This is a genomic window from Olsenella phocaeensis (genome assembly GCF_900120385.1).
Taxonomy (GTDB): Bacteria; Actinomycetota; Coriobacteriia; order Coriobacteriales; family Atopobiaceae; genus Olsenella_I; species Olsenella_I phocaeensis.
This window is the reverse complement of record NZ_LT635494.1, coordinates 1,813,380-1,863,539: the sequence shown is the minus strand read 5'-3', so window position 1 is coordinate 1,863,539 and position 50,160 is coordinate 1,813,380. Positions and strand designations below refer to the sequence as shown.

Below are 50,160 nucleotides of genomic sequence, written 5' to 3'. Positions count from 1 at the left end.
CTCGTCGTGCCCGCGCCCGACGCGCGGCCAACGCTCTCGAAGCTTCGTCCCAAGCCCGGTCTCCTCAGGCGCGCCGACTCCCTGCGCGTCCGCGCGATGGGCGCCCGAAGGCTCTTCGCCATCTCCGACGGGGGAGAGTCGCGCGAGGTCATGCGCGCTACCGACCTCCAGCGCCTGGCAGGCAGCATGGCCCGGACCATGAGTTCGTACTCGCAGGTCGTGGGCCCCCTCACCTACGTGGAGATCAGCGCCGGCGTGCCACGGCTCCTGAGCATCATAGAGAAGCCCCTTGATACCAACGAGTTCGTCTCCGACCGCGCGGCGGTGCTCAACACCAATCCCTGCACCACCTGCCAGCTGGGAATCGGTGCGGTCGGGATAGCCTACATGCCTTCCTCGCTCCTTTCGGCGAGAGAGGCGTCTGGAATACTCTGCATGCAGGACTAGTCCTTGGGAGGCAGCACATGAACGTGACCGACGGAAAGCTCGACATCCTCCTCCTTGGCTCCGGCGGTCGCGAGCATGCGCTCCTGCTGAAGCTCGCCGAGTCCCCACGCGCGGGGAGGATTTGGGTCGCCCCGGGCAATGGCGGGATGGACGAGCTCGCGACGCCCGTGACGCTGGACCAGGACGACCCTGCGGCGGTGGCCTCCTTCGCCACGGACAAGGGCATAGGCCTCGTGGTCATAGGTCCCGAGGCGCCCCTGGTGGCGGGCGTGGCGGATGCCGTGAGGGCGGCCGGGATACCGGTCTTCGGCCCCAGTGGCAGGGCGGCCCAGATGGAGGGGTCGAAGAGGTTCGCGAAGGACGTCATGGCCCGCGCCGGAGTTCCGACGGCGGCCTGGCGCAGCTTCACCGACGAGGCCTCCTGCCTTGCGTACGTGCGGTCGCTTGGCGGACCTTGCGTGGTCAAGGCTGACGGGCTCGCCGCGGGCAAGGGCGTCATCGTCGCCCAGGACGTGGACGAGGCCCTGGACGGCGTGCGCGAGTGCTTCTCCGGCGGCTTTGGCGAGGCGGGTCGGACGGTGGTGGTGGAGGAGCTCCTCCAGGGCCCCGAGTGCTCGCTCCTCGCCCTGACCGACGGCACCACCCTCGTTCCCCTTGCCACCTCCCAGGACCACAAGCGCGCCCTGGACGGGGACAAGGGGCCCAACACGGGCGGCATGGGCGTCTACTCCCCCGTGCCCATCCTCCTTCCCGGCGAGCTGGAGCAGATGACCCAGATGATGCAGGCGACGGTCGACCAGCTGCGCCGCGACGGCATCACCTACAGCGGCTGCCTCTATGGCGGCTTCATGCTCACCGAAGACGGTCCCAAGGTGCTCGAGTACAACGCGCGCTTCGGCGACCCCGAGACCCAGGTGGTTCTGCCTCGCATGAGGGGGGACCTTGTCGAGGCCTTCCTGGCCTGCGACGACGGAACGCTGGACCGCGTGGACATCGGCTGGGGGGACGACCGGGCGGTCTCCGTCGTGCTCACCAGCGCCGGATACCCCGGCAGCTACGAGAGGGGCAAGCCCATCAGTGGCATCGAGGACGCCGAGACCCTGGATGGGGTCACGGTGTACCACGCCGGCACCCGTCGCGACGGCGGCGGCCGCATCGTCACCGACGGCGGCCGCGTCCTGGACGTGACGGCGGTGGCTGGGCGCTTCGAAGACTCCCCCCACCTCCCCTACCCGGCCNGCGACGGCATCACCTACAGCGGCTGCCTCTATGGCGGCTTCATGCTCACCGAAGACGGTCCCAAGGTGCTCGAGTACAACGCGCGCTTCGGCGACCCCGAGACCCAGGTGGTTCTGCCTCGCATGAGGGGGGACCTTGTCGAGGCCTTCCTGGCCTGCGACGACGGAACGCTGGACCGCGTGGACATCGGCTGGGGGGACGACCGGGCGGTCTCCGTCGTGCTCACCAGCGCCGGATACCCCGGCAGCTACGAGAGGGGCAAGCCCATCAGTGGCATCGAGGACGCCGAGACCCTGGATGGGGTCACGGTGTACCACGCCGGCACCCGTCGCGACGGCGGCGGCCGCATCGTCACCGACGGCGGCCGCGTCCTGGACGTGACGGCGGTGGCTGGGAGCTTCGAAGACGCCCGCAACCTCGCCTACCAGGCCTGCGACAGGATCTCCTTCGAGGGCAAGACCTATCGTCACGACATCGGAATCAAGGCCATCAAGGGACGAACGAGCCTCTAGGCCAGACTTGAACGGAGTGCACAAGGTGAAAGAGAAAAAGCCCGACACGGAGGTCGCCCCCCAGGACTCCGGCGAGGAAGAACCCAGCTACGAGTCGCGAGCCGAGGCGAGCCAGGGACTCGAGGAAGCCATCGGTGGCATGCGCGACGCGACCCAGGCCTTCGTGTACGACGGGCAGCGTGCCACGACGGGCCACAGCTCCGGGGAGCCGATGCGTCGCGGCCTTGTGCTGGGCGATGACGACCCGCGCGACCGAGACCTCCGCGAGGCAGTGGTGAGCGAGGACACGGTCTGGCAGGGGCGCATCTTCGACGTGTCGAGGCTGCAGGTCAGGCTGCCCGACGGGCGCCAGGCCCTGCGCGACGTGGTGCGCCATCCCGGAGCGGTCGCCATCGTCGCGCTGACCGATGACGGGCGAATCTGTCTGGTCCGCCAGTACCGCACGGCGTTGGGACGCGTTACGGTCGAGGTCCCCGCCGGCAAGCTCGACCCGGGCGAGGACCCCCTGGACTGCGCCGAGCGCGAGCTTCTCGAGGAGACGGGGATGAGGGCGCGCAACATGGCGTTCCTCACCACCATAGCCTCCTCCGACGGCTTCGCCGACGAGCTCATTCACATCTACATGGCGACAGGCCTCAGCTTCGGCGCGTCTGACCCGGACGCCGACGAGTTCATAAACGTTGACCTGGTCGACCTCGGCGAGCTGGTGGACGCCGTCCTGGACGGTCGCATAGAGGACGCGAAGACGGTGGTCGGCGCCCTCATCTGCGACGCGGTGGGGCACCGCCTCGCCATGCAGCCCGAGGACGGCGCGGAGTAGGCGGAGCTTGCCTATACTTAGCTTGACTGGCTCTTTTTGTTGTTGATGCGAGTGGCAGGGAGAATCTCCATGGCAAGGAAACGAGAAGGGGCGCGCATCCAGAAGGGTGCCCTCACGGCCGAGCAAGCCGAGAGGCTCTTTGCCACCGTCGACGAGACGGGCCACACCAACGAGGAGACCGCCGCGCGCCAGAGGCGCCATCGCAAGGAGTTCGGCCACGGGGTGGACGTCGACCCGCTCGCCGGCGCCGACCCCTCCGGCTCCAACGTGGAGAAGGTCATCACGCATACCGCCGTGACCTTCGTCCTGGTCTTCCTCGTCATCGTCGTGGCGCTGCAGGTCGCCGCAGGCCTCATCCGCCGTGCCAGCACCGCGAACCTCGCGGAGAACGTCAACATCACCACCGTCGCCTCCGCCCTCAAGGGTGGCGTGGAGTGGGGCAACGGCTTCACGCAGTTCCCCGAGAAGTACTCCGTCCAGGAGGCGGACGAGAACACGCATCGTGTCGAGGTGACCGTCACCGACACCTCGTCCGAGGACGCGCTCGAGGCCTTCGCCGGCTCCCAGATCCAGGCCACGGCCTTCTCTGTCAACGCGCTCCTCAACCCCAACATCGACACCGTGGTCTATCGCGTCAACGTGCATGTCGGCGCCAACGGCAAGTTCCAGACCTCCTCGTTCTTCGGCTTCCTGCAACCCACGGGAGAGATCAAGACGCTCATGACCTTCATCTGGACCAAGTCCACCACCGACACGGGGGTGCGCTTCAACTGCACCATCACCGGCGTGGACACGGCGATGCAGGAGGAGCTCAGGAAGAACGTGACGACGAGCTTCACGCCCTCGTCGATTCTGGGCGTCGTCCTGGGCGACGAGGACAAGGGCACGGGTTCCGATTCGGCCAGCGTGGACTCCACCAAGGCGAACCCGGACTCCTCCGAGAAGGGCGATGGCTCGTCCGCCTCGTCATCCACGGGCGACGCGGAGCAGACCAAATCCGCGGCATAGCGGATTCGCACATGCCCGAACGGCCAGGGGGACTGCGGAGCTCGTGCTCCGCAGTCCCCCTTCGCAATGACCAAAACGCCTTTCGCCTAGCCTTCTCTCGCCTAGCCTTTGAGGAGCGTGCAGACGTCTCCCAGCACGGTCTCGAAGTTGACCCCGCGCATCTCGAAGTCTGGCTGGTAGCGCGTCACCACCATGGCCTTGCGCACGAGCTCGCCTGCGAACTCCGTCGCCTCGAGCAGGGACCTTCCGCACATGACGGCGGCAAGCAGGCTCGAGGCATAGAGGTCTCCCGTGCCGTGGAGCATGTAGGGCAACAGCTCGGCCTTGACCTCGCATACGTCGAGGTCGTCCCCACAGACGTAGTTTCGGATGAGCCCGTCCCCGCGGATGACCCCCTTGAGGACGACGGCCTTGGCGCCCATGCCCACGAGCGCCTCGAGGTTCTGCCTCACGAAGTCGTCGGAAACGTCGTGCCCCTGGTAGGGGATGCCGGTGAGGATGGAGGCCTCGGTGAGGTTGGGGGTGAGAAGGTCCGCCCCGTCGACGAGGGCGCCCATGGCCTCGCACATCTCGTCGGTGTAGGTGGGGTACTTGGCGCCCTCGTCACCCATGACCGGGTCGACGACGCGCAAGGCGCGCGGGTGCTCGCGATAGAGGCGCTGGATGGCGCCCACCTGTCCGGCGGAACCCAGGAAGCCGGAGTACACGGCGTCGAGCTCGACGCCCTCCTGCACCCAGGCGTCGAGGTAGGGCTCAAGCATGTCGGTGGTGTCGTGCATGTGGAAGACGGGGAATTTGGTGTTTGCCGAGAAGAGCGAGGTGGGGACAGGACACACGTCGCATCCGGCGGCAGAGAGCACGGGGATGGCCACTGCCAGGGAGCACTTCCCGTAGCCGCAGAGGTCATGGACGGCCGCCACGCGCGGTATGTAGTGCCCCTCGCGCCGGTACAGCCTGATTTCGCTTGCGTTGGTCATGGTGGTTCCTCTCACATGGACTGATGGACCGATGCTGCAGGACACGATAGACCATCGGCACGGGGTGCGCCGCGCTTGTAGCCAGAGTGTGCGCGCCGAGGAGCGGGCGCTCCCGCCAACGTATACTGGGAAGGCACGATTGCACGGGCACAGACGAGGGGAGACCTCATGTCAGGCGAGCAGCAGGCACCGTTGGTGGGAATCATCATGGGCTCGAAGTCGGACCTTCCGGCCATGGAGGCGTGCACCAGGCAGCTCGAGGAGTTTGGCGTGCCCTACGAGCTCGTCGTCGCCTCGGCCCACCGGGCCCCGGCGAAGGTGCGCGAATGGGCGTCTGCCGCGGCAGCACGCGGCATCAAGGTGATCATCGCCGCCGCAGGCAAGGCGGCCCACCTGGGTGGGGTCGTCGCGGCCTACACGCCGCTGCCCATCGTGGGTGTGCCCATGAGGACGAGCGACCTGGGGGGGATGGACTCGCTCCTCTCCATGGTCCAGATGCCCTCCGGGGTGCCCGTCGCCTGCGTGGCGATCGGCGGGTCGAAGAACGCGGCCATCTACGCGACCCAGATCCTGGGCGCGTCCATGCCCGAGTACGCGAACAAGCTGGTGGAGTTTAAGCGCCAGATGGCGGAGGCCTAGCCCCGCCCGGAAGACGAGAGGAGACCGCGTGCCAGGGAAGCACATGAGAAGGGACGACGCCCCTCGTCGGGAGGGGGGACTGGGTCAGGGCGTGCATGCGCCGCTCCCCATAGAGCCTGTCATCGAGCGCAACCCCGCCGACCCCGAGCGTCGCGCCAGGAAGGGCGAGACGACGGGGGAGAGGGGCTCGAGAAGGCGCCGCCTCCTCGTCTCGAACGTCCTCCTCGCCGTCGGCATCGTGCTCCTCCTGGTGGCTGCTGGCCTCTGGGGGTACTCCCGCTGGCAGTACCACGAGCAGGACGTGGTCAACGACAGGCTCGCGTCCTTCGCCAACGTGAGCGACGCGACGTCTGCCTCGGACGACGGCAGCGCGAAGGCCCCGGTCGACGTCGACTGGGCTGGCCTCAAGGCGGTCAACAAGGACGTGGTGGGTTGGGTCTACGTGCCCGACACGGTGGTCAACTACCCCGTCTACCAGGGCACGGACAACGACTACTACCTACACCACACGGCTGAGGGCCAGTACACTCTGGGCGGACAGGTGTTCATGGACTACGAGAACACGGCCCCCGGGCTGATCGACGGCCAGACCATGCTCTATGGCCACCATCTCAAGAGCGGCCAGATGTTCTACTCGCTCTTCCTCCTCAAGGACCAGGAGGTCTTCGACGCCACGCCGACCATCTGGTACCTCACCGAGCAGCAGAGCTACGAGCTCGAGCCGCTCTTCGTCTACTACACCCAGCCCGACGACGGGACCGCGCGCACGACCAAGTTCGACTCGGACGAGGAGCTGAGGTCCTACTTGAACGAACGCCTCGCGAAGGCCGTGGCGAGCCGCCCCGATGCGGCAAGGATAATTTCGGGCCTGAAACACGTCATGACCATGTCGACCTGCAACTACTACGATGGCTATGGCCGGTCGCTTCTGGTCTGCGTCCCCAAGGCGGAGGCAGCGGCGGCCCTCGCAGCCACGGAATAGCCCAGGCATGACCCCTTCCCAAGGAGACCGCCCAGTGAGAGAGACGTCTCGGACCGCCTTTGACATCGACGAACTGGGGGAGGGAGATTCGCCTCACGAGGAGTGCGGCGTCTTTGGCGTCTGGGCCCCCGGGCGTGACGTGTCGCGCATCACCTACTTCGCCCTGCGCGCCCTGCAGCATCGCGGCCAGGAGTCCGCGGGAATAGCCGTGGGGGACGGCAGCACGGTCTTGGTCCGCAAGGACCTCGGACTCGTGGACGCCGTGTTCACCGACGCGGACATCTCGGCCATGCGCGGCAAGGTGGCCATAGGGCACGTCCGCTATGGGACCTCCGGCGCGCGCAGCTGGGAGGCGGCGCAGCCGCACCTCTCGACCATCAGCGAGGTCATCATCGCCCTCGCCCACAACGGCACGCTCGTGAACTCGGACAGCCTGCGCGCGAGCCTGGTCGAGCTGGGCGTGCCCTTCCGCTCGAACACCGACTCAGAGGTCGCCGCCAAGCTCATCGGCCACTACACCAAGGAGACGAGCCACCTCCGCCAGGGCATTGCCAAGGCCATGGGCATGATCGAGGGCGGCTACGCCATGGCGCTGGTGCGCGAGAACGCGCTCTACGCCTTCCGCGACCCCAACGGGATACGTCCCCTGGTGCTGGGCCGGCTGGGAGACGACGGCTGGGTCGTCGCCTCCGAGACCTGCGCCCTGGACATCGTCGGGGCCGACTACGTGCGCGAGGTCGCGCCCGGCGAGATCATCCGCGTCTCGGACGACGGCCTGGTGAGCGAGAGGGGCGTCCCCGCACGGGTCCCGGCCAGCTGCATCTTCGAGGAGGTCTACTTCTCTCGTCCCGACTCGGTGGTGATGGGCAAGTCGGTGTACTCCATGCGCTTCGACATGGGACGGCAGCTCGCCCGCGAGGCACCGGCCGAGGCGGACCTGGTCATAGGCGTGCCCGACAGCGGGTTGCCACCTGCGGAGGGCTTCGCGCGCGAGCTGGGCATACCATTCGGCGAGGGCTTCGTGAAGAACCGCTACGTGGCGCGCACCTTCATTCAGCCCACCCAGGAGCAGCGCAGCCTGGGCGTGCGCCTCAAGCTCAACGCCCTGCGCGACAACGTGGCGGGAAAGCGCGTCGTCATGGTGGACGACTCCATCGTGCGCGGCACCACCTCGAAGCAGATCGTGCAGATGCTGAGGGAGGCGGGCGCCAGGGAGGTCCACGTGCGCATCAACTGCCCCGAGGTGAGGTGGCCCTGCTTCTACGGCATCGACACCGACGTCCAGTCCCAGCTCATCTCTGCCAGCAAGGGCGTGGAGCAGGTGAGGGAGTTCATCGGGGCCGACAGCCTGGCGTTCCTCTCGCTTGCCGGACTCAGGCAGTGCGTGCCCTCGACCGGCTGGTGCTGCGCCTGCTACGACGGCTGGTATCCCGTGAGGATCCCTCAGAGCTTCGCCCAGGGGAAGTTCATGGAGGGCTACAGGCCCGGGGGTCCCGAGGAATAGCGGAAGCCCCCGCGTCGGCGTCCCTGTCCCGCACGACCATCGAAGAGAAGACCCATGAGAGGGGAAGCAATGGAGAAGGCCCAGACGAGGCACGTGAGCTACGCCGACGCCGGCGTCGACGTGGACGAGGGCGTGCGCGCCGTCGACGCCATCAAGGAGATGGTGGCGTCCACCAGCAGGCCCGAGGTCATCGGTGGGCTGGGCGGGTTTGGCTCCTGCTTCTCCATGGCGTCCTTCAAGGACATGGAGGACCCCGTCCTGGTCTCGGGCACCGACGGCGTGGGCACCAAGCTCGCGATCGCACAGCTCCTGGGGCGCCACGACAGCGTGGGGCAGGACCTCGTCGCCATGTGCGTGGACGACGTGGTGCCCATCGGCGCGGAGCCCCTCTTCTTCCTCGACTACATCGCCATAGGGAAGCTGCGCGCGGAGCACGTGGCGCAGGTGGTGAGCGGCATCGCCGAGGGCTGCCGCATGAGCGGCTGCGCCCTCGTCGGTGGAGAGATGGCCGAGCATCCGGGTGTCATGGCCCCCGACGACTACGACCTCGCGGGCTTCGTGGTGGGCGTCGTGGACCGTCCCAGGATGATCGGCCCCGACAAGGTGCGCGTGGGTGACGTGATCCTGGGACTTCCCAGCTCGGGCATCCACTCCAACGGCTACTCTCTGGTTCGCAAGGTTGCCATCGAGGGCAAGAGCATCGAGGAGCTGGAGGCCCCGCTCGAGGAGCTGGGCGGCGAGTCCCTGGCGGACGCGGTCATGCGTCCCACCACCATCTATGCGGGGGCGCTGGTCAGAGCCCTCAAGGTAGGGGCTCCCATCCACGCCATGGCGCACATCACGGGCGGTGGCATCACAGAGAACCTCAACCGCGCCCTGCCCGCGGACATCGACGCGGTCGTCGACCGTGGCGGCGAGGACGGGCCCGGCTGGGACGTCCCGCCCGTGATCGACTACTGCGTGCGCGCGGCGGGGCTCACCCAGGACGAGGCCTACAAGACCCTCCACATGGGGGGGGGCATGAGCCTGATCGTCGCCCCCGAGGACGTGGCCATGGTCCGTGCCGCCCCGGCCCACCAGGGGCTCGAGNCCGAGGACGTGGCCATGGTCCGTGCCGCCCTGGCCTACCAGGGGCTCGAGTCGTTCGTGATGGGCGAGTGCGTGCCGGGCAGCGGAAAGGTGAGCTACCGATGAGCGACGACCTCACGCTCTCCACCCCCGAGCCCGCGAGCCTTCCCATGGCGCGCGAGGGACGGCCACTGCGCCTGGGGGTGCTCATCTCCGGCTCGGGCACCAACCTCCAGGCGATCATCGACCGCATCGCCGACGGGACGCTGAATGCCACCGTCGAGCTCGTGGTCTCCTCTCGTCCGGGAGCCCTGGGGCTCAAGAGGGCGGAGGCGGTGGGCATCCAGACCCTGAGCCTCTCGAAGGAGATCTACGACGACCCCCTGACTGCGGACGAGGTCATCGCCACCGAGCTGCGCCGCCGCGACGTTGACTACGTGGTGATGGCGGGCTACATGAGGATGGTCCACTACCCCATACTACGGACGTTCCCATCCCGGGTCGTCAACATCCATCCCGCGCTGCTGCCCAGCTTCAAGGGGGCCCACGCCATCCAGGACGCCTTCGACGCCGGGGTGAAGGTGACGGGCGTCACGGTGCACTTCGCCGACGAGCGCTACGACTGCGGACCGATCGTTGCCCAGCGCGCCCTTGCGGTCGAGGAGGGTTGGGACGTGGACGAGCTGGAGGCGCACATCCACCAGATCGAGCACGTGCTGTACCCCGAGGTCATCCAGCTGCTCGCCGACGGTCGCGTGAGCCTGGACGCCGACGGCAGGAGGGTTCACGTCACCCCCTCTGCCTAGTGGGGACCTATCAAGCGATCAGAAGCTGCGGATGACGGCAATCTTGTTCGAGAGGTTCGCGATGGCCGGAACCTTTATGAGCAGCCGGTAGACAGGGTTGATGAGGGGCATCTTCTCGCTCAGGCTGCGGTCGGCGACGTGGCGCAGGCCATCGATGCCGGCCACCAGCTCCGCGCCGCTCCGCGCACTAAACGTGAAGCGAGCGTTGCTCTTGGAGATGCTCCTCTCCACGTCCTTGCCCACGAAGCGAGGGTTGAGAAACTCGACGAAGAGGGTGGCGCGGGCGTAGCGGTCCCGCACGATCGAGAGAATCCGTGCCACGTCCTCGGCCGAGAGGTACATCGTCAGCCCCTCGACGATCACGAGGACCGGCCCGTCGATGGGACCAACCTCGGCCGCCCATGCTTCGTCCATGGCCGAGAAGGCATGCATCTTCACGCGGTCGGTGTCCTCGACGAAGCGGCGCCGGACGTCGATGGTCTCGGGCAGGTCGATGTCGTGCCAGCGGATGCGGCCGTTGTCCATGCGCCAGAAGCGCATGTCCATGCCGCAGGCGATGTTGATGACCGTGCAATCCGGGTTCGAGGCCACGAACTCGCCCACCATGTCGTCGAGCAGCATCGTGCGGGCAATCACGCCGGCACCCATCGCAAGGTCCTTGTCGGCGAAGGAGAAGTCGTAGTCCATCCGGTCGACCATCTCGACGGCCTTGTCGTCGTGGATGAGGGCGTTCTTGCGTCGCGACTCCTTTGCCCGTGCGTAAAGGGTCTGGACCATGGTCTCCGGCACGCCGGATATGTCTATCTTCTCCATGCGTCGTACCTCGCCTGTTCCGAAGGTTGCATTGGCAGCAAGAATAGTAAGACTTTGCTAACTTTCAGGCAAAGTGACTTAGGGAGAGGCGCGGTGGAGCACCCCGTCACGGGACCTTTTCCGCCGGTCCTTGCGGCTACCTTTCGTGCGACAGCAGACAGACGGTCTCCACGTGCTTGGTGTGGGGGAACATGTCCACGAGCTCGATCCTGCGCGCGTGCCAGCCGTGCCTGCGGAACTCCCCCAGGTCGCGGAGCTGCGTCTGGGGGTTGCAGCTCACGTAGACCACCGCCCGGGGCTCGAGGGCGCAGACCGCGGCGATGAACTCGGGGGTTGATCCGGCGCGCGGCGGGTCCATCATCACTACGTCGAAGCCTTCGCCACCACGCTCCCGCAGGCGCCTCATGTACTTGGTGGCGTCGGCTCGGACGAAGTCACAGGAGGCGGAGAGGCCGTTCTCGCCCGCATTCCTCCTTGCGCAGTCCACGGCGCCCGCCACCTGCTCCACCCCCACGACGCGCACGTCTCGCCCGTTTTCTTGTGTGGCACGGGCGGCGCAGATGCCTATGGAGCCCGTGCCACAGTAAGCGTCGAGCATGCGCTCGCCGGCCCGAAGCTCCGCCGCGTCGATGGCCAGGCTATAGAGCACCTCGGTCTGGGCGGGGTTGGTCTGGTAGAAGCTGGTCGGCCCCACCTCGAAGCGACAGCCCAAAAGCTTGTCGTGCATGACGCCCGGTCCCAGGAGGGTAACGCAGTCGCGGCCCAGTATGGCGTTGGTGCGCCTTTGGTTGACGTTCTGGACGATGCTCGTGAGCTCGGGGTGAGCCTCCTTGAGCATGCGGGCGAGCCTGGACGCGTGGGGGAGCTGGGACCCGTTGGTGACGATGGTCAGGAGGACCTCGTCCGTGGCGTACCCGCTGCGTACGACGGCGTTTCTCAGGACTCCTGTGCCTTGGTCCTCGCGGTACGCGGGAATGTGCAGCCGCTCCGCCGCCCGTGCGAGGTCGTCGATCATCGTCCTTCCGCAGGGGTCCTCCACCAGGCAGTCGTGACAGGCCACGATGCGATGGCTCCCTGCCTCGTAGAAGCCGGACCTGACCCTCCCCTTCGCCCCTGGGGCGAAGGGAGAGGCCATCTTGTGGCGGAAGCGCAGGGGTTCCTCCATGCCATGGACGCGCCCTAGCTCGCAGCCGTCCTCCTCGACGGCGGGCGAGAAGAGCTCCTCCATGGCCTCCTGCTTGCGCCTCAGCTGGATGGGGTAGGGGACGGCGAGCCACTCGCAGCCACCGCAGCGCCTGGATATGGGGCAGGTGTAGGTCCTGAATCCCACGCTCTTCTCCCGCCTCGCTTGCCTCGCCTTGGTTACCAACTTGTACGGGCTATTGTACGGCCAGGTCTCGCACGTCGATCGAGCGATAGAATCTGGGAACCACGAATCGACCGCGACAGAAGGGGGACCTCATGGGAGCTCCTACCAAGATCGGCATCATCGGAATGGGCCACGTTGGCGCGCACGTGGCAAACGCCATTCTCTACCAGGGACTTGCCGCCGAGATCTATTGCGTCGACTCCATCGAGAGCAAGGTCGCCTGCGAGGTCAACGACCTCCAGGACGCCATGCCCTTCTACCCCCGCCAGGCGCGCGTGTACAACTGCCATGAGAACTACGAGGAGCTCCTGGGCTGCGACGTCATCGTCAACGCCGCAGGCCACGTCGCCCAGGCGGCTGGCAACCGCGACGGCGAGCTCTTCTGCACCGCGGAGGAGACCAAGAAGTGGGCGCCGCGCATCAAGGGCTACAAGGGCGTCATCGTCACCATCGCCAACCCCTGCGACGTCGTCGCGACCATGGTCTGGAAGCTCGCCGAGCTCGAGCCGCGCCAGGTCGTGGGGTCGGGCACCGCACTTGACTCCGCACGCTTCCGCCATGCCCTCTGGGACGCCACCGGCTACAACCCCAACTCCATCACCAGCTGGATGATCGGCGAGCACGGTGCGAGTCAGTTCGCCGCTTGGTCGCACGTGTCGTTTGGCGCCACGCCACTGGCGGAGCTCGAGAAGTCAGATCCCAAGCACTTCTCCTTCGACAAGGACGCCATCGAGGAGGCCGCGCGCATGGGCGGCTACGTGACCTACGCCGGCAAGCAGTGCACCGAGTACTCCGTGGCAAACGCCGCGACCGAGCTGGTCAAGGCCGTGGTGCAGGACTCCAAGCTCATCACCCCCGCGGGCACCCTGCTCGAGGACGTCTACGGAGAGAGCGGCCATTACAGCTCCATCCCCTGCGTCATTGGCAAGGACGGCGTCGAGGCCACCTTCCCCCTCGAGCTCAGCGCCGACGAGCAGGAGAAGTTCCACGCCAGCTGCAAGCACATCCAGGACAACCTCGAGAAGGTCAGGTGCTGGTAGGCTGACCCGTCACGAGTCGTAAGGCGATTTCAGCGAGGACCCGGCGACCACGACGGCCGTCGGGTCCTCTCGCCTGTAAATGCTACGGTAGACAATACAATTGAACTTTATTCAAAATTCGTCCACCATCGTCTTCCAAGAAGAGTAAAGTGACCCCAGTTTTAAATTAGGGTCAAAACGACTCACGAGGAGGGGTGGCCATGCAGTCCAAGATCGCGCACGCGGCAGAGCGCAAGGCCTTTGGCGTCGCCATAGACCGGATCATCAAGAGCGCATCGGGCGAAGACCGGGAGAAGAACGTCGAGCACCTCATCGACATGGCGGGCAAGCTTCTGAAGGACACCTCCCCCGGTGCCACCCGCGGCATCCGCAAGGGCCTCTACCCTGGCTCCAAGTGGGAGAATTGGCTCTTTGACGTCATCGACACCACCGACCCCAACGTGCTGCGCACGACGGTGCTCAACGGTGGCTACGAGGCTGCCTTCCGCGGCCTGCGCAACACCACGGCAAACGCCGAGAAGTACCAGTGCAACGTGCCCTGGATCATCCTCTTCGACCCCACGAGCGCCTGCAACAAGCACTGCGTGGGCTGCTGGGCGGCAGACTACGGCAACCGCCTCAACCTGAGCTACGACGAGATGGACCGCCTCGTCACCGAGGCGTCGGACCTGGGGACCCACCTCTTCATGCTCACCGGCGGCGAGCCCCTGGTGCGCAAGGCCGACGTGCTCAAGCTGGCCGAGAAGCACAACGACTGCCTCTTCAACATCTTCACCAACGCCTCGCTGGTGGACGAGAGGTTCTGCGAGGACGTGCAGCGCCTGGGCAACGTCGTGTTCTCGGTCTCGCTCGAGAGCTACGAGCCCAGCGTGAATGACGGCCGCCGTGGCGACGGTTCGTTCGAGGAGGTCATGCGCGCCTTCGACCTCATGAAGGCGCACGGTCTGCTCTACGGCACCTCCACCGCCTACACGCGCGAGAACACGGAGCGCGTCTCGAGCGACGAGTTCTTCGACCTCATCATCGAGAAGGGCTGCCGCTGGGCCTGGTTCTTCCACTACATGCCGGTGGGGGAGGGCGCCAACGCCGACCTCATGCCCACCGTCGAGCAGCGCGAGTACATGCTGCACCGCATCCGCGAGATCCGCGGCGTCGAGGGCGGCAAGCCCATCTTCGCCATGGACTTCCAGAACGACGGCGAGTACGTGGGCGGCTGCATCGCGGGAGGCCGCGTCTACTGCCACGTCAACGCCCGTGGCGACGTGGAGCCCTGTGTCTTCATCCACTACTCCAACGTGAACATCCGCGACCACAGCTGGCTCGAGTGCCTGCAGCAGCCCATCTTCCAGGCCTACCGCCGGCACTGGCCTTGGAACGACAACATGCTCCAGCCCTGCCCCATGCTCGAGAACCCCAAGATCCTTCCCAAGATCGTGGAGGAGTCCGACGCCAAGACCAGCGAGTACGTGGCACCTGAGAGCGCTGAGGACCTCTGCGCCCGCGTGACCCCCTACGCCGAGGAGTGGGCGCCCAAGGCCCGCGAGCTCTGGCTTGCCGAGCATCCTACGGGTCGCAAGGTCTACGAGGACGAGATGTCGCAGCAGAGCGTCGACTTCAAGGCCAAGGTCATAGCCGAGGAGGACGCGCACGAGGAGGCCGTCATCGAGTAGGGTCTTTCCCGACAACGCTGCGCCGTGCCTGCGCCCACCGCGCATGCACACACGCTGCCCGACGAGTGATTCGCGCGCTGGCCGTCCATGGGTATGGTGGTAGCCAGCGCGCGGCCTCGCCGGGCGCTTGTCGTCCATAGGTGCACGGTGGCTTCGCCGTCGCGTTCTTCCCCTCGGCGTCGCCGCCAGACTTGCGGCTCGAGGAGGAACCATGGCAGATTCGTCTAACGAGAGGGTAAAGAACCTCGCACTCGTGGGCCAAGGCGGCGTGGGCAAGACCATGCTGGCCGAGGCCATGCTTCACCTGACGGGCAAGACGACCCGTCTGGGAGGCCACGCCGGCACTAAGCCCACGCTTGACTACGACAGCGAGGAGGGCGCCCGCGGCTTCTCCATCTCGACCACCATCGCGCCGGTCGAGTGGAACGGCGTAAGGATCAACGTCCTGGATGCCCCCTGCTACCCTGACTTCGTCGGCGACGCCTATGGCGCTCTCGCCGCGGCTGAGACGGCGCTCTTCATGGTCGACGCGGCGAGCGGCCCTGGCACCATCACCACCCGCCTTTGGTTCGCCGCCGAGGAGCTCTCGCTCGCCCGCGCGCTCTTCATCAACCGCTTGGACCGCTCCGACGCGGACTGGGACACCGCCCTGCTCACGGCCCAGGAGCGCTTCGGCAACCGCCTGGCCCCCGTCACCATCCCCATGGGGTCTGGGGATGCCTTCGCGGGCATCATCGACGTCGTGCACATGAGGTCACGCCACCTCGTGGACGGCAAGCCCGTGGTGGGGGAGGTCCCCGCCGAGTTCCTCGAGGCCGCCCAGGCGGCCCACGCGCAGCTCACCGAACTCGTCGTCGAGGCGGACGACGAGGCCATGATGACCTACCTCGAGGGCGGCGAGATCAGCCAGGAGCTGCTCGAGTCCCTTCTCGCCACCGCCATCGCACAGCGCATCTTCGTCCCCGTCTTCGCGGGCTCCTGCGTCAAGGAGGAGGGCGTCATCTCGCTCATGGACGACGTGGCGGCGTGGTTCCCCAGCATGGCCGACTTCGGTCGCGTGCCCCTGGTCAACGGGGAGACGCTGGACATCTCTCCCGACGACGATCGCCCCGTCGCCTTCGTGTTCAAGTCGCTGCAGGACCAGCAGAACGGGCGCCTCTCCTTCGTCAAGGTCCTGGCCGGCACGCTCACGCCCGGCATCGAGCTCATGAACGCGCGCACCCGCAAGACCGAGCGGCTGGGTCACCTCTACAGCATGTGCGGCCGCGAGACCACCGACGTCAAGTCGGTCGCGGCGGGCGACGTCTGCGTGGTTCCCAAGCTCGAGGCAATGACCGGCGACACCCTCTCGGTCACCGGGAAGGTCGAGGCCGCCGCCTTCCGCTTCCCCAACTCCCTCTATCGCATCGCCGTCGAGCCGGACGAGCGCGGGAGCGAGGGCAAGGTCTTTGCCTTCCTGGAGAAGAGCGCGGCCGCCGATCCCACGCTGAGCGTCGAGCGCGACGAGGAGACCGGGCAGACCGTCATCTCCGCCATCGGAGAGGCGCAGGTCTCCGTCCTCCTCGACCGTCTCGAGGAGCGCGCGGGCGTCACGGCTCACACCGTCAAGCTGCGCATCCCCTATCGCGAGACCATCCGCCGCGTCGCGAGCGCCCAGGGTCGTCACAAGAAGCAGACCGGCGGCGCCGGCCAGTACGGCGACTGCTGGCTGCGTGTCGAGCCCAACCCCGGAGCGGGCTACGAGTTCGTGGACGAGGTCGTGGGCGGGCACATCCCGCGCAACTTCATCCCCGCCATCGACAAGGGCGTGCAGGAGACCATGGTGGACGGCGTCCTTGCTGGATACCCCCTCATCGACGTGCGCGTTGCCGTGTACGACGGTTCCTACCACCCTGTCGACTCCAACGAGATGGCCTTCAAGACGGCAGCGCGCATTGGCTTCCAGAAGGCGATAGGCCAGGCAGAGCCCGTCCTGCTCGAGCCCATGGCCCACATGAGCATCACCGTGCCCGACAGCTACGCCGGCTCGATCATGGGTGACGTGTCCGCCTCTCGTGGCCGCGTCGAGGGCATGTCGGCCGCCAGCGGCCAGGGCGAGCAGGGCATGACCACCATCGAGGCGACCATTCCCTACGCCGAGGTCACCGACTACGCCACGCGCCTGCGCTCGCTCTCGCGCGGGACGGGCGAGTTCGAGCTCGAGGTCTCGGGCTACGAGCAGGTGCCCCACGACGTGCAGGCCAAGCTCGCGGCAGAGTATGCCGAGAGGCGCGCAGAGGGCAGGTAGCGGCAGGCGAGGCGGGCCGCGCGGGTCACAGGATGGGGGTGTCGCCCTTGCGGCGGCACCCCCTCGCGCTTGCGGTTTGGCGGGTGCCTGCCTCCGTCCCGCGCGTCTGGTCTATTCTTGTCTGACGGAACCCTGCGAGCCGTTAGGTTGGTTGAACCATGTGGAGCGAGCTCTTCCCTGCCGTCCTGGCGTCCTGCGCCGTCATCTTCGTCCCGGGCTATCTCATGGGACGGGCCCTCGGCCTTTCCAGGAGCTGGTCCGTGTGCATGGCGCCCCTGCCTTCCTTTGGGCTCATCGCCCTCGCCGGCATCCTGTATGGGACGTTGGGCGTTGCGGCCCAACCCCTGACGCTCCTCCTCCCCCTCTCCCTCCTCCTCGCGGTTCTTGCCCTCCTGGGCCGCTCGTTCCGGCTGCCCGACCTCCCCCGCATTGGCTGGGGAATGATCGCCCTCTACCTCGCGATGGGCCTGGTGGCCACCACGTTCATGTTCGTGCGGATGCTTCCCAGCGCCAACGCCGTGATGACGGGCAGGGACCTGGCTCACCACATCAACAGCATCAGGGCGTTCGTCTCGACGCAGTCCTTCTCGTCTCTGAGGATGGGTCCGTACCTGCTTTCCCAGGACCTTTCCGTCGACCCCTACGCTCTTCCGGGCTTCTATCCTGCAGGCTGGCATGCCGCCGTCACCCTGGTGGTGCAGATGGGAGTCACAGAGATCTCGGTCGCGATCAACGCGGTGAACGTGACCATCTCGTCCTTCGTGTGGCCGCTGGGCACCCTCGTCTTCCTTGCCTGGTCGTTTCGTGGCAAGCGCCGCCCCCTTGTCGCCGGCGCGCTCGCCACGGTGAGCTTCATGGCGTTCCCCTGGTACTTCATGAAGTTCGGCCCCATCTACCCCAACCTCGCGGGATTTTCCCTCGTGTTTCCCTGCGTCGTCGCCTTCATGCTTTTCGTGGAGCCTGCGTGGAAGCGCCCCGCGCGCCTCAGGGCGCTCGCACTCTTCCTCGTGGGCGGCGTGGCGCTCGCCCTCACGCAGCCAAACGCGATCTTCGTGGCCGCCGTCATCCTGGTTCCCTACGTCGCGGCGCGCATCGTCTCTTCGGGCGGCGTCCTGAGGGTCCTCTTGCATGAGTTGCCATCCGGGCTGGTGGCAGCCCTCTGGGTCGTGGCCTGTGGTCTCGTCTGGCTTGCGCTCAATCGGGCGCCGTTCATGTCCGACGTGGTCGGCTTCGGGCTCTGGGGGTATCGCATCTCTCCCTGGGAGGCCCTCGTGAACGTCGCGACCCTTGCCTACCAGGCCTTCTTCGTTCCCGACCTGGGACAGCCCCTTCTTGCGCTCCTCGTGCTGCTGGGTCTGGTCTGGACTCTGAGGAACAGGAGACTGCGTTGGATGTCGGTGTCCTACGTCGCGGCTGCGGGCATCGTCTTTGGCAACGCGACCATGGGCGGCCTGGCGAAGCAGCTGCTCTCGGGCTTCTGGTATTCGGATCCGCCTCGCGTCGCCGCCGTCGCCGCCCTGTGCGCCGTCCCTTTGGCGGCGTTGGGCATGGACTGGGTCGTCACCGGCGTCTCTCGCGCATTGGGGGTGCGGGTCGGGGATGGTTCGCACCTTACCGCGTCCGCCCTCACGTCGGGAACCCTCGCCGCCCTCGCCATCCTCGTCTTCTATCCCGGGGTCAGGATTCCCACCCTCACCTTCAGCGCGTTTCCGAGTTCGGGACGGATCGAGACCCAGGTCGAGCAGACGAGGCTGCAGGTCCAGGAGGCGTACTCGCAGTACGGCTTCTACACCACGCGAGAGCGCGCCTTTGCCCGCAACTGCCAGAAGCTGATCGAGGCCGAGGGGGGAGCGGACGCCCTGGTGATCAACAACCCCTTTGACGGCAGCGCCTATGCGTACGGAGACGCGGGCATGCGCGTCTACTTCAGGGAGCTCAGCGAGGGGATAGGTGCGGATGGCGGGGCAGAGGCGACGGTGAGGGCGAGGCTCGATCACGTTGCCGACGACCCCGAGGTGAGGGCGGCGGTCAACCAGCTCGGCGCGCGCTACGTCATCAGGTTCGAGCACCTCAAGGAGGACAAGGCCTACTCGATGCTCTGGAACTACGACCATGACCTCTGGAAGGGCATCGACTCCGTCAACGAGGGCACCCCGGGCTTCGAGCTCGTGATGAGGCAGGGAGATATGGCGCTTTATCGCATAAGTGCCGCCTAAATCCTCGTGCCGACGTAACCGACCTGGCCTTTGGTATCCTTCTGGGGACCATAGCTGAACAGGGAGGTTGCGCATCCGCGCATGGACATAGCCATAAGCGTTACTGTCACCACGCTCCTCATACTCGTAAACGGATACTTCTCGATGGCCGAGATGGCCCTCTCGACCGCACGCAAGGTCATACTCGACCATGACGCGGACGAGGGCGACGAGAAGGCGGCGCGCGCGGCCCAGATGAGCGAGCATCCGGGTGACTTCCTCGCGGTCATCCAGGTGGGAATCACGCTGGTCGGCTTCTTTTCGTCCGCCTTCGCGGCCACGAGCCTCTCGGGTCCCCTCGCGAGCCAGCTTGCGTCCTGGGGCGTCCCAATGGACCTGGCCCACGTCCTCGCCACCGTGCTCATCACCCTTCTGGTCTCGTACATCTCCATCGTGGTGGGCGAGCTCGTGCCCAAGCGCATCGCGATGGCCGACGCCGAGGGCGTGGCAAAGAGCGTGGCCGGGCCTCTCAGGAACTTCGCCGTCATCGCCCGTCCGCTCGTCGCGCTCACGGCGGCGAGCACCAATGGCCTCGCCGCGCTCCTCGGCATCGCTAGCGCCGACGACCGGCAGAACGTGGGCGAGGACGAGATCAAGTACATGGTCACCGACGCGGACGACCTGACGGACGAAGAGAAGTCCATGATCCACGAGATCTTCGAGCTGGGTGACGCCATCGCCCGCGAGGTCATGGTGCCCCGCGTGGACATGACGGCCGTCGAGGACTCGACCACGGTGGGCGACGTGATCGAGCTCATGCGCCGCACGGGCTACTCCCGCGTTCCCGTCTATCACGAGGACGTCGATCGCGTGGTGGGAATCGCGCACATCAAGGACCTCCTCGGCCCCGTCCTCGAGGAGGACGCGGGAGACAACATGATCGCCCGCTACATGCGTGGGGCCGACTTCGTGCCCGACACGAAGGACATCATCCCCCTGCTCTCCGAGATGCGCACCAGCCACGACCAGATGGTCATCGTGGTCGACGAGTATGGCGGCACGGCCGGCGTCATAACCATCGAGGACATCGTCGAGGAGGTCGTGGGCGAGATCGAGGACGAGTTCGACCCCGACAACAAGTACCTCACCCAGCTGGGTGAGCGCGAGTGGCTGGTGGACGGCCGCTTCAGCATCGACGACGCCATCGAGCTCGGTTGGCCCATCGAGGACCGCGAGGAGTACGAGACGGTCGCGGGCTTCGTGCTCGAGATAGCCGACGGCCTCCCCAAGCCGGGCGATGCCTTCGAGGTCGATGGCTACAGGTTCCTGGTGCAGTCGGTGCGCGGCCGCCGCATCGCCCTGCTCAGGGTCACGGCCCCGGAGCCAACGACCGGAGACGAGCCGCAGGGCTAGGTGGCAGGCGCGGCGCGCCACCAGGTGCCGTGGGGCGTCTCGCCGACGAGGCCCTGCAAGGCTCCCGTCCCAACCTGCGCGCGGGGCGTCCTCCTCGCCTTTGACTACAATGTATGGACGCATGCGGTTCCTAGGAAAGGCAGCTCCATGGCACAGCTCATAGACATCCTGCGGGTCGAGGTCGGCCTCAAGAACCTCGTTGCCCGGGTGCGCGTCTCGGACGAGGCTCCGCTCATGACCAGCGAGGACCTGCAGGGGACCACGCGCGTCTACAAGCTCATGCCTCACATCGTCGAGCATGCCTGCCTGGGGGACGCGAGCGAGACCTTTAAGGAGGTCATGGGCAACACCGAGCTGGCCCACCTCCTCGAGCACGTGACGGTGGAGCTGCTCTCGCGCTCCGCCGCCTCCGCGGAGGTCTCTTCTGGCCGCACCTACCCCGTCCCGGGAGAGGCGCGCACCTACGACGTCGAGCTCTCCTGCCCCGACGACGTGTTGGTGTGCGCCGCGCTCTCCAGCGCCGTCTGGGTCATGGACTGGGCCTTTGGCGGGGGAGAGGGGCCGCGCCCTGACGTCGACGCCATCGCCGAGGGCCTGACCGGACTGGTCCAGAGCCTGGGCGACGAGCCTGCCGAGGCATACGAGCGCGAAGTCCAGGAAGAGATTGACGCCGAGGTGGAGAAGAGAAGGGACGAGCTCCTGGCCCAGCGCGAGGACGAGCTCGCCCAGAGGAGGGCCCTCGCTGAGGCCGCCGCAGCGGCTGCCGCCGACCAGGCACGCGCCCGNCCCGAGGCCTGGCAGTCGGCCCAGGAAAGCCTCGGCTCGAGCGATGACGAGCGTTCCGGGGACGCAGGCGACGTCCTCGATTCGTCGCAGGCCCCCTTCGTCGAGACGGTCGACGAGCCGGGGCCTGTCACGGATGGCGGGGACGTTGAGGTCGAGCTCCCCTGGTAGGAAACGCGGTCACCGACCGCGACGCACTCCTCCGGGCATTTGCGCTTCTGGTAGCCCCAGGTCGGCTAGGATGGTGTCACCATGCAGGGGCGGTCTGTCTCCGCATACGGGAAGGATCTCTCGGCCTTGGCTGGGAAACGACGGGAGGAAGACATGAGCGCAAAGGGAGCACTTGGATTCGTGGCAGGCTTGTTCGCGGGAGCGACGGCCGGATTCGCGGCGGGAATCCTGATGGCGCCTCGTCCCGGCGCGGAGAGCCGAGCCATGGCCGCCGACGCCATGAATGACGCGTGGGACAGCGCGGTCGACTCATACGAGCGCGGCTCGCGCGTGGTCAACGACAAGATCGCCGGAGTCCGTCCGGGCATGGACGCCACCACCGACGAGCTGCGCGCCAAGGTCGACCTGGCCCGCGAGCGCATGGACCAGCTGCGCGACTCGCTCTCCGAGGCCGTGACCAACGCTTCCACGCAGGTGCAGGAGACGGTCTCGGACGTCGCCGACAAGGTCAGCGCTGCCGCCGAGGCGACGGCGTCGGACTCCGCGGTCCACGTGGAGGTCGTCGAGGACGATGCGACGGACGAGGGGTAGCGCTCCTTCGAACGCTGCGTTTGGGGGCGGGCGGACGTTTTGACGTCGCCCGCCCCGCTTGGTTTCGTGCGCGCGGCGCGAGAGGCGCGCGGAACGTTCCGGCAGCCGGTTCGGGAGCCATCGAGGGGAGAAGGGCATGGCCAGGATCTCGGAGCTCATGGGCAGGAAGGTGTACGAGCTGCGTCCTGCCCGCAAGGCGGGCGGCGAGCCTCGGCGCAGGAGAGTCGGCAGGGTGCATGCCGCGGTCTTCTCCCCCGACGGCAGGTCCCTGGTAGGCTACATGGTCAGGCGCCCCGACATCGCGGGGATGGTCAGGCGCCCCGACGCCTTCCTGGCACTTGACTCGCTCCGGTCGGGCGAGGACGCCATATTCCTGACGAAGGACGCGGGGCTGGCGCTGGATGACGGGGCCCGTGGCAGGCTGGGCCTTGAATGGGACTCCTGCGTCATGTGGGCGGGCATGGATGCCAAGACGGAGCGAGGTCGCGTCCTGGGCTACGTGGGTGACGCGACCTACGACGCCGGGACCGGTCGCGTGCAGAGCTTTGCCGTGGGAGACGGCGGCGTGGCCCAGTCGCTCGTGGGCTCGGTTCAGGTCCCCGCGTCCATGCTCAGGGGCTACCGAGGCGGCTACATGGTGGTGGACGACGCTGCGTCTCGGCTCTCTTTGAGCGGTGGTGCCGCGGCGAAGGCCGGTGAGGCGAGCGCCAGGGCGCAGATCGCCGGAAGGAAGGTCGCGGCACGAGCCGACGAGACGGCCTCTCAGGCGCTTGACAGGGGGTCCAGCGCGCTTGGCCGCGCGATCGGCAAGGCCAGAAGGTCCGTGGAGGGGGCAGCGCAAGGTGGGTTGGAGCCCAAGAAGGCGACGGCCACCCAGCCAGGGGCAAAGAAGACCTCGCGGAAGAACACGGGCGCGGACGGCGCACGAGCCGTGGGCCGCCAGATGAAGAAGGCCGGCGGAATGTTCGGCTCCTTCATGGACGAGTATCGCAAGGCGAGCAAGTAGGCCAAGCGCCCTCGGCCTTCGCGGGAAGATCGTCCTGCGGCCTACCCATCGGCCGTCCCCGGGGTACGCGGGCCAGGGCGCCTCCGCGTCCCGACAGCCTAGTATCCCATCGCCTGGAGCGCGAACATGATCACCGTGAGGACCACCACGGCGACGATGGTGAACCAGGTTAGCGCGTTCCAGATGCGCCCGTTGGCCCAGCGACCCATGACGTGGCGGTCGCTTGCGATGTTTACCATGCATACCAGGAGCACGGGCAGGAGCACGCCGTTCACGATCTGTGCTGCCATCATGATGCCGAAGAGGTTCGCTCCCGGGAGCAGCACCAGGGCGGCGCTCAGGATGGCGATGGCCGTCAGGATGCCGCGGTAGGCGGGGGCCTCCTTCCAGCTGCGGTCGGTGCCCCTCTCCCATCCAAAGGCCTCGCACACGGCACCCGCGGTGATGCCGGGCATGACGCAGGAGGCGAGGAACGACGCCCCCACAAGGCCTGCGGCAAAGAGCACGGCGCTGTACTTGCCCGCGAGCGGAACCAACGCCTGGGCCGCGTCGGCAGCGTCCTGAATCACCACGCCCGCGGGGAAGAGGACGCTTGCGGTCGTGAGCACAATGAACCAGGCGATGGCCTGCGAGACGAGCGCGCCGGACACGTTGTCGGCGCGCTGCCCAAGGATGTCGCCCTCGTCGAGGTTCTTCTCGGCAACGTTGCTCGAGACCATGAAGATCATGTAGGGCGAGATCGTGGTGCCTATGCTTGCCACCAGCAGCGAGATGTAGGCGGGGTCTCCCGACATCTGCGGCACGACCGTGCTGCCAAGCGCCTTGCCCCAGTCGGGTCCCACCACGACGCCGGTGATCACGTAGGTGACGAAGACGGCGGAGATGGTGAGGAGGACCTTCTCGATGTGGCGGTAGGATCCAGACATGGCCAGGAGCCACGACGCCAGGGCGGCCACGGGCACCGAGACGTAGACCGGGATGCCGAAGAGCAGAAGGCCCGAGGCGATGCCCGCGAACTCCGACACCGTGACGGAGAAGTTCGAGAGGATGACGGCCAGCATGGCGACCGTCGAGATGCGGATGCCAAACTGCTCGCGGATGAGGGAGGCGAAGCCCTTGCCCGTCACGCAGGCCATGCGCGCGGCGGTCTCCTGCACCACGACAAGCAGCAGGCAGGTGAGCGGGATGGACCAGAGCATGCCAAAGCCGTAGCGCGCGCCCTCGGACGAGAAGGTCGCGATGCCTCCCGGCGTCCATCCCCGCCAGGGCGGTGAGGATGCCGGGTCCCATCACGGAGAGCGTCGAGCGGAGCCGCTGCCCCCTCGTGGGCGCCGCGTCGACTCCCGCCGCCCGTCGTGCCGTCGCCACCCTAGGCCCCCAGCCCGCCGGGGAGGCATGCGAGTGCGACGGCGTACACCACGATCGCAACGGCCATGGCCGTTGCCTGGAGCGCGAGGCCCGAGGTCTCGAGGTTCTTGGCGTCCCTCACGCGCAGGATGGTGAGGTATGCCGGCGCGCAGAGGAACGACGCCATAACGCTCACGGCCGCGGAGGCGAAGCCGTGGAAGCTCGGGTCGTACGCGCCCAGGCCGCTCGCGAAGAGCGCCGCCTTGATGCCGCCGGCGACGAGCAGGACGAGCGCGGAGAAGAGAAGCCCCAGGCCGAGCCCCTTGATGGTGAAGCCCAGAAGCGACGGCGCGTCCTCGTCGTCAGGGTCGTAGCCCAGGAAGAAGTTGGTGACGTAGCTTATGGAGTCGTTCGCGGCAATCACGGCCACGGGCAGCGCCAGCGCATGTAGGAGGGTCGTGTCGCTTGCCCCGTTGGTCCCCGCGACCAGGGCGAGCGCCGCCAGGCCCAGCATCCAGAAGGCGAACCACAGCTCGTTCCTGAGCAGCCAGACGAGGTCGTGGCCACCGCGCGACCCGTCCCCGTCGCGACTCGCCGCACCGGCGATCTGCAGGTCCTCCTCGTGCTCCTCCTCCATGACGTCGAGCGCGTCGTCCACCGTGACGATGCCCAGCAGCTTGCGCGCGTCGTCCACGACGGGCATGGCCAGGAGGTTGTACTTCGCGATGTCCTTGGCCACGTCCTCCTGGTCGTCGTCGGGGCTCGCCACGACGAGCTCGCTCTCGGCGATGTCCGACAGCACGGTCTGGCCGCCATGGACGATGAGGTCGTTCAGGCTCACCGCGCCGGCGAGGCGGCCTTCCTCGTCCTTGGTGTAGACGTAGCGGACGGACTCGAAGTTCTCGTCCAGACCACGAAGCGCCGTGATGGCGTCGTCTACGGTGCCCGTCTCGTCCACCAGGACGAACTCGCTGGTCATGATGCGGCCGGCGGTGTCCTCGCGGTACCCCAGGAGCTGGCGGATGGCCTTCTGCTCCTGTACGCCCATGAGCCGAAGCAGCTTCTCTGCCTTGTCGTAGTCGAGCTCGCTCACGAGCTCGGCCGCGTCGTCGGGGTCCATCTCCGACAGCATGCGCGACGCCGTGGCTTCCTCCATGTCGCCCACGATTTCGGCTGCCATCTGGTCGTCGTCGAGCTCGGCCATGGCGTCCGCCGCCTGCTCGTCGTCGAGTTGGGCGAAGACCTGGCCGCGCAGGCGCGGGTCGAGCCTCTCGATGATGTCGGCGACGTCGGCGGGGTGAAGCTCGTCCAGCGTCTTGTGCGAGACCGACAGCTTCACGTTGGATAGGTCCCTCTCCACCAGGTCCATGTAGTTCCAGGCGATGATGCGCTCGGGGATGGACTTCCCGAAGACGCGGGCGATCTTGAGGGACGCGCGCTCGAACGCAGGCGAGAGGGACCTCAGTATTCCCCGGACGCCCACCTCGGCGCCGAGGAGGCGCAGCTGGGAGGAGCTGGTGTCCGAGAGCTTGAGGTCGTTCACGCGCACGACGCGCATGCCGCGCGTGTCGACGATCTGCTTGTTGAGCAGGTCGCGGGCGATGAGGACCTCGTTGGGTTGGAGGTACGAGAAGCGGATGTCGGTCGAGACGACCTTGAGTCGCACCTCGTCGTCGAAGGAGCCTACGTACTTGCGCCACGAGATCATGAACGGTGTCTTGCCGGGCCCCTCGACCGCGAGCGAGGTCACGCGGGGAAATACCTCGCCGGTGGCGATGCCGAGGTCGTTGACCCTGCCAATCCTCTCACCGTCGAGGTCGTAAACGGGGTTGCCCAGCATTTGGGACAGATAGATCATGCGTGCTCCTTCGTTGGTCCGTCGCCGCGCATCGCCGTGGATCGCGTCGCCTTCGCCGGGGGTACCCCGCGGTGAGACCAACCAGGACGCACCGAGGGGTCATCGACTGTGAGGTCGAGGTTTCATCAATGACCCTTCTCGTAGCTTCTTCTCGTCACAAGGCGGGGTCGAAATGGCCACCTGCCTGCGCCTTGAGCATTGTACACGCGTCGAGCTGCCAGAACTCCCACGAATGCCAATCACCACGCAGGAAGGTCATGCGCCATCCCGCGCACCGTCCCGTCGCCCATTCCCGTCCAGGGGCACGCCGCGCGAGCCAGCTGATGTGGGATACTTCCTGGGGTGGACCCGCAGTCAGAGAAGGGGGCGCGAGGTGAGGACCCTGCAAGCCAAGCACTTCCTTGCGGCCTCTCCCGAGGATGAGGTCGGGCGGAGATGACGCGCGCCTTTCCACGCCTCCCCACGTTCGGAAGGCCCGGTGGCGCGTCCTTGTCCCCCGATGCGGGACGCAGGTGCCGCATCGCCCTGCGCGTGGCGGCCGGCCTGGGAATCGGCCTGGTGGTCGCCGCCAATGTCGCTGCGGTGCGCTTCGGCGAGACGATCGACTCCTACCTGAGCAGCGACGAGGTCGACGTGTCAGACGTGCGCGTCGAGGCCCAGATGGCCCGCGACGAGAAGCTCTCGGAGGAGGTCGAGGCCGAGGGCCTGGTGCTCGTGCAGAACAGGGGAGACGTGCTTCCCCTCCCTCGCGACGTCGACCGCGTGAACGTCTTCGGCTGGGGTTCGACCCAGTGGGTGGGCGGCGGCTCGGGCTCGGGTGGCGTGGCGGGGGAGTGCGAGGGCATCCTGCAGGCCCTGACCGACGAGGGCATCGCCTACAACGAGGCGCTCGCCAAGATGTACCGTAACTTCCAGGGCGAGAGGCCCTTTCTCTCAAACGGGTCGCTCAACACCCATGACTACGAGTTCTGCCGGCTCTACGAGCCGAGCGTCGAGGACGAGGGGCTCTACACCCCCGAGCTCCTCCAGGAGGCGAGGGAGTACTCCTCCACCGCGATCGTGGTGCTGAGTCGCGTGAGCGGCGAGAGCATCGATTGCCCGCGCGAGCAGTTCCGCGTCACCACCAAGGGCGGTCCCGTCAAGCGGAGCATGGCCCGGCACTATCTCGAGCCCTCCCCCGAGGAGGAGGCGCTCATCCGCTACGTCGCCGCCAACTACCAGAACGTCGTCGTGCTGGTCAACTCGACCAACCCCATGGAGCTCGGCGTCGTCGAGTCCGTCGAGGGGGTGGACGCCTGCATGCTGGTGGGCGCCACCGGGACGACGGGCGCGCGAGCCGTGGTGAGGGCCCTCTGGGGGGACGTGAACCCATCCGGCCGCACGACGGACACCTACGCGTACGACTTCTCCACAGCCCCCAGCTGGGCCAACGCGGGAGCGGACGGCGAGGGCCACTACCTCGACGCAGGGGGCTGCTACCCGGCCGACGGGACGCTCAACGGCAACGTGGGCACCCGCGAGGCCTATGACTCCGTGCGCTTCGTCGACTACGCCGAAGGCATCTACGTCGGTTACCGCTGGTACGAGACGGCGGACGCGGAGGGCTTCTGGGAGGGGGAGAGGACCAGCCATGGGGAGGGCTACGACGGCGTCGTCCAATACCCTTTCGGCCACGGCCTGAGCTACACGGACTTCTCCTGGCAGGTGGTCTCGCGCGACCCCCTCAGGGGCGGGGAGCTTGACCCAGACGGAAGCGTGACTACCGTGGTGCACGTCACCAACACGGGCTCGCGGGCGGGCAAGGACGTGGTCGAGCTCTACGCCACGCCACCCTACGAGCATGGCGGGATCGAGAAGCCGTCGACGCAGCTCGTCGCCTTCGCGAAGACCGACGAGCTCCAGCCAGGCCAGAGCCAGGACGTCACGCTGAGCTTCGACGTGCGGTCCCTGGCGAGCTACGACTGCTATGACGCCAATGGCAACGGCTTTGCCGGCTGGGAGCTCGAGCGCGGGAGCTACAGGATCGAGCTCAAGCGAGACGCGCACACCCTCGCGACCTGCGCGCACGCGAGCGTCAGCTACGAGCTGCCGCACGACCACCCCTACCCAGACGACGCGAGGACGGGGGCGCGGGTCTCGAACCGCTTCACGGGCAGCTCGGCCGAGGCCGGCGTCTCCATCGACGGCAGCAGCACGGGGTCGCCGCTGAGACTCCTCACGCGGGCGGACTTCAGGGGCAGCTTTCCCAAGAACCGTGACGTAGACCGGACCATGCCCGACGCCGTCCGCATCCTCAACCGCTATGACGCGGGTCAGGCCCGCGCGCAGGACTCCCGGTACGACGGAGAGGTCCAGATGACCCAACAGCCCTCGCAGGCCAAGGCGAGGTTCTATGCGCTCGAGCGCCACGGCAGGCTCACCGCCCTGGGCCGCGCCCTGGGCGAGGACTACGACGACGAGCGCTGGGACTCCCTGCTCGGACAGCTCTCGCAGGGGCAGATGGAGCAGCTGGTCCTGCACGGCTACTCCCACACCTCCGAGCTCGGCGTGATAGGAAAGCCTCGCAGCAAGGAGCTCGACGGCTCGTCCCAGGCGTCCTCCTTCAACCAGCTCCGCTGGGGGGTGGGCTTCCCCAACCCCACCACGCTGGCACAGACATGGAACCCCTCCCTGTCAAGGCGCTTTGGTCAGGCGGTGGGCATGGAGTGCGCGATGCTGGGCATCGACGGCTGGTACGCCCCCGCCTGCAACCTGCATCGCACGCCCCTGGGCGGGCGGAACTACGAGTACTACTCAGAGGACCCCCTCGTGTCCGGCGTCATGGCCGCCCGTACCATCGAGGGCGCGCGCCAGGCGGGGACCTACACCTACCTCAAGCACCTCGCCCTGAACGAGCAGGACTCCTATCGCGACTCCCTCTATACCTGGCTGAGCGAGCAGTCCCTGAGGGAGCTCTACCTCGAGCCCTTCCGCAGGGCGGTCGAGGACGGTGGCTGCACGGGCGTCATGAGCTCGTACAATCGCATCGGCGCCATCTGGGCGGGCGGCAGCGAGGCTCTCGTCGATGGCGTGCTGCGCGGCGAGTGGGGCTTCCGCGGCTCCGTGATAACCGACTACAGCGACCATCACGCCTATATGAACGCCGACCAGATGCTTCGTGCCGGCGGCAGCCTCTTCATGGACGGCGTCTTTGACGATGGCGGCTTCGCCCTTGACACCACCACCCCAAACTTCCGCCGGCGCCTGCGGGCGGCCAGCAAGGACGTGCTCTACACCTGGCTCAACGCCCGCGCGTCCAACCTTGGCTACAACGACGCGGCGGCCGCGGCGGGCGAGGCCACGCTCGACCGTCCCGCCAAGACCAAGGGGACCTCCCTCGTGCTGGTGGTCGTCTCGCTGGTCGACGCGCTTGTCGCGGGGACCGTCGTCGTCCGCGCCGCCATGAGGATCCGCCGCCGTCGCAGGGCGTAGGGCCGCTCGCTCCCGCTCCAAAAGGACCGATTTCGACAAGGTGCCCAATCGGGGGGGCCACCGTTCCTCTCCCCGGGCGCGTTGTTGGCCGCCGGGGCCATGGCGCTCGCCCTTACGGGTTGTGCGGAGGGGGCAAGCATGAGGGGGAGCTCTTCGGGCGGCGACAAGCCCGTGGTGTACGCGAGCTTCTATCCCGTGGCAGACCTCACGCACCAGGTGGTGGGAGACCGCATGGAGGTGCGGACCATCATCAAGGGCAGCCAGGAGCCCCACGACTTCGAGCTTCAGGCTGGCGACCGAGCCGAGCTGGGCGAGGCCGACCTCGTCATCTACAACGGAGCAGGCATGGAGGACTTCATGGACGACCTCAGGGGCTCCGAGGGTGACGACGGTCGCTTCCTCGACCTCTCGCAGGGCCTCACGCTGCTTCGGGGCAAGGACTCGGACGGGGACGATCGCTCGAGCGTCAACCCCCACACCTGGCTGAGCGTGAGAAACGCCCAGCACGAGGTCGAGCTCATCCGCGACCGGGCGAGCGCGATGGACCCCGACGGGGCGGGCACGTACCAGGCAAACGCGCAGAGGCTCATCGACGAGCTGCACGAGCTCGACCAAAGCTTCCAGGAGCGCCTGGACAAGGGCAAGGCGGGCGAGAGGTACTTCGTGGTCTCGCACGCGGCGTTCAACTACCTGGCGCACGACTACGGCCTGCGGCAGGTGGCCGTGACGGGCATCTCTCCCGAGGACGAGCCGTCCGCGGCCCAGCTTGCGACCATCGCCGACTTCGTGAGACAGCATGGCATCGACACCATCTTCTTCGAGGGGAGCGCGACCCCCAAGGTCGCGCAGACCCTGGCGCGGAGCACCGGCGCCACCACCTCGACCCTCTACACCATGGAGAACCTGAGCGAGGAGGAGATGGGGCTTGGCTACGTCGAGCTCATGAGGCGCAACCTCGACGCCCTGGCGGAGTCGTTTGATGTGTGAGCTGGTGCGCGCGCGGGGGCTCGAGTTCTCGTACGAGGGCGTCCCCGTCATAGCCGGCCTGGACTTGAGCCTGCGCCCTGGCGAGCTGGTCGCCCTGGTGGGCAGGAACGGAGCGGGCAAGTCGACGCTCATGAGGCTGCTCTTGGGCGAGCTTGCGCCTGACGCGGGGGAGCTTCTCGTCCTGGGCGAGCGTCCCGTGACGCACCGCCACTACCCGCGCGTCGCCTACGTCTCGCAGGACTCCGTGCGTGGCTACCGCCATTTTCCCACGACCGTCCGCGAGCTCCTCCAGGTCCACTGCCGGCAACTGGGAATCAAGTCCGACGTCGGCGAGCTCCTGGCCCAAGTGCGCCTGGAGGGCTCGCTCGACAAGGCGCTCGACCAGCTTTCGGGTGGGCAGCTCCAGCGGGTGGGGCTGCTCGTCGCCCTTCTCAAGGACGCCCGTCTCATTCTCCTCGACGAGCCGACCAACGGAGTGGACGCCAGCTTCTCGGACGAGCTTTTCCAGGTGCTGAGGGACATGGCGGACGCGGGCAAGGCAGTGCTGGTCGTGACCCACCATCCGGACGAGCTCGAGGGCCGTGCCGACCGTGTGATCAGGCTCAGGGACGGCAGCATCGAGGAGGTCGTTCAGTTGTCGGAAGGAGACGTCGGCGCGTGATGTTCGAATACGAGTTCATGCGGCGCGCCTACCTCGCGGGCAGCGTCCTGGCCGTGATCCTGCCGCTCATAGGCCTGCCAATTCTGCTCAAGAGGCTCTCGATGATGGGCGACACGCTCTCACACGCCTCGCTCGCCGGCGTGGCCATAGGCCTCTGCCTGGGCTTCGACCCGCTCCTTGGTTCCCCGTGGTCGCCTGCGTCGTGGCAGCCTTGGGGGTCGAGCTCATCAGCAGTCGCCTCAAGGCCTACCAGGAGATTTCGACCGTGATCGTGCTTGCGACCGCCATCGGACTCGCGGGCATCTTCACGAGCCTCACGGGCGGGAGCAACGCCATCAGCTCCTACCTCTTTGGCTCGATCGTGACCATCGGGGACTTCGAGCTCGCGCTGGTGCTCGTCGTGGCGGCTGTGGTGCTGGTCACCTACCGCCTGATCTACGACCGCCTCTACCTGAGCGCCTTCGACCCCGTCGCGGCCCCTCTCATGGGCATCGACGGCCGGGCGCTCAACCTGGCGTTCTCGTTCCTCGTCGCCATCACGGTAAGCGTGGCGGCAAAGACCATCGGCTCGCTGATCGTCTCGTCGCTGATGGTCATACCCGTCATCTGCGCCATGCAGTTCGCACGCAGCTACAGGCATCAAGATGAGCTAAGGAGAGCGCGATGTCAGACCGTCATCTGCGCCATGCAGTTCGCACGCAGCTACAGGGGGACGCTGCCCCTCTCCATAGCCCTCTCGCTCGCCTTCGTCCATGCGGGCCTTGCGGTCTCGTACCACCAGAACCTCAGGCCCGGATCTGTGATCGTGCTCATCGCAGTGCTTGCTTTATCAGTGGCGATGCTCGCCAAGAGAAGATAGGGGTACCTATGAACAACGTAAGGAAGGCAGGCCTGGGCCTTGCCGGTGCCATTGCCGCGGCGACCGTCGTCGCGGCGCTGGGTGGTCGCGGGCTTGGCGTTCCCGCGTCGGGTGGCCGGCAGGCACCCGCGGCACAGGAGCAGGCTCGGGTACTGCGCCAAGACGACCCTGCGAGCAAGGCGGACGTGTCCTTCGCCACGGACGACACCACCGAGGTCCTCATCGACGCCCCCGAGGTGGATTCAGACCAGATCGTGAAGGTGGTCAAGCACGGGGACCACTGGCACGTCTTCACCAAGGACGGGCGAGAGATCATCACCTACAGCGACCCGAGCCAGGCCAAGAGCGGCTCGCAGCTCAGCAACACGGCGAAGGTCGTCGGGACGGACGGGAGTTCGTCACCTACGAGGACCCGAGCGCACTGTACCCCCACGCATACTCGTGAGGATGGTGAGCCTGGACGAGCTCGCCCGCCAGCCCATCGTCCGCATCCTCAAGCATGACGACCACTACCACGCCTACACGGAGGACGGCAGTGAGTTCATCTGCCGCGAGGATCCCTCCCGCGCCTTCCCCAAGATCAAGATAGGGACCTTCGAGGGGAGCCATGGCGGGCATGTCTCGCACGTGGGTCGCGGCGCTCGGGGTGGCGCGGCTGGGAACGGCGCGCCCCGCTCGCGCGGCAAGGCGGGCGCCTCGAAGCCTGCGGGCCCCGTCGCCCCCATCAAGCAGGACAAGAACGACCCCAAGCGCGTGCTATCCATCGAGCACCACAACAACCACTGGCACCTGCACCACGCAGACGGCTCCGAGAGCGTGGCCTACGAGGACCCCTCCTCCGCCTACCCTGACATCAAGATCACGGAGTACGACCCCAACATGGGGCGCCACTTCGAGCCCCTCAAGCCGGGCGAGAGCTTCCGCTACGAGGACGTTGACGCCGCGCTTCTGGTTCCGCTTGACCAGATTAACTATGGCAACGTGGTCCACTCCGTCGACTACGACGAGGCCGCCGGTGGCTTCGTGATTCCCCACCACGACCACTACCACTACGTGTCCATCCAGACGATCATCCAGTTCTGCAAGGACGGTGGGGACACCTTCCACGGCAACGACCCGCGCGCCGTCGTCGCCACCCTCAAGTACCTGGTCCAGCACCCCGAGGCGCGTCCCAAGGGCAAGAACGGCTGGGGGAGCGACGCCGAGGTGGGGCATGGTGGCGGAGGCCATGCCCACGACGACGAGCGGAACGGCGACCACGAGGTCGAGCGCGACCACGAACATGCGGCGGAGTCCCGAGACGAGGAGGAGGCGGACTTCACGCGCGGCCCCAGGATCGAGCGCATCGTGCACGAGGGCAGCGTCTGGTACGTCTATTACGTCGACGGCAGCTTCAGCACGCTGACGCACGACCCCGAGGACCGCTATCCTGGCGTGCCCATCGAGGAGGGCTCGACGCCCGTCAACGACGGCATGAGCGACGACCGCGCAGGCACTCCCGCCACGGACAAGGACGAGGTCGGGGGTGAGGGGGTCGCAACTGTCCGCCCCGAGACGGGGCCCACAAGGGAAGGGACGTCCGCCGCGGTTGGCCACGAGTGCGAGGCGTCGGCGGCGGCCGAGGGTGCCGACCCCGAGCGCGTGGACGCCTCCCGTGAGAAGGACGCTCCGGCGGAAGCGGCAGATGCCGACGAGACGCCGGCGGGCACGACGGACGACGCCCCCGGCGTGGCATAACCCCGGGCTGGCACTGCGCGCCACGCGAGGTGCGGGGCATTCTCGCCTAAAGAAGGAGCCCGGTCGGGATGATCCGGCCGGGCTCCGCTCGTGCGAGGGGGAAGGAGGCTAAGGCTCTAGAACTTGACCTGGGGCGCCTGGCGCACGGAGGCGTCGGCGGCCTCGAAGCCCTTGCGGCGCGGGAACTTGGACCCGGCGACGATGTTGCCGGGGAAGGTGGTGACGGCGTTGTTGTACTCGAGCACGCAGTCGTTGAAGCTCTGGCGCGCGTAGCTGATGCGGTTCTCGGTGTCGGTCAGGTCGCCCTGGAGCTGCTGGAAGTTGGCATTGGCCTTGAGCTCGGGGTAGGACTCCGCGACGGCGAAGAGGTGTCCGAGGGTCTGGGTCAGCTGGTTGGAGGCGGCCATCTTGTCCTCGGGGGTGACGGCGGAGCTCACGGCAGAGCGGGCCTTGATCACGGCTTCGAGGGTCTGGGACTCGTGGCTGGCATAGCCCTTGACGACCTCGACCAGGTTGGGGATCAGGTCGTTGCGGCGCTGGAGCTGCGTGTCGATGGTCTCCCACGCGTTGTCGCAGCGGTTGTTCTTCTGGACGATGCCGTTGTAGATCGAGATGAACCAGATTCCCACCACCACGATGAGTGCGATGATGATTATGGCGAGCGTCATGGCGATTCCCTTCTCGCGGCTCGTATCCTGTCAGACAAGTATACCCGGACCCGCCCACATTCGACCTGGGACGTGGTCCTGACGGCATGTGATGTCCGCGGGGCAACGAAGTCGGATTGCGGGGGTTCAATGTCGACGCGACCGTAAGGCAGGGGACTGACGCCATCGCACCGGGAGGCACCTGGGCGACCTGGCTGATGCGCATGGCGGAGGGGGAGGGATTCGAACCCTCGGAACGGGGTTACCGCTCGACGGTTTTCAAGACCGCTGCAATCAACCACTCTGCCACCCCTCCAATGGGTGCGCGGATATATCCTAGCGCATGAGCCCATGCAGAAGAGGGGAGGCTAGGGGACGATGGCCGAAGCGGAGCGACGGCGCGAGGTCGACGAGGCCTTCATGCGCGAGGCCATCGAGGAGGCCCGCCTTGCCGCGCAGGAGGGAGAGGTGCCCATCGGCGCCGTCGTGGTCTGCGACGGAAGGGTGGTCGCACGCGGTCGCAACCGGCGCGAGCTCGACCATGACCCATCGGCCCATGCCGAGTTCAGCGCGCTGGTGAAGGCGTCGCAGGCGCTGGGTCGCTGGCGGCTTACGGGCTGCACGGCCTACGTGACGCTCGAGCCCTGCCTCATGTGCGCGGGGCTCATGGTCAACTCCCGCATAGACCGCTGCGTCTTTGGTGCCCCAGACCCCAAGGGCGGCGCGCTGGGAACGCTCTATGACGTGAGCCACGACGGACGGCTGAACCACGAGTTCGAGGTGGTGGGTGGCGTGTTGCAGGATGAGTGTGCGCAGCTGCTTCGCGACTTCTTCCGCGCCCGCCGTGCGGAGCAGCGTGCCGCGAGGGGTGTGGCCTCGGACGAGTAGGGTCGCGCGGGCTCAGGAGCCGGCTCGTCCGCTTACGGACGTCGTCTAGGGCGCATGAGGCCACGCATGCCCTGCCCGTGCGACCGCTCGTCCGCCACGTAACTGCAGTTTTTCTCGCTGTTTATCCAATAGTGAAGTATCTTTGTCTGTATTCCGGGCGAAGGGGCTTATGGGCATGGGCAAGTGGTTCGACGCGGACGACGTACGCGAGGCATACGAGCACATTCGCGACCACGTGCGTCGGACCCCGCTGGAGGAGGCCGTCTATCTCAACGGAGGAGACACGCGCTACTTCTTCAAGCTCGAGAGCCAGCAGATCGGCAAGAGCTTCAAGATTCGTGGCGCCTACAACACCATGTCGCGGCTGAGCGACCGCGAGCGCCGGCACGGCGTGGGCACGGTCTCGACGGGCAACCATGGCGTTGCCGTCGCCTATGCCGCCCGCGAGCTGGGAATCCGCGACTGCATGGTGGTCGTTCCCATGGGGACGCCGCATTCCAAGACCGACCGCATACGCTACTACGGCGCCCGCTCCATGATGCTGGGCTCGGATTACGACGACTCCATCACGCTGGGCATCAACTACATAGACCGCAACGAGATGTTCTTCGTGGACCCCTATGAGTACGACCCGCGCGTGTACTGCGGCCAGGGGACCATCGGGCTCGAGGTCCTGGAGCAGAACCCAGAGGTCGACACCATCGTCGTGCCCGTGGGCGGTGGCGGGCTTATCACCGGCATCGCCACCATAGCGAAGGCCATGAGGCCCGACGTGCGCATCGTGGGCGTGCAGACCAGCGCCTGCCCGGCCATGCTGCAGTCCCTGCGCGACGGAGTCTGCTACAACCGCTACCCGACCTCGGGGAGGACCGTCTGCGAGGCAATCGTGGGCGGCGTGGGACAGATTGCCTTCGACATGCTGCCCGACCTCCTCGACCAGATGATCATAGTGAGCGAGAGGTCCATCCGCTCCGCCTTCAAGTTCATGGTGAGCCGCGAGCAGCTGAGCATCGAGCCGGGAAGTGCCATGGTGGTCGCTGCCGTGCGGGAGCATGCGGAGCTCGTGGGCGGCCACAACGTCGCGCTGGTGATAAGCGGCGGCAACCTGGACGCGGACGTGCTCTCGGCCATCCTCGAGGAGGACTTCGGCGACGAGGGGTAGGCCGACTTGGCATCGCGTGTCGGGCACGCTCCCGCGCGCCCCTCGCCTTGCCGCGCACGCTTCAGCGCACATCGAGTCACGTCGAGCACGCACCAACGCACGCTAGGTCGCAGCGCATACGCCGTTGCGCACACGATTTTTGTCGAGCACGCACCAACGCACGGCCGGAGCTGCGTCTGCGCTGTTGGCATGTGGGTCTCGTGTGCGCAAGGGCGTGCTTGGTCCGTGGCGCGTGCGCAAGGGCGTGGACAACGCGGGCCGTGTGTGCCGGCCCGTGGGCGCCGCGGATGCAGTGGTGCAAACGGGCGAGGGGCGCGCCTACACCAGCTGGAAGATGAAGAAGTCCAGGTAGTGGGTCTCGGGCACGCCCCAGAGGATGGGGTGGTCCGGTGCCTGCTGGCGCTCCTCGACCTGGCGCAGCTGCACCCCGGCCCCGTGTGCCGCCTCCGCGATCGCCTGCGCCAGGCGCTCGCGCGACATGAAGTGGCTGCAGCTGCAGGTGGCCAGGTAACCGCCGCGCGGAAGCATCCGCATCGCATCCTGGTTGATCTGGCGGTAGCCGCGCATCGCGTGGTCGATGGTCCTGCGGCTCTTGGTGAAGGCGGGCGGGTCCAGCACGACGAGGTCGAAGGGACCTCCCTCGGCGCGCAGCCGTGCCTTGTCGCGCGCGAGCTCGGGCAGGTACGCCAGGACGTCTGCCTGGGTGAACCCCATGCGCGGCGTCCCGTCCGCATTCACGTCGAGCCCGTTCAGCCGCGCGTTCTGCGCCGCCAGGTCGAGGGCCGTCTGGCTCACGTCCACGCAGCGCACGAACTCCGCCCCACCCGCGGCGGCGTTGAGGCCGAAGGGGCCCACGTGACAGAAGCAGTCGAGCACGCGTCGTCCCCCGCTGACCTGCCTCACGGCGCGGCGGTTGTACTTCTGGTCGAGGAAGAAGCCAGTCTTCTGGCTGTTCTCTATGTCAAGGTCGAAGGCCAGGCCGTTCTCGTGCACCACGAGTCGCGCGTCTTGGGGCTCCCGCGCCAGGCAACCGTCCAGCGCGCCGCCGCTCGCCTCGATCGCGAGCGGGTCCACGGCCCCCGGGGCCGAGAAGTCGTACCAGCCCTTGCGGGGCTCGAGCCCCTCCTTCAGGCGTGCGGGCGAGTCGGAGCGCTCGTAGATGCCGCGCACGCGGACGCCGTCCTCCTCGAGGACGAGGGCCAGGAGCGGGAAGAGGGTGGGCCTCAGGAGCTCCATGCCCACGGTGCCCACCTGCGCCACGAGCACGTCCTCGTAGCGGTCCACCACGAGGCCGGGGAAGGCGTCGGCCTCCGAGAAGAGCAGGCGACAGCAGTTGGTGTCCGGCTCGCAGCCGGCAAGGGCGCGCGATCCCATGGTGGCCTTGCGGTGCCCCCACGCCCAGCGGAGCTTGCGCCACCAGAAGGCGGCGTCGAGCCGGTCGTTCGCGTTGCGGCTCACCACGCGCACGCGGATCTTGCTCTTGAGCGAGAGGAGCCCCACTCCCTGCCAGGTGCCACTTTCCTCGAAGAGGTCGATGGCACAGCCGTTCGTGGCCTCACGCCCGTCCAGGGGAGAGGGACGCAGTTCCAGAGCCTCGCCTTCGAACACCCATGGGTGACCCGCCTTGAGGGAGCGGGCGGCCTTGCGGCTCACGATTGCCTGGGGGTAGGGTCTGAGCTGCTTCATGCTGGGCGTCCCTCCGGTCCTTGCGCTGTCTGCGGGCGAATACGTCTCGTTTGGTCCCGCGTCTTGCATTATGACCGACGCGCCGCCCCCTGCTGGCCGACAGCCTTGAGGCACCAAGTTCGCTGGGCATGGGCCGACCTGTCCCATGCCCCGGCCCCAAAAGGTTACGAGCGGGGGACGGATACCGTTACGTCCGAGTTTCGCCTTGGGCCTCGTAGCCCACGCTCCTCTCATCCGGCCCCTAACATGGCCAGACACCCGCGGCGTCGGATGGGGAGGGAGTGGCCCCAAGGGGTCCGACTCGGCCCAACCCACTGGAGCCGCGGCGTCAGCCAGGGCGGGAGAGGCCCGCCGGCACGAGTGGCGACTGGCTCTTATACACATNACTGTTTGTGATCGTTGTTGCTGCGGTGGTCCTGGTCATTGGCTATATCGGGTATGGCCGCTGGCTAGCGAAGTCCTGGGGGGTCGACGAGGACGCGCTGACGCCCGCGGTGCGCATGGAGGACGGCCACGACTTCGCCCCCGCCTCGCGCTTCACCGTCTTCGCGCACCAGTTCTCGTCCATCTGCGGCGCGGGTCCCGTCACGGGCACCATCGTCGCCATGATGTTCGGCTGGCTGCCGGTGCTGCTCTGGGTCCTGGTCGGCGGCATCTTCTTTGGCGCCGTCCATGACTTCGGCGCCCTCTACGCCTCCGTCAAGAACAACGGGAAGTCGCTGGGGCAGCTGATCGAGAAGTACATCGGCCGCACCGGCCGCAGGCTCTTCCTGCTCTTCAGCTTCCTCTTCTGCTGCATCGTCGCCGCCGCCTTCACCTCCATGGTCGCCGGCACCTTCAAGATGAGCGTGGGCGAGGCCGGCGTCCTGGACGTCGCGAGGTCCTATCCCGCTGGCGCCGCCGGCACCATCTCGATCCTCTTCACCTTCGTCGCCATCCTCTTCGGCTGGATGTGCCGCAGGTACGAGCTTTCCGGCTGGAAGCAGTTCGCCTTCGCCGTCCTGCTCATCGCCGCGATGTTCTTCCTCGGCATGCTCTTCCCGATCTACCTGAGCCTCAACGCCTGGATCGCCGTGGTCATGGTCTACTTGGTGTTCGCCTCCGCCATGCCCATCCAGACCCTCAAGCAGCCCCGGGACTACCTCACCACCATCATGATGGTGGCCATGATCGCCTGTGCCGTCGTGGGCATCGTGGTCCTGGGCGTGAGCGGCAAGGCCACGATGACGGCACCCATGGTCGTCTCGTCCCAGACTCTGGACGCCCTGTCCGCCAAGGGCAACTACCTCTTCCCGGTGCTCTTTGTCTCGGTCGCCTGTGGCGCCCTCTCGGGCTTCCACAGCCTGGTGTCCTCCGGAACCTCCTCGAAGCAGGTCTCTAACGAGGCTGACGCCCTGCCCGTGGGCTTCGGCGCCATGGTCCTCGAATCCTTCGTGGGCGTCCTGGCGGTGGTCGTCGCCGCCATTATGTTCAGCGACATGAACACAGCAGGAACCGGCGCCCTCAACTCCGGCGCCGCGAGCACGCCCTTCCAGATCTTTGCCGCCGGCGTCGCGCGAGGCATGACCGCGATTGGCATCAACTCGAGCTTTGCCACCGTCTTCATGACGATGAACGTCTCGGCATTGGCGCTGACCTCGCTCGACGCCGTCGCCCGCATCGCCCGTACCTCGTTCCAGGAGTTCTTCCTCAAGACCAACGACGCCGGCGAGGAGGCTGGGGAGGGATCCCTCGCATATCGTGTCGTGACCAACGTGTGGTTTGCCACCTTCGTGACCCTGGCGATCGGCCTGTCGCTCACCTTTGGCGGCTACCTCAACATCTGGCCGCTCTTCGGCGCCTCCAACCAGCTCCTGGGCGGCATGACCATGATCACCCTGGCCGTCTTCTGCAAGGCCACGGGCCGCAAGGGCTGGATGCTCTACCTGCCCGTTACCTTCCTGCTCTGCAGCACCTTCACCTCACTTGCTATGAGCGCCTACGGCTGCGTCACAGCGCTTGCCGCGGGGATGACGGTGGACGTGCTGGCCACCAAGGGCCTGCAGCTGGTCTTTGCCGTCCTGCTCATGGCCCTGGGCCTGATCGTCGCCTACAACTGCCTGAAGGAGCTCTTCACCACCGAGGCCGGCTCCATGCCCGACGAGGAGCCCGAGTGGTCCGAGCTCGGCTGCAAGCACGTCGCTGCCCGCGCCGCGGAGGACGCTTCCTCAGGCGCCGCGTCTGCGGCGGCCCGCGCGTAGGCGCGCCCCTCCCCGGGGCTGCCGGCGCGGCAGGAGCGCCCCTCTCACTGTGTCAAAGGTGGAGTCCCCGCAGCTCTGATTGGGCTGCGGGGACTCCCTTTTCGTCGTCCATGACCCCCGTCGCAGGACGATCACCTGTGACGGGGCCGACACGCTCGCTAGATGTGCCCGCACTCGCCCAGCGCGGAGCGGTCGTACCAGGCGGAGAGCAGGTAGGGCAGGATCGCTTTGGCGTCCACGTCGGCCAGGCGCCTCATGCCGCAGACCGTGAGGTCCAGGGTGGAGAGGCCACCGCCTATGACGCTGATGACGGGCAGCTCGCCCCAGGGGTCGTCCGGAGTCGAGCGAAGCTCGAGCTTGGTGACGTAGCCCGGCGTCCACTCCTTGTAGTCGTACTGCACGAGCGCCCCGAGGAGCGCCCCGGAGGTCAGCTCGGCGCCGCCTTCGGGTCTCACCATGCGGTCGAAGTGGTAGTAGAAGCCGCATCCCTTGGTGGTGACGCCCGCCCCGGGCCCCTGGAAGATCATGTGCGTGAGGGGCGTGTTGTACTCGCCGAGCTCCATGCGCACGCTGGCGACCTGACAGCCCCTGCGGCTGACCTCGGCCGTCACCACGTCGCCGTCACGGCGCAGCACGAACTCGGCCCCCATCTTCTTGGGCATGGAGCCGTTGTCGCGCCCGAGCTGCGTGGCCATCTCCTGGCCGTTGCCGCCCAGGAGCAGCGAGAGCGTGTACTGGCCCAGCTGCTCGCCGGCGTAGCAGTAGACGCCCAGGATCGCCTCGTAGTAGTCGTCCGTGAACGAGGGACGATTGATGTGGTTGATCGAGAGGACCACGACGGGCATCTTGAAGGGCGTGAGCTCCGGTGGCAGGACGCGGCGGATGGCCTCGGGCGTCGTGGTGAAGGCGATGTAGATGCCGCGCTGGTCACCCATGATGGAGGGCTGGCCGAACTTCGCCACGTCCTCGTCCAGGGCATGGAAGCTGGTTTGCGGCCGGTGTGGGAGGAAGAGCTCGCGTGCCGCCGCATAGCCACCGTGTGTGGCGGGTGAGATGTTCCCGTCCTTGACGGCGGACCCCACGACGCGCACCTCGACGTCTGCTGCCTCGAGCCCCTCGCGCAGTTCGGTGTTGGGGCGGTTGCCCAGCGAGAGCACGACGAGGTCGCAGTCAAGGCGAGAGGCGCTTCCGTCCGCCGTCGACTCGAGCGCCAGGCCCTGCGCGTCCGCGCTGACGAGCTTCTGTCCCAGCCTGAACTCCACGCCGTACTTGCGCAGGCGTCCCATGACGTCAAGCACGTTGACGGGGTTGACGCCAGGCGCGACGGAGTCGAGCATGTCCACCACGACGACGTGGGCCGCGCCCTTCTCGGCTGCGTATTCGGCGGTCTCGATGCCGGTCATGCCCGCGCCGACGACCACGACGCTCTTGCCGGCAAGCTCGCGCCTGCCGGTGAGGACCTCGGGCACGCAGGCGACGTTGGGGCCGTCGAGGCCGGGAATGGAGCGCGGCACGATGGGGCTCCCGCCGGTGGCGAGTATCACCGCGTCGGGCTCGAGCGCGAGCACGGATTCCACGGTCGCGCGCTCTCCCAGGTGGATGTCCACGCCCAGGTCGGGAAGGACCTTGGCGTAGTACTCGGGCACGAAGGACATCTTCTCCTTGAGGGGAGGCGCCGCCGCGAGGACGACGTCGCCGCCCAGCTCGCGCGCTGCCTCCAGGAGCGTGACCCTGCAGCCTCGCGTGGCAGCCGTCTCTGCCGCGCACATACCGGCGGGACCTGCCCCCACCACAACGAGGTGGTGGTGCTCGACGTCGGGTTCGAGGCTGCCGCAACGGAGCTCCGCCGCGCAGGTCGGGTTGACGGCGCACTCGAGCGGCATGGCCGCCTCGGCGTTCTGCTCGAGGCTCTCGAAGCAGCGCAGGCACGAGATGCACTTGCGGAGCTCGTCCACGCGACCCTCCTGGACCTTGCGGCCCCATTCGGGGTCCGCCAGCCAGGCGCGCCCCATGCCCGCGAAGTCGATGAGCCCCTCCTCGAGGAAGCTCTCGGGGACGTCAGGGCCACGGAAGTTCGACACCGCTATGACGGGGATCGAGACGTTCTTGCGCACGGCGGCGATGAGGTCGTGCCTCCAGCCCTCGGCGTACGAGACGGGCTCGACGGAGGTTATGCCGGTCTCGTAGATGCCGCAGGAGACGTCGATGAAGTCGATGCCGGCCTTCTGGAGCTCCTGGGCGATCCTTACGCCGTCCTGGATATGAATGTAGTCCTCGGTGACGCCCGTGGCAGAGAGGAACTCCTCGACCGAGAGGCGGCAGCCCAGGGGGAAGTCCTCCCCGCAGCGCTCGCGGATGCCCGAGATGATCTCGAGCACCATGCGCAGGCGGTTCTCGAAGGACCCGCCGTACTCGTCCTCGCGCTTGTTGGTGTAGGGCGAGAGGAACTGCTCGAGCAGGTAGCCGTGGGCGCAGTGCAGCTCGACGCCATCGAAGCCCGCCTGCTGGACACGCGCGGCGGCGTCCACGAACTCCCGGATGATGTGCCTGACCTCGTCGGTGGTGAGGGCGCGCGTCTCCTGCTTGCAGCGCTTGCAGGGGATGGCCGAGGCGCTGACCACGGGGGCACCGCCCAGTAGTGAGCTATAGGTCTCGCGGCCGGGGTGGTGGAGCTGGATCATGGTCTTCGCGCCATGGCTGTGGATTGCCGCCGCGAGGCGCGCCAGCGCGGGTATGTTGCGGTCGCGCGTGGCGGATATCTGGCGCAGGAGGCCGGGGCCGGTCACGTCGTCGACGCGACAGATCTCGGGCAGGATGAGCCCTGCCCCGCCCGCGGCGCGCGCCTCGTAGTAGGCGATCATCTCGTCGCTCGGCGTGCCGTCGAGGTTGGCCAGGCCCACGCCCACGGGTGTCATGACCAGTCGGTTCTTGAGCTTCAGGCCACCTATCTGCCCCGCCTCGAAGAGCTTCTCGTACATGGGATCTCCCTTCCTCGCGCCTGCGGCGTCGAGTGCTGGCGTCCCAGGCAACCCCTCGTGACATCTAGCTTGCTACCACGGGCGACGGGACGTGCGGCGATTAGGGGAGAAGCCCGCATTGCGGCGCGGACGGCATGGGGCGTGCGGGCGTGGTGCGTGACCATGGCGCCAGGGGAGAGAAGAGGCGCGTCCACGACTGCGAACGCGCCTCGGAAGCAGGTCATTGATATGTTCGTACGTCTTATCGCAAAGTCTAGAAGTGCCTGCCGTAGCGGCCGGAGCTGATGCCACGCCCCCGGCTGCGTGAGCCGCTGAACATGGTGCGCGTCGCCTTGGTGGTGGAGCGGCCGGGATTGGGCACGATGCGCGTCTCGTCGTAGTCGAAGCCCTCGAGGTCCCACACCGGGACGAGCGCGTGCGTGAAGTACTCGATCTCGCGCAGGGGACTGATCTCGTCGGGCGCAACGAAGGTGTAGGCGTGTCCCGTGGCGCCGGCGCGTCCCGTGCGGCCGATGCGGTGCACATAGTCCTCGGGGTCCATGGGCACGTCGAAGTTGACCACGGCGTCGATCCCGCTCACGTCGATGCCGCGACTCATGACGTCGGTGGCCACGAGCACCTGGCAGGCACCTTCGCGGAATCGCTCGAGTGCTCGCTCGCGGGCCTTCTGGGGGCGGTCAGCGTGCATGACGTCCACGCTGAAGCTCGCGCGCTTGAGGTACTTCTCGAGGTCGTCGCTGCGGTGCTTGGTGCGACAGAAGACCAATACGCGCTCGGGGACCTCGTCTGCGGCCCCGCCAGTCTTGAGCAACGCTTCCAGAAGCAGGGTCTTCTGCCCCTGCGAGACGGGGCAGAGGTGTTCCTCCACGGTGTCGGCAGTCTCTCCCACGCGGGCGATCTCGATGCTCGCGGGGTCGTGCAGCATGGCGTCGACGGTGCCCTTGATGCTGGGTGGGATGGTTGCAGAGAAGAGCAGTGTCTGCCGGTCTGCGGGGCAGGCCTTGACGATGCGGCGCACGCTGGGCCAGAAACCCATGTCCAGCATGCGGTCGGCCTCGTCCAGCACCAGGACCTTGACGTCTGCCAGGCTCACGTGCTCGTGCTCCATGAGGTCGATGAGACGGCCGGGGGTCGCCACGAGCAGGTCGCAGCCGCGCTCGAGCTCACGGATCTGGCGCTCGAACTTGGCACCACCCATGACAACGACGGTCTTCTGTCCGGTCTTGCGGCAGACGACGCTCACCACGTCCTCGATCTGTGCCGCGAGCTCGCGGGTGGGAGTCACCACCAGGGCGAAGGGTCCGAAGGGCCTGGCGTCAGGGTCCCTCTCGCGCGGGTCGTCCATGGGGGCGTCCGTGCGCTTCGAGGCAGGCTTCTTCCTGCGACGACGCTTGCGCTTGGGTTTTGTGGGGGAGTCGCCCTGCGTCTCGGGAGCGGGCTTGGTCTGGGGCGCGGCATCCGCGTTCGCCTTCGTATCGTCTGCGGGTGCGTCGCCGCCTTCCGCCTTCTTGTGATGCCTGCGACGCCGGCGCCGGGGCTTGCCCGATGCGTCGGCGTCCTGGATTACGCTCTCGTTGTTGACGGGTGCCGAGAGCACGGAGTCGTCCTCCACGCGGTCCGCGAGGACTTCGGGTCCGTCGTCCTGTGTGGCCCTGGTGGCCCCGTCCTGCGAAGGGCCGTCGTCACTCTCGCCCGCATCAGCCGGCTTTGCGCCGGGGGCGGCGGATGCTGCCCGGCTCTGCCGTGCCGCGCGAGAGAGGGGCTCGATGACCTGCAGGACCGGCAATGCGAAGGCGGCGGTCTTGCCCGTGCCTGTCTGTGCGGAGGCGATCACGTCGCGCCCGGCGAGGACGGCGGGGATGGCCTGCTCCTGCACGGGAGTCGGCGTTGAGAAGCCCAGCTCCTCCACGCCGGCGAGGATGTGCTCGTTTAGCCCGAGCTCGGCAAATGTCTTAGTCATGTGCCTAAGTATCGCCCAAGTTGCCTCGTGCTGCAGGGCAGACATCGGAGCCATGCGTCCTGACGGCTATGTGGGGCAGCCGTCTGCGGCGCGAATGGCGCCAGAGGGCCCGAGCACACCAAAGGCTCACGATTGCCCCGTGACCCTCGACTACGCTGGGCCTGTTGCGACGAATCGCCTGGGAGGTTGCCATGAGGCTGCAGCTCACGTTGGACGCGCTGAGGTTGGAGGACTGCCTCGACCTCATCCTGGACACCCGTGACTACGTCGACGTGGTCGAGGTGGGCTATCCGCTCCTGGTGGAGGAGGGGCTTTCGATGGTGAGGCACGTGAAGCATGCCTTCCCGGACAAGGTTGTGCTCGCCGACGCGAAGGTCTTCCACAGCGGTGGCTACGTCGCGCGGAAGTGCTTTGACTACGGGGCGGACGCGGTGAGCGTCCTGGGACTTGCCTCCGACCAGACCTTCGACGCGGTGCTGCGGGTGGCCGAGGTGATGGGACGGTGCGTGGTGGGCGACCTGGCTGGCATGGCGGGTCCGCTCAGCCGTGCCGTGGAGCTCGAGGCGCTGGGCGTGGGGGAGCTCGTCGTTCCCTCGGGGCTGGGGGCCGATGGTCACGAGCTCAGTGCCGTCTCGGACGTCGGGGAAGCGGGCACCTTCGCCCCGCTGGAGCTGCTGCGTGGCCTCAACGAGTGCCTGACGAGCGCCCAGAGCGCAGTGGTCGGCCACATCGGGCTCGACAACATAGTCCAGGTGGTGGCTGCTGACCCCTCCTGCGTCCTCGTGGGCAGGGCCATTGCGCAGGCTGACGACCCACGCGCCGCGGCCGCGCGGCTCAAGGCCCAGATGGTGTAGGCGGTGTAGGCGCGCGGGGCGGCCGCGTTCTCGGACACACGGCCCTCTCGCCCGCCGTGTCCTGCTCTGGGTGGACCTCTTGTCGTGCCCTATGCCTCGAACTTGTCCACCATGCCATCGGAGTCCGCCTTGAGCGTGCGGATTTGTGCCGGAATGTCCGCCCGGTCGTAGGGCGTCATCTGGTACACCCAGTTGAGCCAGTTGCGGTACAGCAGGTTTGCATGGGCTCGCCAGGTAAAGATGGGCTGCCGCTCGGGGTCGTCGTCGGGGAAGTAGTTCTGGGGCACGCGGATGGGAAGCCCGCGCTTGAAGTCGCGCCAGTACTCGTCGCTCAGGGTGTCGCGCCCGTACTCGTAGTGGCCGGTTACGTACACCTCGTGGAAGTCGCGGGTCGCGATGAGCGAGGGTCCGCTGGAGAAACCCTCGCTGAGCACGTGCAACTCGGGGTGGTTGGCCAGCTCGCCTGCGTCGATGGCGGCATGGCGCGAGTGGGGCATGTTGTGCATCTCGTCGAAGCCGTTGGTGAGGAAGCTGTACTCGTCGCAGAGCCGCTGGGGAAAGACGCCGAAGAGCTTGGCGGGAAGCTGCCTCTTGGGAATCCGGTAGAGGTGCCAGAGGCCGGCAAGTGCGCCCCAGCAGAGGTACATGGTGCTGAGCACGTGCCCCTGCGACCAGTCTATGATCCGGCAGAGCTCGTCCCAGTAGTCGACGGCCTCGTAGGGAAGCTGCTCCACCGGTGCGCCGGTGATGATCATGCCGTCGTAGTTCTTGTCCTCGTAGGCCTCGAAGCAGTCATAGAACTTCACCAGGTGGTCCTGCGAGACATGGGTGGACTCGTGCGTGCTCACGCGCATGAAGTCGCAGCTTACCTGCAGGGGCGACTTGCTGATGAGGCGCAGGATCTGGGTCTCGGTCTCTACCTTGGTGGGCATGAGGTTCAGGATCACCACGTTGAGCGGGCGGATCTGCTGCTGCCCGGCGACCTCCTCCTCTAGGGCAAAGATCCGCTCCTGGCGGAGGACCTTCTTGGCAGGCAGGCCGTCGGGGATGTTGATGGGCATGCTGGCTCCGTTCCGGCGCGATTTTTTCGCTATCAGGATAGACCAGGCGGGCGAGAGGGGCGCGGCGTGTCTTGCTCGCGACTTGGCCGCGCGAGCCGGCATTTGCGGGCCAGTGGTCGGCACTCCATGGCGCAGTCCTGGCGTGGTCGTCGCGAGTGGCGCCGCGGCCCCTCTCGCCCGGGAACCGCCCCTCGTCATCGTGCCCCTTTGGCGCGAGGACGTCCGCGCGGGGCCATGGTGATTTTCGAGTTCGACGCGCGCCTCTTCGTGCGGAGGCATCCATCTTGTCTTCTGCCACACTTTTTGGCGGATTTCGACCTCTTTGTGTGGCGAAAGACAAGATGGACCATCCGACAACCAGACCTCCACCGGGGCCGTTCTGCACCTGCATGTGGCGAGAGGCAAGATGGACCCTCTGGCAACCCTCCCGGTGGGTCTTTGCAACCTCTGAGCTGCGGCCCGCAACCGTCCGGTGCCCTGACATTCCATAAAATTAAAATGCAGCCTCGGGTTGGTGGCCGGGGACGCCCGGCTACCATAGATTCGAAGGTGCCGGCACAGAAGACGTTGGGGCCGCCGCGGGCGGCAAGGCAGAGGGAAACACCATGAGCTTCCGAGACAACCTTCAGCACCTGCGCGCCACGCGCAACATGACCCAGGAGCAGCTTGCCATGCTGGTGGGCGTGAGCCGCCAGTCGGTGACCAAGTGGGAGGCCGAGAAGGCCTACCCCGAGATGGACAAGCTCCTCAAGCTCTGCGACATCTTCGGCTGCACCCTGGACGAGCTCGTGAAGGGTGACCTTACGGACGTCGAACCACCGAGGTCCGAGCTCGTCTCGCCTGGACCCGCCACGGACGTATGTGGCTACGACGAGCACGTGCGCTCCTTTGCCCGGCGCATGGCCCTGGGCGTCTCGGCCATCATCGTGGGCGTGGCGCTGGGTGCGCTCCTTGACGGGGTCAACCCCGCAGGGGCCCTGGCAGACCCAAGCGCGCTCTCGACGCTGGCCCTCTTTGCCTTCGTGGCCCTTGGCGTGGCGCTTATCGTGCCAACCGTGATGGCCCACACGGCCTTCCAGAAGGAGCATCCCTTCGTGGAGGACTTCTATACCCCAGAGCAGCGTGCCGACGCGCGGGGCCTCATGGGGCGGGGCATCGCCCTAGGCGTCGGGGCGATACTCCTCGGGATCTTGTTTCCGGTGCTTCTGGGGGACGCAAACGTCTGGGCGGCTTCCATGCTGCTCTGCGTCGCGGCGGGTGTCGGGACTCTGGTCTACTCCCTCGTGATGGGCGAGCGCGTGAACCTTGCCAGCTACAACGAGGACGCCTTGGACGAGCTCAGCGAGGACGAGATTGCGGAGGCGCTCGAGGGAGAGGGGCTCGAGCGTGCGCTGGCGGTAAGGCGCGGGAATCGCAGGGTTGGGGCGATCTGCGCCATCATCATGCTCGCCGCGACCGCGCTGGCGCTGGTCCTGTTGTTCACGTCCATCGACCTCAACGGCGCCAACGGGTCGCCGAATGAATTCTTCTGGCTCCCCTGGCCAATCGGAGGCATTGCCTGTGCGGGCGTCGCCGTGTGGGAGCGCGACCTGAGGTCAAGGCACTAGCTCGGACATGGGATCGCGTCGGGGCAAGCTGAGGTGGGGTCCCTGCGCCGGGGGCAGCATGGCGGAGGGACCCGCTCCATCGTCCTAGAGCTCGCGGTGCTCGAGGCGCCCGTCCAGCCAGAGGCCGTAGCTGCTGCTGCCGTCCTTGGGAATGCCCACGCTGCCAGGGTTGAAGCACCAGATGTCGGGGTTGCCCGGCGCGGGCTCGTTGACCTTCCGGTGCGTGTGCCCGTACACGAGCGCCGCGCCATCGGGCAGCAGGGGCAGGTGGTCGACGGAGTTGTGGAAGCCTGCGCCCCAGACGTGCCCGTGCGTGAGGAAGAGCGTGCGACCCATGCCGCCGGTCACGGGGTTGGGGGCGGCAGGGTCCCAGAGCAGGTTGTGGTCGGTCATGCAGGGGAAGTCCAGGACCATCTGGTCCACCTCGGCGTCGCAGTTGCCGCGCACGGCTATGACCTGGTCCGCGATGGAGTTGAGCATCTGGATGACGCGTTTGGGGGCGTAGTCGGCGGGCAGGTCGTTGCGGGGCCCGTGGTAGAGGAGGTCTCCCAGGAGCACCACGCGGTCGGGCCGCTCCGCATCGATGGCGTCCATGAGGCGGGCGCAGCGGTCTGCCGCACCGTGGATGTCAGAGGCGAGGAGCAGCTTCATGTGGTGCCTCCCAAGGGCCGAGGACGAGGTCTTCTCTCGTCCGACGATGTTTTCTGGCATGCAGTCGAGCTTAGCGCAAGCGCCCGCATCCCCGGGGCCGCGCGCGTCCCGGGTGGAGTCTGCTCGCGTCCCAGGTGGGGGCTATGATGGTCTCTCCTGGGAAACG

38 protein-coding genes, 1 tRNA gene and 3 pseudogenes are annotated in these 50,160 nt (G+C 67.1%); 30 read left to right on the top strand and 12 right to left on the bottom strand.

The genetic code is table 11. The features are described from left to right. The 5 genes and pseudogenes from BQ7388_RS08960 to BQ7388_RS08945 all read left to right on the top strand — a co-directional run. Positions 1-447, top strand: a pseudogene (locus BQ7388_RS08960) (DegV family protein); the annotation flags it as partial. A gap of 17 nt (positions 448-464) precedes the next feature. Beyond that, positions 465-1,709 (top strand): annotated as a pseudogene (gene purD / locus BQ7388_RS08955) (phosphoribosylamine--glycine ligase); the annotation flags it as partial. Positions 1,710-1,727: 18 nt separating this feature from the next. Further along, positions 1,728-2,198, top strand: a complete 471-nt coding sequence (locus BQ7388_RS13625) for a phosphoribosylglycinamide synthetase C domain-containing protein (protein ID WP_234946943.1) — start codon at positions 1,728-1,730, stop codon at positions 2,196-2,198. Between the two features lie 139 nt (positions 2,199-2,337). Beyond that, complete coding sequence (locus BQ7388_RS08950; protein ID WP_083823530.1) at positions 2,338-3,018, top strand: NUDIX domain-containing protein; 681 nt, start codon at positions 2,338-2,340, stop codon at positions 3,016-3,018. A gap of 69 nt (positions 3,019-3,087) precedes the next feature. Then, entirely contained in the window at positions 3,088-4,026 is a 939-nt protein-coding gene (locus tag BQ7388_RS08945) for a hypothetical protein (RefSeq protein ID WP_072500305.1), read from the top strand. 101 nt (positions 4,027-4,127) lie between these two features. On the opposite strand, the gene BQ7388_RS08940 is transcribed toward BQ7388_RS08945, so the two are convergent. Continuing rightward, positions 4,128-5,003 (bottom strand): bifunctional hydroxymethylpyrimidine kinase/phosphomethylpyrimidine kinase, encoded by an 876-nt coding sequence (locus BQ7388_RS08940; protein ID WP_072500304.1) that lies wholly within the window; start codon positions 5,001-5,003, stop codon positions 4,128-4,130. A 168-nt stretch (positions 5,004-5,171) separates the two neighbouring features. Between BQ7388_RS08940 and purE the strand changes: the two genes are divergently transcribed. The 5 genes from purE (at position 5,172) to purN (ending at position 10,002) form a co-directional block, all read left to right on the top strand. Continuing rightward, positions 5,172-5,642: a 5-(carboxyamino)imidazole ribonucleotide mutase gene (purE, locus tag BQ7388_RS08935; RefSeq protein ID WP_072500303.1), complete on the top strand. Its 471-nt coding sequence runs from the start codon at positions 5,172-5,174 to the stop codon at positions 5,640-5,642. A 28-nt stretch (positions 5,643-5,670) separates the two neighbouring features. Next, positions 5,671-6,624: a class B sortase gene (locus BQ7388_RS08930; protein ID WP_009278256.1), complete on the top strand. Its 954-nt coding sequence runs from the start codon at positions 5,671-5,673 to the stop codon at positions 6,622-6,624. A 34-nt stretch (positions 6,625-6,658) separates the two neighbouring features. After that, positions 6,659-8,128 (top strand): amidophosphoribosyltransferase, encoded by a 1,470-nt coding sequence (purF, locus tag BQ7388_RS08925; RefSeq protein ID WP_072500302.1) that lies wholly within the window; start codon positions 6,659-6,661, stop codon positions 8,126-8,128. 69 nt (positions 8,129-8,197) lie between these two features. Beyond that, a complete protein-coding gene (purM, locus tag BQ7388_RS08920) occupies positions 8,198-9,322 on the top strand; it encodes a phosphoribosylformylglycinamidine cyclo-ligase (protein WP_072500301.1) in 1,125 nt (374 codons plus the stop codon). Then, positions 9,319-10,002 (top strand): phosphoribosylglycinamide formyltransferase, encoded by a 684-nt coding sequence (gene purN, locus BQ7388_RS08915; RefSeq protein ID WP_009278253.1) that lies wholly within the window; start codon positions 9,319-9,321, stop codon positions 10,000-10,002. Before purM ends, purN begins: the two co-directional genes overlap by 4 nt. Before the next feature lie 18 nt (positions 10,003-10,020). On the opposite strand, the gene BQ7388_RS08910 is transcribed toward purN, so the two are convergent. Beyond that, positions 10,021-10,815, bottom strand: coding sequence for a class I SAM-dependent methyltransferase (locus BQ7388_RS08910; RefSeq protein ID WP_072500300.1), 795 nt, complete (start codon positions 10,813-10,815; stop codon positions 10,021-10,023). A 136-nt stretch (positions 10,816-10,951) separates the two neighbouring features. Continuing rightward, complete coding sequence (rlmD, locus tag BQ7388_RS08905; RefSeq protein ID WP_062531509.1) at positions 10,952-12,145, bottom strand: 23S rRNA (uracil(1939)-C(5))-methyltransferase RlmD; 1,194 nt, start codon at positions 12,143-12,145, stop codon at positions 10,952-10,954. Between the two features lie 131 nt (positions 12,146-12,276). On the opposite strand from rlmD, the gene BQ7388_RS08900 reads away from it, so the two are divergent. The 8 genes from BQ7388_RS08900 to BQ7388_RS08865 all read left to right on the top strand — a co-directional run bounded on the left by BQ7388_RS08900 (position 12,277) and on the right by BQ7388_RS08865 (position 23,340). Continuing rightward, a complete protein-coding gene (locus tag BQ7388_RS08900) occupies positions 12,277-13,224 on the top strand; it encodes a lactate/malate family dehydrogenase (protein WP_062531508.1) in 948 nt (315 codons plus the stop codon). 200 nt (positions 13,225-13,424) lie between these two features. Continuing rightward, positions 13,425-14,894, top strand: a complete 1,470-nt coding sequence (locus BQ7388_RS08895) for a radical SAM/SPASM domain-containing protein (protein WP_072500299.1) — start codon at positions 13,425-13,427, stop codon at positions 14,892-14,894. A 211-nt stretch (positions 14,895-15,105) separates the two neighbouring features. Beyond that, the gene (locus BQ7388_RS08890) at positions 15,106-17,181 is read left to right on the top strand and encodes an elongation factor G (RefSeq protein ID WP_062531506.1); all 2,076 of its coding nucleotides are present in this window, start codon (positions 15,106-15,108) and stop codon (positions 17,179-17,181) included. 158 nt (positions 17,182-17,339) lie between these two features. Then, positions 17,340-19,397, top strand: a complete 2,058-nt coding sequence (locus tag BQ7388_RS08885; RefSeq protein ID WP_072500298.1) for a DUF6541 family protein — start codon at positions 17,340-17,342, stop codon at positions 19,395-19,397. Between the two features lie 81 nt (positions 19,398-19,478). Beyond that, positions 19,479-20,789: a hemolysin family protein gene (locus BQ7388_RS08880; RefSeq protein WP_072500297.1), complete on the top strand. Its 1,311-nt coding sequence runs from the start codon at positions 19,479-19,481 to the stop codon at positions 20,787-20,789. Between the two features lie 147 nt (positions 20,790-20,936). Continuing rightward, positions 20,937-21,743 carry a cyanophycin synthetase family protein gene (locus BQ7388_RS12400; protein WP_072500296.1) on the top strand — a complete coding sequence of 269 codons (807 nt, stop codon included), beginning with the start codon at positions 20,937-20,939 and terminating at the stop codon, positions 21,741-21,743. A 153-nt stretch (positions 21,744-21,896) separates the two neighbouring features. Continuing rightward, a complete protein-coding gene (locus BQ7388_RS08870) occupies positions 21,897-22,334 on the top strand; it encodes a YtxH domain-containing protein (RefSeq protein WP_062531502.1) in 438 nt (145 codons plus the stop codon). 136 nt (positions 22,335-22,470) lie between these two features. Beyond that, positions 22,471-23,340 (top strand): PRC-barrel domain-containing protein, encoded by an 870-nt coding sequence (locus BQ7388_RS08865; RefSeq protein ID WP_009278243.1) that lies wholly within the window; start codon positions 22,471-22,473, stop codon positions 23,338-23,340. A gap of 98 nt (positions 23,341-23,438) precedes the next feature. Here BQ7388_RS08865 and BQ7388_RS08860 read toward each other — a convergent pair. After that, positions 23,439-24,630, bottom strand: a pseudogene (locus BQ7388_RS08860) (Nramp family divalent metal transporter). A gap of 79 nt (positions 24,631-24,709) precedes the next feature. Further along, complete coding sequence (locus BQ7388_RS08855) at positions 24,710-26,545, bottom strand: magnesium transporter (RefSeq protein ID WP_072500295.1); 1,836 nt, start codon at positions 26,543-26,545, stop codon at positions 24,710-24,712. A 489-nt stretch (positions 26,546-27,034) separates the two neighbouring features. On the opposite strand from BQ7388_RS08855, the gene BQ7388_RS08850 reads away from it, so the two are divergent. The 7 genes from BQ7388_RS08850 to BQ7388_RS08825 all read left to right on the top strand — a co-directional run bounded on the left by BQ7388_RS08850 (position 27,035) and on the right by BQ7388_RS08825 (position 34,260). Beyond that, positions 27,035-30,016 carry a glycoside hydrolase family 3 N-terminal domain-containing protein gene (locus BQ7388_RS08850; protein WP_234946910.1) on the top strand — a complete coding sequence of 994 codons (2,982 nt, stop codon included), beginning with the start codon at positions 27,035-27,037 and terminating at the stop codon, positions 30,014-30,016. 138 nt (positions 30,017-30,154) lie between these two features. Beyond that, a complete protein-coding gene (locus tag BQ7388_RS08845) occupies positions 30,155-31,003 on the top strand; it encodes a metal ABC transporter solute-binding protein, Zn/Mn family (protein ID WP_197414972.1) in 849 nt (282 codons plus the stop codon). Continuing rightward, the gene (locus tag BQ7388_RS08840) at positions 30,996-31,664 is read left to right on the top strand and encodes an ABC transporter ATP-binding protein (protein ID WP_072500293.1); all 669 of its coding nucleotides are present in this window, start codon (positions 30,996-30,998) and stop codon (positions 31,662-31,664) included. Before BQ7388_RS08845 ends, BQ7388_RS08840 begins: the two co-directional genes overlap by 8 nt. Continuing rightward, a complete protein-coding gene (locus tag BQ7388_RS13260) occupies positions 31,664-31,933 on the top strand; it encodes a metal ABC transporter permease (RefSeq protein WP_268794049.1) in 270 nt (89 codons plus the stop codon). The genes BQ7388_RS08840 and BQ7388_RS13260 overlap by 1 nt, the downstream gene beginning before the upstream one ends. After that, entirely contained in the window at positions 31,867-32,523 is a 657-nt protein-coding gene (locus BQ7388_RS13255) for a metal ABC transporter permease (protein WP_200781456.1), read from the top strand. Before BQ7388_RS13260 ends, BQ7388_RS13255 begins: the two co-directional genes overlap by 67 nt. 8 nt (positions 32,524-32,531) lie before the next feature. Further along, entirely contained in the window at positions 32,532-33,026 is a 495-nt protein-coding gene (locus tag BQ7388_RS08830) for a hypothetical protein (RefSeq protein WP_072500292.1), read from the top strand. Then, positions 32,971-34,260, top strand: coding sequence for a hypothetical protein (locus BQ7388_RS08825; RefSeq protein ID WP_234946909.1), 1,290 nt, complete (start codon positions 32,971-32,973; stop codon positions 34,258-34,260). The genes BQ7388_RS08830 and BQ7388_RS08825 overlap by 56 nt, the downstream gene beginning before the upstream one ends. Positions 34,261-34,376: 116 nt before the next feature. On the opposite strand, the gene BQ7388_RS08820 is transcribed toward BQ7388_RS08825, so the two are convergent. Both BQ7388_RS08820 and BQ7388_RS08815 read right to left on the bottom strand, forming a co-directional pair. Then, positions 34,377-34,928 carry a LemA family protein gene (locus BQ7388_RS08820; RefSeq protein ID WP_009278234.1) on the bottom strand — a complete coding sequence of 184 codons (552 nt, stop codon included), beginning with the start codon at positions 34,926-34,928 and terminating at the stop codon, positions 34,377-34,379. Between the two features lie 204 nt (positions 34,929-35,132). Next, positions 35,133-35,223: transfer RNA gene (locus BQ7388_RS08815), tRNA-Ser, on the bottom strand. Between the two features lie 62 nt (positions 35,224-35,285). Here BQ7388_RS08815 and tadA point away from each other — a divergent pair. Both tadA and BQ7388_RS08805 read left to right on the top strand, forming a co-directional pair. Beyond that, on the top strand, positions 35,286-35,795 hold the full coding sequence (gene tadA / locus BQ7388_RS08810) for a tRNA adenosine(34) deaminase TadA (protein WP_072500290.1): 510 nt from the start codon (positions 35,286-35,288) through the stop codon (positions 35,793-35,795). A gap of 175 nt (positions 35,796-35,970) precedes the next feature. Next, entirely contained in the window at positions 35,971-36,957 is a 987-nt protein-coding gene (locus tag BQ7388_RS08805) for a threonine ammonia-lyase (protein WP_234946908.1), read from the top strand. A gap of 318 nt (positions 36,958-37,275) precedes the next feature. Here BQ7388_RS08805 and BQ7388_RS08800 read toward each other — a convergent pair whose 3' ends face one another. Beyond that, positions 37,276-38,643 (bottom strand): class I SAM-dependent rRNA methyltransferase, encoded by a 1,368-nt coding sequence (locus BQ7388_RS08800; protein WP_072500288.1) that lies wholly within the window; start codon positions 38,641-38,643, stop codon positions 37,276-37,278. Positions 38,644-39,035: 392 nt separating this feature from the next. On the opposite strand from BQ7388_RS08800, the gene BQ7388_RS08795 reads away from it, so the two are divergent. Next, on the top strand, positions 39,036-40,883 hold the full coding sequence (locus tag BQ7388_RS08795; protein WP_407668484.1) for a carbon starvation CstA family protein: 1,848 nt from the start codon (positions 39,036-39,038) through the stop codon (positions 40,881-40,883). Between the two features lie 158 nt (positions 40,884-41,041). Here the strand turns inward: BQ7388_RS08795 and BQ7388_RS08790 are convergent, their stop codons facing one another. Beyond that, entirely contained in the window at positions 41,042-43,861 is a 2,820-nt protein-coding gene (locus tag BQ7388_RS08790) for an oxidoreductase (RefSeq protein WP_072500287.1), read from the bottom strand. Positions 43,862-44,114: 253 nt separating this feature from the next. Continuing rightward, positions 44,115-45,821 (bottom strand): DEAD/DEAH box helicase, encoded by a 1,707-nt coding sequence (locus BQ7388_RS08785; protein WP_072500286.1) that lies wholly within the window; start codon positions 45,819-45,821, stop codon positions 44,115-44,117. Positions 45,822-46,012: 191 nt separating this feature from the next. Between BQ7388_RS08785 and BQ7388_RS08780 the strand changes: the two genes are divergently transcribed. Beyond that, positions 46,013-46,675 (top strand): orotidine 5'-phosphate decarboxylase / HUMPS family protein, encoded by a 663-nt coding sequence (locus BQ7388_RS08780; RefSeq protein ID WP_062531488.1) that lies wholly within the window; start codon positions 46,013-46,015, stop codon positions 46,673-46,675. Positions 46,676-46,764: 89 nt separating this feature from the next. Here the strand turns inward: BQ7388_RS08780 and BQ7388_RS08775 are convergent, their stop codons facing one another. Continuing rightward, on the bottom strand, positions 46,765-47,736 hold the full coding sequence (locus BQ7388_RS08775; protein WP_062531487.1) for a homoserine O-succinyltransferase: 972 nt from the start codon (positions 47,734-47,736) through the stop codon (positions 46,765-46,767). 605 nt (positions 47,737-48,341) lie between these two features. Between BQ7388_RS08775 and BQ7388_RS08770 the strand changes: the two genes are divergently transcribed. Next, on the top strand, positions 48,342-49,343 hold the full coding sequence (locus tag BQ7388_RS08770; protein ID WP_062531486.1) for a helix-turn-helix transcriptional regulator: 1,002 nt from the start codon (positions 48,342-48,344) through the stop codon (positions 49,341-49,343). Between the two features lie 84 nt (positions 49,344-49,427). Here BQ7388_RS08770 and yfcE read toward each other — a convergent pair whose 3' ends face one another. Next, positions 49,428-49,994, bottom strand: coding sequence for a phosphodiesterase (gene yfcE, locus BQ7388_RS08765; RefSeq protein ID WP_009278224.1), 567 nt, complete (start codon positions 49,992-49,994; stop codon positions 49,428-49,430). Positions 49,995-50,160: the final 166 nt, after the last annotated feature.

What these genes read in the sequence shown, in the direction of transcription:
- BQ7388_RS08805 (WP_234946908.1), top strand. Translation starts at nt 35,971, where the DNA reads ATGGGCAAGTGGTTCGACGCGGACGACGTACGCGAGGCATACGAGCAC.
- purE (WP_072500303.1), top strand. Translation starts at nt 5,172, where the DNA reads ATGTCAGGCGAGCAGCAGGCACCGTTGGTGGGAATCATCATGGGCTCG.
- BQ7388_RS08870 (WP_062531502.1), top strand. Translation starts at nt 21,897, where the DNA reads ATGAGCGCAAAGGGAGCACTTGGATTCGTGGCAGGCTTGTTCGCGGGA.
- BQ7388_RS08945 (WP_072500305.1), top strand. Translation starts at nt 3,088, where the DNA reads ATGGCAAGGAAACGAGAAGGGGCGCGCATCCAGAAGGGTGCCCTCACG.
- BQ7388_RS08830 (WP_072500292.1), top strand. Translation starts at nt 32,532, where the DNA reads ATGAACAACGTAAGGAAGGCAGGCCTGGGCCTTGCCGGTGCCATTGCC.
- BQ7388_RS08770 (WP_062531486.1), top strand. Translation starts at nt 48,342, where the DNA reads ATGAGCTTCCGAGACAACCTTCAGCACCTGCGCGCCACGCGCAACATG.
- BQ7388_RS08790 (WP_072500287.1), bottom strand. Translation starts at nt 43,861, where the DNA reads ATGTACGAGAAGCTCTTCGAGGCGGGGCAGATAGGTGGCCTGAAGCTC.
- BQ7388_RS08840 (WP_072500293.1), top strand. Translation starts at nt 30,996, where the DNA reads ATGTGTGAGCTGGTGCGCGCGCGGGGGCTCGAGTTCTCGTACGAGGGC.
- BQ7388_RS08780 (WP_062531488.1), top strand. Translation starts at nt 46,013, where the DNA reads ATGAGGCTGCAGCTCACGTTGGACGCGCTGAGGTTGGAGGACTGCCTC.
- BQ7388_RS08950 (WP_083823530.1), top strand. Translation starts at nt 2,338, where the DNA reads ATGCGCGACGCGACCCAGGCCTTCGTGTACGACGGGCAGCGTGCCACG.
- BQ7388_RS13260 (WP_268794049.1), top strand. Translation starts at nt 31,664, where the DNA reads ATGTTCGAATACGAGTTCATGCGGCGCGCCTACCTCGCGGGCAGCGTC.
- BQ7388_RS08800 (WP_072500288.1), bottom strand. Translation starts at nt 38,643, where the DNA reads ATGAAGCAGCTCAGACCCTACCCCCAGGCAATCGTGAGCCGCAAGGCC.
- yfcE (WP_009278224.1), bottom strand. Translation starts at nt 49,994, where the DNA reads ATGAAGCTGCTCCTCGCCTCTGACATCCACGGTGCGGCAGACCGCTGC.
- BQ7388_RS08910 (WP_072500300.1), bottom strand. Translation starts at nt 10,815, where the DNA reads ATGGAGAAGATAGACATATCCGGCGTGCCGGAGACCATGGTCCAGACC.
- BQ7388_RS08820 (WP_009278234.1), bottom strand. Translation starts at nt 34,928, where the DNA reads ATGACGCTCGCCATAATCATCATCGCACTCATCGTGGTGGTGGGAATC.
- BQ7388_RS08880 (WP_072500297.1), top strand. Translation starts at nt 19,479, where the DNA reads ATGGACATAGCCATAAGCGTTACTGTCACCACGCTCCTCATACTCGTA.
- BQ7388_RS08895 (WP_072500299.1), top strand. Translation starts at nt 13,425, where the DNA reads ATGCAGTCCAAGATCGCGCACGCGGCAGAGCGCAAGGCCTTTGGCGTC.
- BQ7388_RS08940 (WP_072500304.1), bottom strand. Translation starts at nt 5,003, where the DNA reads ATGACCAACGCAAGCGAAATCAGGCTGTACCGGCGCGAGGGGCACTAC.
- BQ7388_RS08785 (WP_072500286.1), bottom strand. Translation starts at nt 45,821, where the DNA reads ATGACTAAGACATTTGCCGAGCTCGGGCTAAACGAGCACATCCTCGCC.
- BQ7388_RS08900 (WP_062531508.1), top strand. Translation starts at nt 12,277, where the DNA reads ATGGGAGCTCCTACCAAGATCGGCATCATCGGAATGGGCCACGTTGGC.
- BQ7388_RS08885 (WP_072500298.1), top strand. Translation starts at nt 17,340, where the DNA reads ATGTGGAGCGAGCTCTTCCCTGCCGTCCTGGCGTCCTGCGCCGTCATC.
- tadA (WP_072500290.1), top strand. Translation starts at nt 35,286, where the DNA reads ATGGCCGAAGCGGAGCGACGGCGCGAGGTCGACGAGGCCTTCATGCGC.
- purN (WP_009278253.1), top strand. Translation starts at nt 9,319, where the DNA reads ATGAGCGACGACCTCACGCTCTCCACCCCCGAGCCCGCGAGCCTTCCC.
- BQ7388_RS08775 (WP_062531487.1), bottom strand. Translation starts at nt 47,736, where the DNA reads ATGCCCATCAACATCCCCGACGGCCTGCCTGCCAAGAAGGTCCTCCGC.
- BQ7388_RS13625 (WP_234946943.1), top strand. Translation starts at nt 1,728, where the DNA reads ATGCTCACCGAAGACGGTCCCAAGGTGCTCGAGTACAACGCGCGCTTC.
- BQ7388_RS08845 (WP_197414972.1), top strand. Translation starts at nt 30,155, where the DNA reads ATGAGGGGGAGCTCTTCGGGCGGCGACAAGCCCGTGGTGTACGCGAGC.
- BQ7388_RS08865 (WP_009278243.1), top strand. Translation starts at nt 22,471, where the DNA reads ATGGCCAGGATCTCGGAGCTCATGGGCAGGAAGGTGTACGAGCTGCGT.
- BQ7388_RS08825 (WP_234946909.1), top strand. Translation starts at nt 32,971, where the DNA reads ATGGTGAGCCTGGACGAGCTCGCCCGCCAGCCCATCGTCCGCATCCTC.
- BQ7388_RS08855 (WP_072500295.1), bottom strand. Translation starts at nt 26,545, where the DNA reads ATGATCTATCTGTCCCAAATGCTGGGCAACCCCGTTTACGACCTCGAC.
- BQ7388_RS08890 (WP_062531506.1), top strand. Translation starts at nt 15,106, where the DNA reads ATGGCAGATTCGTCTAACGAGAGGGTAAAGAACCTCGCACTCGTGGGC.